Origin of the sequence: Burkholderia sp. Bp8986, assembly GCF_003854225.1 — a bacterium.
Lineage (GTDB): Bacteria > Pseudomonadota > Gammaproteobacteria > Burkholderiales > Burkholderiaceae > Burkholderia.
Map to the genome: position 1 here is coordinate 1 of NZ_QTQM01000035.1, position 56,770 is coordinate 56,770.

A 56,770-nucleotide genomic window follows, 5' to 3' on the forward strand; every position below is an offset into this window, starting at 1 on the left:
GTCACCGCATATTGCTGCCCACACGATCAGGTGATTTCGGCGGTGACGGTGCAAGGGATCGGCTGGCGCGGCATCAGTAAGCACGAACTCGACGATATCGGCGCGGCCGGTATCCTGACGCAGCGCGTGTTTGCATCGGGTTTCGCGGTCGGCGTGCAGAAACCGTACCGGTATTGGGAAGACGATTGGCGACACGGCAAACAAGGAACGAAGCCGGGGTTCTGGTATCCGCCGTCGCCGCCAGCCAAATTCAATCTGGTGGGTGCGATCAGAGGGAACGAGTCTGTGTTCGGTGTGGCGGCGACGCTCGTGACCGCGCCACTCATGTTCGTCGTGACCGGCATCAGTTCGGCATTGAACATGCTCCGTGTGAACGCCGATCCGCCGAAGGGCTGGACGGTAGTTGCGGATGCCCCGGCGCTTGACGAGCCATTCCCGCCGAAGGCATTGCGATTCGGCAAGTCAGTCGCGACCAAGGACGGCGACGCGATCAGCGACTTCAACGAAGGCAACGATCCGCCGGCTGCATGGCGCGACGCGAACAAGGCTGACGCGGACAAGCGAGCCGACGACCCCTACGACCAGTACAAGGCGAAGAACCAGGACAGCGTCGCTCAAGGTACGGCCGCAACGGAAGCCGGACAACGTTACGAGGACCGCGCGCTGATGCGAATGGAAGCGCGTCGGACGCTAAACACCGAATGGCTCGACGGCGACGGCCACGTGATCGGCGAGGACGGCAAAAGCGCGATGCCCGAAGGCTACAAGGATTGGCGCGACAAACAGATCGTCGGTTGGCTCGATCGCGGCACGACCAACAGCCCGACGAATCACTCGACGACGATGACCAACCCAGAGCATGCCGAAAAGGCGCTTGCGTATGACGTCGCTGTGGGCCTGTGCTATCTGACGGAAAAGCAGATCAACGCGCTGCGCGTTCAAGCCGACTGGCGCATGGCAAGTGGAATCTCGGATGACGATCGGAACAAGAAATTTGCGAAGTACTTCAAATCCGGCACCGTCGATGGACTCCCCATGCATAAATGGGTTCATGCAGAAAACAGTGAGGGCAACCTACCAGGCACGATCTTGGATGAACGCGAAGGTGAGTTCTATCTGAAGGCCGGAGACTTGATATGACGGCACTGATTGCTACATGGCCGCGCCGAATCGCATTTGCCGTTTCGGCATGGCTGATCACTATCCTGTTCATGGCTTCGCTGGTCGCGTACGTAGAACAACCCGACCCGGCACATCTGGAAATAGGTGATTGGATGAAACGATTGGTTCTCTTACCTGGTTTGGTCGCTCTTATGGTGCTTCTGTTCACCACGGCTGCGATGCGCGCTGCGCACGCCGGCTCCACTCTGAAGCCAGCAGCGAATGCAGCACCTGCTATAGAAAAAACGGCGAAGCCGATCATTGCCCAGGTCATCGGCCTGATCTGGCTGAATCCGTTGCAACGCAAGGACTATCCCACAGAGTGGCAATTGCTTTGGGCGCAGGGGCTTGTAGCACCAAACAAGAATGACGATATGGTCCGCACGGATCCGAAGTCCTTTACTACAGTGCAATCAGTAGCCGGCATTGCGTACGGCAACGAGGGGCAGGAAACGTTCAAGGGCTTCTACCATAAGTACATGGAAGAATTCCTGGATCTGCTACGCAACCGCTACGCGATGAATGCATCGTACTTCTACACGGTTAAATCCGAGAACTCTCAGGATTGGCGCGAGCTGGCAGGCATCCACGTTGAGCAGGCAATCCCTGAACGACTCGAAATCGCCGAGTCGAGGGAGTTTTTGACCAAGGAAATTGCAGATACCTTCTTGATCGGAAATCCGCATTTCCCGACGATGTGGAGCCGCGACACGCCTCCCGACGTACAAATCACTCAAGGCGGCGCAAACGCCGGCTTCACATCGCTGAACAACGCGTTGGATTACTTGCAGGCGAACCCCGACAAGACCGTATGGGCGATGAATTGGGACGCCCCGAACTTCCCGCCCACGGATGCGCAGATCAACGAGAACCTCGTCGTGCTGTTCCTCGCCGGCCCAAACTTCAACACCGAGCGCGAACCGCTCGCCTGGATCGGCAAGGCCGCAACCGGCAACACGCACGATTTTTCGCCGAAGGTCGGCACGACGCGAACGGTGCAGGCATGGAAAGCCACGATCGACGAAGCAGCACGCAATGCCGGTGTCGCGGTCACGGACCTGAATTACATCGTCCACGACGCAGGTGTACCCAGCGACGCAGCGTCGTTACGCGTTGTCTCGCTCGCGCAGACCTTGACCGAAACCCTCCCTGAATACGACCACACGAATCAGACCTTCAACACGGCCGCCCTGCTCGGCGACATGGGAACCGGCAGCGCATTGACCGATGTCGCACTCGCAATCGGCCGGATCAACCACTTCGGCGGCAACGCCTTGGTCGCCGGCACGACCGACCCCGAGCACCCCGTCGCCGTCGTCGTCAGACCACCGTCGAAGCTCACCCCGATCGATCCGGACCAAGACTGGTTCCGCGCACGCGGCGGCAACAACGCGTACCTCCCCTGGTGGGGTCGTCGACACGACACCGACTACGGCATGCAAGGCTATTCGTGGTGATGCAAACCAGCACCGCGGCATGTGGCGAGTAAAACGCCAATGCCGCCCGAATCATCGAGAGGACGAGTCATATGCGAGGAATCATCCGGGTAGGCGACAGCCATACCCACGGCGGCCGGGTCGAGTCCGGCGCCGACATCAGCAAGGTCATGGGGCGCGCGGTCGCGCGCTTCGGCGACACGTGTTCGTGTCCGATCCACGGCACCTGCACGATTGCCGCCGGCGACACTGCCTTCGACGTCGAAGGTCGGGCCGCCGCATTCGACGGTCACAAGACTTCGTGCGGCGCGACGCTCGTTTCTTCCATTCCGAACTCCGGGCGCCCCTGAATGCTGAAGACACGACGCATGACCGCCGAACAGTTCCGACTGCTGCGGCTTCAAGATACCCGCATCAAACCGTTGAACCAATGGGCCCTGCACGAGATTTTCGTGAAGGGCCGCCCACAGCGCGAGCTGGCCGCGAAACTGGGTATGAACCGCTCGGCAATGTCGCAGCTCGTTCGCAAGGCGTGGCAGCGATATCTGGAACTACCGGGCAACGTCACGCACCTCACCACGCTCACGATTACGATCCCCACGAAATATGAGCAAGCGCTGCATGCCTGGGTGCAGGACGCGCATCGTTTATCGAATCAGCCCGATCAAGACGAGTTGACGTGATCGACGCGCCCCTCAAGGCGTTCACGGACATCCGATACGTCGCAGGCAGGCCGGGCAACGCCCATCGGCAGCGCCCGGCCGCGCCGGCATCCGCATGAACAATTCCCGATCTTCCGTCAGGTCCAGACGAAAACAAATTCCCCCGTATCAAACAAAAAGAAAACGTTATTCCACATCGCTCTGAATTCACAGCCAACTTTGGATCCTTTTTCCCCGTCCTCCCTCGTATCATTTCTCCCATTCCGAAGAGAAAGAACCAGAGAAGGACATGAGCGATACCACCCCGCTGCACTACCTCGACTACGCAGCCACCACCCCCGCGGATCCCCGCGTGATCGAAGCGATGACGGCCTGCCTCGGTGCCGACGGCATCTTCGGCAATCCCGCGTCGAGTTCGCACGCCGCAGGCCGGCTCGCGAAGGAAAAGGTCGAGCACGCACGCGCGCAGGTCGCCGCGCTGATCGGCGCGCAGGCCGACGAGATCGTCTGGACGTCGGGCGCCACCGAATCGAACAACCTCGCGCTGAAGGGCTACGCGGAGACCGCGACCGGCAAGCGCCACCTCGTCACGAGCCGCATCGAACACAAGGCGATCCTCGACACGATGGCGAACCTGTCGAAGCGCGGCATGACCGCGACCTACCTGACACCCACCGCCGACGGCGAAATCACCGTCGACGCCGTGGCCGCGGCGATCGGCCCCGATACGGGCCTCGTGTCGCTGATGCTCGTCAACAACGAACTCGGCACGCTGACCGACATCGGCGCGATCTCGCGCATCGTGCATGCGGCCGGCGCGCTGCTGCACGTCGACGCCGCGCAGGCGCTCGGCAAGACGCCGATCGACGTGCGCGCGCTCGGCATCGACCTGCTGTCGATGTCCGCGCACAAGGTGTACGGCCCCAAGGGCATCGGCGCGCTGTTCGTCCGCCGCGAGATCGCCGAGCGCATCGCGCCGCAGATCCACGGCGGCGGGCACGAGCGCGGCCTGCGCTCGGGCACGCTCGCGACGCACCAGATCGTCGGGATGGGCGTGGCGTGCGAACTGGCCGCCGAGAAACTCGAGCGCGAAGCCACGCGGATCGCGGCACTCAGCGCACGCCTGAAGAACGCGCTGCTCGCGCTCGGCGACATCACGCACAACGCGGCAGCGGCACGCCGCATCCCGCACACGCTGAGCCTCACGGTGAACGTGCCGGGCTTCTTCCCGTTCATGCTCGGCGATGCGCTCGCCGTGTCGTCGACCTCCGCATGCAACTCGACCAGCGGCGTGCCGTCCCACGTGCTGACCGCGATCGGCCTCGACGAGCAAGCCGCGGGCCGCACGGTGCGGATCAGCTTCGGCCGCTTCACGACGGAACAGGACGTCGATTTCGCGATCGCATGTTTCGCGCGCGCGCTCGAGCAATGCCGGGCCGCGGCAGCGACCGGGTTCACCGCGTCGCGACAGATCACGCCGGCGGACCTGAAAGCGATCCGCAGCGCCGGCTTTCGCGCGGTGATCTGCAACCGGCCGGACGGCGAAAGCGCCGATCAACCGGCGTTCGAAGCAATCGCCGCCGCCGCCCGCGAACTGGGCCTCGACGCGCGCTATCTGCCGGTCGAACGCGACCGGATCGGCGATGCGGAAGTCGACGCGTTCGGCGCGCTGATCGATGCGCTGCCGAAGCCGGTGCTCGCCTACTGTCGAAGCGGAAGCCGCGCCGGGATGCTGTGGAACCGGCTGACGGCGCGGCGCACGGCGACGGTCTGAGCGCAGCCCGCATGTAACGAAGCATCGCGCGCGTCCACGTTCATGCTCGAAACCGACGTTTCGACGCGTGGCCGCCCGGGCGTCGCGATCAAACGCCGAATGCAAGTCGGTGGAAAGCGCGAAGTGCGCGCGAAGTGCTGCACGCATGTCCGCTGGCACAGGCCGGGCTCGTCGATCGGCACATCATCCCGTTCGGGCCGTTTCCGGCGTCGGAGCACGGTTTGCGCCCGGTAACGCGCAAGCCCGGCACCCGCTACCTCGCATACTCCAGTTGCAGCGCCACCCAGTCCGACGTCGCGTCGCCGTAGCTCGCCGCGACGTCGCCGAGCACACCGGGCAGCACCGCTTCGCCGCGCCGCCCGTCCGGAATCGTCACGCGCGCGTGGCCGGCATCGGCCGGTTGCGTCAGCAAGCGCAGCCCGTGCTTCGATTCGATCACGTGCGCGTCCGCCGTTGCGACGATGTCGCTGCGCCACGTCCGCGCCCACGCATCCGCGGTGAGCGCAACCGGAAGTTCGTCGAATCCGCTCGCGACAGGCAGATCGAAGGTCCGATGCCGCCAGAACGCGACGCGATTCGTCAGTGCGGTCGCCACGGCACGCGCGGTCAACCCGAACCGGCTGCCGTCGTGAACGTCGCTCCATCCGTGCGCGCCGATGTCGCGTGCCGTTTCGCGCGCGGCCACCGGCCCCGCCAGCGCATTCACCAGCGCAAGCGACGCGGGAATCGACGCCGACACGCCGCTCGTCGTCATCACGTTGCCGTCCATCACGTAGCGGCGATCGTCGACCCACGCCGTTTCGGCAAAACGGCGACGCAGCCCGTCGCGCGAATACCAGTGCGCGGTCGCGATGCGATCGCGCAGCAGCCCGGCGTTCGCGAGCACGGCCGCGCCATCGCAGATCGCCACCATCGTGGCGCCGGCAGCGGCCTGTTTGCGCAGCCACGCGAGCACGGCCGGCCGGTCGGCACGATGCAAGGCCGGCACGATCACGACGTCCGCGCCGAGGGGCACGTCCGCGTCGAACCGGTCGAACGTCGTATCGGCCAGGATCCGCAGCGCGGGCATCAGTTCGACGGCGCCGGCGTCGGCCGACACGGCCACGACATCGGCCGCGCCCGACGTCTTCAGAATCGCGTACGGAACGATGAAATCGGTCGTCTCCGTTCCGGCGTTGTCCGCGACGATCGCAACGAGCGGCCGCGTACGGCCCGCCTTCGGTGCGTTCACGCTCAGCGTTTGCGTGACCGTTCGTGCGCCGTGCGCGGCCGACTGCCCCGACTGCCCCGACATGCACGCGCCCAGCACCGCACACACGAGCAGCGCAACCGCCACGCGCATCGCCCCGTTTCTGTTCCATTCCCGCATCGCCCACCCGCGTCAATCGATTGCATGTGCGGAAAATTACAAGGATCATGCACGCGGTCACAAGGACAACTCCACCGCACTTTCCGCCATGCCCCAGTCAACCGGTCCGGCACGCGACATCGTCGTCGTCGGCTTCGAAGGCGTCCAGTCACTCGACATCACCGGCCCGATGGAAGTGTTCGCGGTCGCGAACCGCCATCTTCCCGGGCATGTCCCGCGCTATCGGCTCACGCTCGCATCGCAACACGGCAACGACATCGTCACGCACGCGGGCCTGCGTCTTGCCGGCCCGACCGCGCTTGCGGCGTTGCCCGAGCCCATCGACACGATCATCGTCGCAGGCGGCAGCGAAGCGGCGCTGCGGCACGCGGCGTCGAACGCCGGCGTGCTGCCCTGGCTGCGCACGCGGATCGCGAGCACGCGGCGGATCGCAAGCATCTGCACGGGCGCGTTCGTGCTCGCCGCGGGCGGATGGCTGGACGGCAAGCGCGCCACCACGCACTGGAATCAGTGTGCGACGCTGCAGGCGCTTTGCCCCGACGTGCGGGTCGAGCCGGATGCGATCTACGTGAGCGATCCGCCGTTTCATACGTCGGCCGGCGTGACGGCCGGCATCGACCTGTGTCTCGCACTCGTCGAGGCCGACTGCGGCGCGCCGACCGCGCTCGCGGTCGCGCGCGAGCTCGTGCTCTTCATGCACCGTCCCGGCGGACAGGCGCAGTTCAGCGTCGGTCTCGACATCCAGGCAAACGCGACGCCACCGATGCGCGCGCTGCTCACGTCGATCGCCGACGACCCGACCGGCGACCTCGGCGTCGCCGCGCTGGCCGCGCGCCTGCACATGAGCGAGCGCACGTTTGCGCGCAATTTCCTCAAGGAGACGGGGCTCCCGCCCGCGCAATTCGTGCTGGCCGCACGCGTCGAGCGCGCGAAGGCGCTGCTGGAGCGGGCAGACTGGCCGCTCGAACGGGTCGCGCAACGTTCGGGGTTCGGCAGCGTGGATGCGCTGCAACGTGCATTCGCGAAGCGGGTCGGGATATCGCCGCGCGACTACCGTGCGCGGTTCGGACAGAAACCCGGCAAGCAGCAAGCCGAGTAGGCCGCTCCAGGTTCCCTGCCGGGCCGACTCACGGGATTGCGACACGGGGCGCGGTCGACTTCAGAAGGCGATTGCGGGCCATGTCGCCCTTCACGGGAGCGCACTTTTTCCCCGGCTGTCGCATTTCGACAAGTACGGATCATCGCGATCCGCATGGATTCCTTACAAATATTCAGCCCGCCACGCAATGCCCCCGAACGGTGCACCCGTCCGGAGTTTCGCCGGATTGCCGAAATCCGATATCGCCGCGAGATTTGGCTTCATACCGTTCCGTATCGGACCGGATACGCGATCGCCATCGATGCATGACAACGCGTGCCCGCCGACGAATTCCAGGAGCGGGCCGCAGCACCGGGCCCGGGCAGCGATGACGGTCCTGCCTCGCAGGACATACGTGACGGAGCGAATATGGATGCGAAAATCCAGCCTGATGCAGGTATCGACAGCGACGTAAGCCTCCTCCACAAGATGGGATATGCGCAGGAGCTGTCGAGACGCATGAACGGCTTCTCGAACTTCGCCGTGTCGTTTTCGGTGATCTGCATTCTGTCGGGCGGCATCACCGCGTTTCAACTGGCGTTCTCCGCAGCCGGCGGCGCCTCGGTCGGCCTCGGCTGGCCGCTCGGCTCGCTGTTCGCGCTGATCGTCGCGGTGTCGATGTCGCAGATCGCGTCCGCGTTTCCGACCGCCGGCGGCCTTTATCACTGGGGCGCGATCCTCGGCGGGAAGAAATGGGGGTGGATGACGGCGTGGCTCAACCTGATCGGCCTGATCTTCGTGATCGCGGCGATCAACTTCGGCACCTACGATCCGTTCTTCAAGACGCTGATCGCACCGATGTTCGGCGTCGGTCCGGACAGCCTGACGTGGTGGCATCAGACCGCGTTCATCACGGTCATCACGATTTCGCAGGCGATCCTGAACGCACGCGGCATCCGGATCGCGAGCAAGATCACCGACCTGTCCGGCTACCTGATCTTCGTCGTGACGATCGCGCTGGTCGTGTCGCTGCTGGTCTACTCGCCGGTCACGTTCGACCTGCATCGGCTCGTCACCTTCACCAACTACACGGGCGTCGACGGCGGCGCCTGGCCGAAGCAGACCACGCCGCTCGCGTTCCTGTCCGGCCTGCTGCTGGTGACCTACACGATCACCGGTTTCGACGCGTCCGCGCATACGTCGGAAGAAACGCACGACGCGGCGAAGAACGTGCCGCGCGGCATCATCGGCTCGGTGTTCTGGTCCGCGGTGTTCGGCTACGTGATGGTGTGCACGTTTGTGCTGGTCATGCCCGACCTGACCGCCGCGATGAAACAGGGCACCGGATTCTTCGAAGCGATCCTCGCGCCGATCCCGAAGACCTTGCGCGTCTGCCTCGAGCTGGCGATGTTCTTCATCAACTACGTGTGCGGGCTCGCCGCGATCATGTCGACGTCGCGGATGATGTACGCGTTCGCGCGCGACGGCGGGCTGCCGGCGTCGAAGCTGCTGCGCAGCGTGAATCACAATCACCGGACGCCCGGCCCGGCAATCTGGACCTGCGCGGTGCTCGCGATCGTCGTCACGCTGTACGGCGACGCGTTCTCGGTACTGAGCGCGGGCAGCGCCGTGTTCCTGTTCATCTCGTATGCGATGCCGATCGGTTCCGGGATGCTCGCCGAAGGGCGCACGTGGACCGAAAAGGGCCCGTTCCAGCTGGGCATCTGGTCGAAGCCGTGCGCGCTGCTCGCGCTGGTGGGCGCGTGCGTGCTCGCGTACGTCGGCATCCAGCCGCCGAACGAGAAGGTGCTCTACGTGCTCGTCGCGTTCGTGGGCGTGCTGATGGTGATCTGGTACGGGTTCGGCGTGCGCAAGTCCTTCGCCGGGCCGCCGGTGCTCAAGGACACGCGTAACGACGAGCGTATTCGCGAACTCGAGGCGAACGTCGATCCGACCGTGTGACGCGACACCGGTTCGCACGCAGCGCAAAAAATCCGGCTCGCGGTGTGCGAGCCGGATTTTTTTACATCGTTTCGGAACGAGCGAGGTTCAACCGCGTCGGCAGTCGAACCCGATTGCCGCGTCTCAGCCGTAGACCGGGAAACGCTGCGTCAACTCCGCGACCAGACCGCGTACGCGTTCGATCGTCGCGGCATCTTCCGGTGCTTCCAGCACGTCGGCGATCAGGTTGCCGACCTTCTCCGCTTCCGCCGGACCGAAGCCGCGCGTCGTCATCGCAGGCGAACCGAGGCGGATGCCGCTCGTCACGAACGGCTTTTCCGGATCGTTCGGGATCGCGTTCTTGTTCACCGTGATATGCGCCGCGCCGAGCGCCGCTTCCGCTGCCTTGCCCGTGATGTTCTTCGCGCGCAGGTCCACCAGCATCACGTGGCTTTCGGTGCGCCCCGACACGATCCGCAGGCCACGCTTGACCAGCGTTTCAGCCAGCACGCGTGCGTTCTCGACCACCTTCTGCTGATATTCCTTGAACTCCGGCGACAGCGCTTCCTTGAACGCCACGGCCTTCGCCGCGATCACGTGCATCAGCGGGCCGCCCTGGATGCCCGGGAAGATCGCCGAGTTGATCTGCTTCTCGTACTCGGCCTTCATCAGGATCACGCCGCCGCGCGGGCCGCGCAGGCTCTTGTGCGTCGTGGTCGTGACGAAGTCCGCGTGCGGCACCGGGTTCGGGTACACGCCCGCTGCGATCAGGCCGGCGTAGTGCGCCATGTCGACCATCAGGTACGCGCCGACCGACTTCGCGATCTTCGCCAGACGCTCGAAGTCGATCTTCAGCGCGAACGCCGATGCGCCCGCGACGATCAGCTTCGGCTTGTGCTCGTTTGCCAGCTTCTCGGCCGCGTCGTAGTCGATGTCTTCCTGTTCGTTCAGGCCGTAGCTGACGACGTTGAACCACTTGCCCGACATGTTCACCGGCGAGCCGTGCGTCAGGTGGCCGCCATGCGCGAGGCTCAGCCCCATGATCGTGTCGCCCGGCTTGAGCATCGCGAAGAACACGCCCTGGTTCGCCTGCGAACCCGAGTTCGGCTGCACGTTCGCGGCTTCCGCGCCGAACAGCTGCTTCACGCGGTCGATCGCCAGCTGCTCGACCACGTCGACGTACTCACAGCCGCCGTAGTAGCGCTTGCCCGGATAACCCTCCGCGTACTTGTTCGTGAGCTGCGAACCCTGTGCGGCCATCACGGCCGGGCTCGTGTAGTTTTCCGACGCGATCAGCTCGATGTGGTCTTCCTGGCGGCGGTTCTCGTCCTGAATGGCAGTCCAGAGTTCCGGATCGACGTTGGCGACGGTGCTGGTAGTGCGATTGAACATGATGATTGATCAAAAGAGAGTGATGGATTGACCCTGGTAGGCCGGACTTGCCCGGACCCGCGAAGTCGAGCGCCGGACCGGCGCTCGATGACGTCGACAACCATGCCGCCCCGCGACGCCGGCTGAACGGTGATTCGGCATTGCCATTCCAGCAGACGCAAATTCGTTCAGATAGAAGGATTACGACAATCCGCTAGGACACATCGCGCGGCGAACCGGCAAAAAAAATCGAAGGTCCGCATCGCTGCGGAACCTTCGACAGAACCTGCCGTTCCTGGGAGGCTCGCGCCTGCCCGTCGGCTTCCCGCGAATATCGGGGCCTAAACGGCGGAGAAACAGTTGTCGACGAACAGATGGGTGCCGTTGACGAAGCTTGATTCGTCAGACGCCAGGAACAGTGCGGCCGCGGCCACTTCCGACGGTTCGCACAGCCGGCCTTGCTGCACTGCGATAGCCGCTTCGGTCGCGTCCACGCCCATCGCCTGCAGATCCCTCAGTTCGCGCATCCCGTGCGGCGTGCGGATGAACCCGGGCGCGAGCGCATTGCAGCGGATGCCGCGATCGCGGTATTCGACGGCGATCGCGCGCGCGAACATGTGGCATGCGCCCTTGGTCGCGTCATACAGCACTTCGCCGGGCGTCGCGCAGACGGCCGAGATCGACGACGTGCAGACGATGCTGCCGCGCCCTTTTTCCAGCATCTGCGGCAGCACCGCCTGCGTCATCAGGAACATGCTCTTCACGTTCACGCCCATCAGCCAGTCCCATTCCGACTCCTCGATGTCGAGGAACGGTTTGACGATCAGCGTACCCGCGTGATTGAACAGGATGTCCGCGTTGCCGAACTGCTTGCAGGCCGCATCGACTGCGTTCCGCACGTCCGACTGCTTCGACACGTCGGCGCCGAGGCCGATCGCCTGCAAGCCGGCATCGCGCAGCCGCGACGCGAGCGTGGCGGCCGCGTCGCCGTCGCGGTCGATGATCGCCACCTTCGCCCCCTGCGCGGCGAACAGTTCCGACGCGGCGGCGCCGCACCCGCCCGCGCCGCCGCTCACGATGGCGACCTTGCCGGCCAGGCGCCCGTCGATCTTGACATTCATGAGTCGTTCTCCAGTCTGGTTCGTTCGGACCGCTCAGCTGAACAGCGTCCGAAGATGGTCGTTGAGGAAATGGCCTTCAGGGTCCACGCTGCGGCGCAGTTCGCGGAACGCCTCGGCCTTCGGGAACCAGCGGTCCACGTCGTCGCGGTTCGTGAAGTGCAGCTTGCCCCAGTGCGGACGCGAGCCGTAGTCGCGCAGGATGTCGTCGACGTCCTTCAGGAACGGCCAGTAGTCGACGCCGTTCGGACCGCCCGAGCACGAAATCGTCACGCTGTCCTGATGATTGAACGGGCTGATCCATGCCGGATCGCCCTTCGTGAAGCGGTACTCGACCGGGAAGATGCAGTCGCGATGCTTCGTGAGGATCAGCTCGCGCACGCGGCGCAGCGCCTCCTTGCCGTGTTCGGCGGGCACCGCGTATTCGAGCTCGTGGAAGTTCGCGACGTAATGAATCGCGTAGACCTCGGAGCTGTACGCGATCTTCTCGTGCTCGCCTTCGTAGAACGTGCGCTCGTCGGTGATGTCCATCACCTTGATCTCGCACACGTCGTAGTCCTTCTTCGAATTCGACACCTTCGTGGTATCGGGCAGGCAGTACAGGTGACGGCTTTCGGACGTCGGGCACCAGAAGAACCCGAAATGGCGATGCTTCGCCGCGAGGTCGTCGTACTGTTCCATCAGCGCCTCGAAGTCCTCGCGCCACACGCGGTCGTGCAGCCAGAACGCGTCGGTCACCTGCAGCGTCAGCTCCGACACCACGCCGAACAGGCCGAGGTTCACCTGGGTCGCGTGCAGCAGATCGAGGTCCTGCCGGTCGCTCACTTCCATGATCGAGCCGTCGGGGCGAACGATCCGCATCCCGACCACCTGCGACGACAGGTTGCCCAGCGTCGTCCCCGTGCCGTGCGTGCCGGTTGCGAGCGCACCGGCAATCGCCTGCGAATCGATGTCGCCCTGGTTGACGAGCGAGAAGCCGATGTCCTTCAGATGACGCGTCACCGCATTGATCCGCGTGCCGGCCTTCACCGTGACGCGCTTGCGTCGCTCGTCGACCGCGACGATGCCCTGGTAGTCCTTCAGCGACAGCAGCAGGCCGCTCGTCGCGACGATCGGCGTGAACGAATGTCCCGATCCCGAGCATCGGACGTTCTTGCCCTGGCGCGTCGCGGCCTGCACCAGTTCGGCGATTTCCGCCTCGCTGGTCGGCGACGCCATGTGCGCGGCGACGCACGACTGATTGCCGACCCAGTTCCGCCAGAACCCGCCACGTGGAAGCTCCATCGACGTCTCTCCAGAAAAGTGCCGCCGGACCCGCGCCGGCAGCCGTGTTCGGTTCGTCCGGCAACGAAGCGGGATGCTTCCGGCGCCGGCGCGATGCGTTGTGTTCCGTTCATGCCAAAGGTATTGCGCCGGCCGGCTTTTCACTATCGGATTTCGGCAAGCGAGGGTTTTCTCCGGGAATCGGGCCGCCGGGGTTTTTGACCGGCGCGCGCAGCGGCTACAATGCGTCGATCCGGCCCGCCCCTTCCCGACTCCGATGACGCCGTCCGCCGATCCGAGCGATTTTTCCGGCGCCCCGCCGTTCGCACGCGCGGTGGCGTTCTGCGCGTTCACCGACGTGGAGGAACAGGCGCGGATCTTCGACGGCTGGCATCTCAACTACACGCAGATCTCGGGCGGCCGGTTTCATGGTTCGTCGTCCATCGTGTCGCTCGGCGGCATCCGGCTCCTGGTCGAAGACCTCGACAAGGTGATCCTGCAGCGGGGCGCGGTGCCGTCGGACCGCATCGCGGTGGCCGTGCCGCTGGAACTCGAAGGCCATGCGCGCATGTGCGGCGAGAAGAGCGGGCGCGACAGCCTCCACGTGTTCTCCAGCCAGCCGGTGTTCGAGTTCTATTCGCCCGACCGGCACGTGCTCGTGAACGTCGAGATCGAGCCCGACAAGCTGTCGACGGAGGCGATGCGCACGCTCGCCGCGTCGCTGCGCGCGCGCACCTTCGCGCCGCTGATCCCGATGACGCCCCAGGTCGCTGACCGCCTGCGCGACCTGCTGCGCCACACGATGGCCGCGGCCGCGAAGAGCACGCCGATCGAGGACGTGACGACGCAGGCGCGGATCGAATTGCTCGAACGGACCGTGCTGTATGCGATTTCAGAAGCGATGACGATGCCCGCGCCGGAGGCGAACGCCCTCGCGACGCGGCCGACGAAGTACTGGTCGCTCGTCAACGCGGTGCAGGCGCGGCTGCAGGATGCGTCGACGTGCCCGCTGTCGATCGCCGAACTGTGCGTGCAGCTCGGCATCAGCCGGCGTACCGCGCAGTACGCGTTCAACGACACGCTCAACCTGAATCCGATCGCGTACCTGCGCGCGGTCCGGTTGAATCACGTTCGCCGCGAGCTGCGGCTCGGCGGGTCCGTGACGTCGGCCGCGACGAAGTGGGGCTTCTGGCACCTGAGCAGTTTTGCGCAGGACTACCGCGCGATGTTCGGCGAGTTGCCGTCGGCGACGGCGAGGCGCTACGCGCACCGGGAAGGCTGAGCGTCGATCGCGTGAAGCATGACGCGGCTTCGCGTTGCCCGCGCGTGAACCGAACTTCGATGAAGAAAGCCGCGGCCGAACGTGCGCCGCGGCAGGTTGAAGGCAGGCCGCCGCCGCAGTCGAGCGGCCGGCCCCCATCGGCACCGGCTGCCCTCCCGCGCGCGACCTCTCTACACCGTCACTCCTGCTGTTCCTGCTGCGCCTGCACCTGTCGCTGCTGGATGAACTGCCGCACGTCGCTCATCGTCACGCGACCGGTGTGTTTCGCATCGATCTCGTCGAAGTGCTTCGCGACGAACCCGAGCCCGCCGCTCTGCGCCTGCGCTTTCGTCACCGCCGCGCCGTTGCTCAGTACCGTGTTGCCGCCGAGTCGGGCATCGACGCGCTTCTGCGCCTGCTGCTGCAGCGTCGCGCCGGTCGACGGCAATACCGGTGCCACGCGGGTCGAAGGAAAGAACGGGCCGTCGACGCCGTGCCCGCCGCGCGGCAGCTTCACCGGCGCCACCGCCTGCGGCGGCAATGCGTGGGCGCTGCTCATCACGGCACCGAGGACGATCAACGGGGACATACGCCGCATCAAGTTGATTAGGGACATGATCACTCGCATTCGATGGATGAATAGTGGGTTCCTTTTCGCAAGGAGTCCGTTGTTTACGGTGCCGCTGCCAGCGTCGTCGCGGTGGTCGCGCCCGGCGAGGCGCCGGTCGGCGTGCCGGCCGGGTTCTCATCCGGCCACGGCGGCGGCAGCGTGTGCAGCGTCAGCGCGGTCGGAATCCGCCGGCCCTGATAGAAGAGCTTCAGGTCGCGCTTCATCTGCGGACGGGCCACGTCATCCAGATACGTCATGTGCCCGCCCTGGAAGAAGTTCACCTGCAGCTTCGGGTTCAGCCCCTTCACCGTCTGCAGCCGCGCGAGTTGCTTCTCGGCGTTGAAGAACGGCGTCGCCAGATCGTGGAGGCCGTTCTCCGCGAGCACCCGGAGCTTCGGATTGAGCTGCAGCGCGCCGAGCAGATCGGGGATCGTGTCGGGCATCGGCTGGCCGTCATGCGAGAAGTCCCACACCTGGATGATGTTGTCGTTCAGCGGCAGGTAGGTCGCGTTCGGCGCGGTGTAGCCGAGGTAGTCGGGCATCTGCGTCGCGAGCGCGTTGGTGAACGGCTGCGAGATCAGGATGTCCGACGGATCGCCGTCCGTTTGCAGCCGCGGGTCGGCGTTCGGCAACGACACGCGTCCGTCGTAGCGGCCGATCGTCGTGCCGGGCACCAGGTTCGTGCCGAACGGATTCGCGTTGAAGTAGTCGCGCAACGCGTGCTGCGTGAGGCTCGACGGCAACGACCACAGCGTCAGCGTGGCATCGCTCGGGAACACCGGCGTGCCGAGCGCGTCCGGAATGCCGAGCTGGCTCAGCACCCACGACTGCGAGTACTGCTGCAGCTGGTTGTAGATCAGCGTCGTGAACAACTCGGTCTGCAGTGCATACAGATAGGGATTGACCGGCGCCGGCGACACCTGGTTGAAGTACGCCGCGACCGCCGCATAGCCGGGCAGGTAGCCGGCCACGGTATCGGTCTCGAGCAGCAGCCCCTCGGTCGACTGCGTGATCGCGACCGCTTCCACCGCATCGGCGAAGTAGTTCAGGATCGCCGACTGCAGCACGATCCCCGTCAGGTGCACGCCGGCCGATTCGAGCGCCAGCGCGAGCATGTCGGTACGCGGCGTGCCGTACGATTCGCCGTACAGGTAGATCGGCGACGTGCCGCGGTTGTTGACGTTCAGGTAGCGCTGGATGAAGTCACGCATGATGTTGACGTCCGCATCCGAACCCCAGTACTTCTGGTTGGTGTTCGGCAGCACGGCTTCCGACAGCCCGGTGCCCGGCGGGTCGATGAACACGAGGTCGGTCGTGTCGATCAGGCTTTCCGCGTTGTCGACGAGCGGATAGTTCGGCCAGTTGCTGCCGAACAGCGGATCGGGCGTGGCGACGCGCGTCGGCGCGAACGAGCCGAGCCGCAGCCAGATCGACGACGACCCCGGGCCGCCGTTGTAGACGAACGTGACGGGGCGCGGCTTGCCGTTCGTGCTCGGCACCGTGTACGCGACGTACGACATCGACGCTTCCGCGTTGCCGTTCGCGTCCTGCGCGGTCAGGTGGCCGGTGGTCGTCGTGTAGCTGACCGTCGTGCCGCCGGATTGCCACTGGTAATGCATCACCGCCGCCTTCTCCGAGACCTGCGCGGCCGCGAGGCCGTCGGTCGCGTTCATCGAATAGGCGACGGGGTCGACGTAAGGCTGGTTCGCCGCCGGCGTCTGGCTGCCGGCCGCCTGTTGCGCGCCGGCCTGCTGGCTGGCGGTGGCCTGCGCGAGGCTCGATGCGCCGACCGACGACGAATCGTCGCCGCCGCAGCCCGCAAGCACCATGGTCACGACGGTCAATGCGCCTAGCCCGGCCAGCCGGCCGCGACGTGCCCGGCGGCTGCCGGTAATGCTCCTGTCTGGTTTCATGCCTCGATCCTTGTGTTGGGTCGGATACCGCTTCACACAGGCCGCCATCGCCGGCGAAAAACGCGCAGGCATACCCGCCACTCGCGTTGCACGGTCGGCAGACGGCGGTTGGGGAATGGACTTCTTCGAGAGACTGAACTTGATACAGACACAGCAAACTGCTGGCGGAGAATGATGCGGGAACGCCGCCCCCTGGCAGTTTCGACGACTTATCGTATTACCAATATTTACGACATGACAAAAATAGGCGGTGCTGCGCCGCGTTGTCAAAGATCATTCCGATATTAAAAAATCTCTTATGATGCGAACGGAGATCAGTGTCTGGCATTTGAAAGAAAAACGATTGTTCGAACTGGACACGTTGCGTGAATCATTTTTCCTGAAATGCCGTCCGTTTTGCGCAGATCTCGTAGCGCTTGGCGAGTATTGGAATCGCGCGCAAAGGCCCTTCAAATCGACAGGATTTTTCTTTCATTTTAATTATTCGAATCCGATTAGAGCAAATCGTTGAATAAAGCCCGATATCATCCACAAAATACCGATTCCGACTGTTTACACGACGCACTGAGGAATTATTTACCCGATATCGGAATCAAACCATCGGATGCACTGAACGGCATTGATGCGTAATACGCGGGTATTCGCAACGATGAAGCGATCATTCGCGCCACGCGTTCCGGATCGGATTGCGGCGATCGCGAATCGGGCACGTGATGCGTGGAGGAGAGAGAGGCCGGTGAGCGAGCGACAGCGCACGATTTGCGCGCCGCCGCCGACTCACGCGACGACGTGCGGCAGCGCCGCACGCCGTACTTCAGAGGTTCGACGTGGAGGAGATCAGCGCCCGCCGCCCGGCAGCGCGATATCGATCAGCACCGGATCGTGGTCCGACGAACGATACGCATCCGGCGCGTAGAAGGTCTTCTGCTGCTCGGCCGACTTGTACGCGAGCGTGTACTGCAGCGCGAGCGGCTCGTCCGCGTTGATGTGCCATTCGTGCACGGCCTTCACGTGCGATGCGAGCGGCAGCGACGCGAGCGCGTGATCGAGGTAGCCGGCTTCGCCGTTGTATACGTAGCTGTACGCATTGGCGCCGATCCAGCGCGACACGAGGTTGCGGTAGCCGCGCGATTCGAGCAGGCGGATCGGGTCTTCGTACGTGTAGCTGTTGAAGTCGCCGATCAGCAGCGTGCCCTGCCCCGCGACGCCCGTCGGCGTGCCGGCGAGCCAGTCGGCCAGCTTCGCGGCCGCGCGCGTGCGCGTCGGGTTCCAGCAGCCCTGGCCGTCGCCCTGGTCGAGATCGTCGTTCGCCGCGTCCGGGCAGTTCTTCGACTTCAGATGGTTGACCGCGATCGTCAGCGCCTGCTTGCCGCCGATCCGGCGGAACGACTGCGCGAGCGGCTGGCGGTTCTTGTCGTCGATCGCGAGCGTCGACGCGCGGCCGACGGGTTCGACCGTGCGGCTGTCGTAGATCATCGCGACCGTGATCGCGTCGCCGCCGAGGCGCGACGTGCCCGGATCGACCACGCGCCAGTGGCTGCCGAGCTTCGCCGCGAGCTGGCGCACCGCGCTCAGTTCGCCGTAACCGTTGTTCTGGATTTCCATCAGGCCGATCACGTCGGCGTCGAGCGCCTTCAGCGCGCTGACGATCTTCGCTTCCTGGCGCTGGAATTCCGGGTAGCTCTTCGCGCCGCGGTTGTTCGGATCGTCGAAGCCGCCGCCGAGACCGTTGCCGTTGAAGTAGTTGAGGACGTTGAACGACGCGACGCGCAGGTTCGATTTCGGATCGCGCGCCGGGGCGTTGGCGCGCGGGTTCGAACGCGTGTCGAACGCCGGCGCGGCCGCGCCGGGCAGCGGCTGCACGCGCCATGCGCCATAACGCACCTCGAGCACGCCTTCGACGTCGCGCACGGTGTAGCCCGAGCGCAGCGTGTTGGCGGCCGACAGTTCGGGCGCCGGGTAAGGCACGGTCGCCGGGTTCTGCTTGTTCGAGCCGTCGTCGAGGATCAGCCGGTTGCGTGCGTTCGCATCGATCTGCGTCTGCGCCTGCGACGGCGGCACCACGCTCGTCGGCGTGTGCAGGCGGCCGTTGCTCAGCATCACGCTGCCGTAGCGGCCGAGCTCGTAGTTGTCGGTGACGGTGAGCGTCTGCGGCAGGCGCACGCGCATCCCTTCGTACGCGGCGAACGCGTTCGGGTTGTCGACCGGCAGCGTGAGCGTCGCGGGCGTGACCGTCTGGCCGTTCGCGCACACCGCGATCGCGCCCGACAGCGTCAGCTGCGTCTGCCCGTATTTTTCCTCGACCTTGCCGCTCACGTGCACGAGATCGCCGGCCTTCGCGCGCGCTTTCGGCGCATAGACGAACAGCCCTTCGGACACGCCCGGCTGGTTGCGGCGCTGCGCGTCGGCCTGCTGGACGAAGAAGCCGCCGAAGCCGTCCGTGCCGCCGAAATCGGCGGTGACGACCGCTTCGATCGACACGTTCTGGCCAGCCAGCGGCGACGGCGCGCCCGGCCCCTGGATGTCGGCGATCGGCGTCGTGCTGCCGCCGCAGTTCGGGCTGACGGGGGCGGCAGTGGCGGCGAAGACCGGTGCGGCAAGCGTGGGAAGCAGCAATAGCGGGGCAAACAGGCGGATTGTCGAGCGCATGACGGGGAATCCCGGTTGTGAGGATAGCGAAAGCTTAGCGGCGCTCGATGACAGTTGTTAGTAACCGGAAGACAGATGAACGTAATCTTCGACACCGCTGCGCGATGGCGATCGACCGCGCGCCCGCGGTCGAAAAGCGGGAAATCGCCTGACGAATCCCGTCCCCTGTTGCGACGATTTCCCGATGCCGGCTTCGCCCCGCCAACCGTGGAGCTAAACCGTCCCCGGCAACGCGCTCGACACGAGCACGGCAGCCACCATCAGCACGCCGGCCAGCACGACCGCCTCGATCCGCAGCACCGCGCCGAACCGGCGCAACAGGCCGGCCGGCGTCGCAGCGTCCGGGTCCTTCAGCGCCGCCAGCAGCTTCGGCATCTCGAAGAACCGGTTGTGCCCGCCGAGCGCCGCCGCGATCAGCACGAGCGCGAGCTTGAACAGCAGGATCTGCCCGTACGTCGACCCGAGCAGGTTCGCGGGCGTATCGACACCGCGCCAGCCGTTGTAGGCGCCGGTCGCGAACAGCACGATCAACGCATACGTCGACGCATCGGACAGCGACTGCACGAACGAAGCGCCGGTCGCGCGTTCGCTCGCGGGCATGCCGGCCAGACGCGGCATCACGCCGAACGCAGTCACGAACACGAGCCCGACCCATGCGCTGATCGCCAGCAGATGCAGCCAGTCGACCCACACCGGCACGCTGAACAGCCCCGCGTCGACCGGATGCCCGCCGTTGCTGCGCGAGAGTGCGATGCCCGCGAGCGCGGCCCACATCGCGAACGGAAAGCGCGTGTCGTTCGCACCCCGAAGCAATGACAGCAGCACGACGACCGCCGTGAACACCGCACCGGCCAGCCACGCGTGGCCGAAGCCGGTGCCGGCGAGCATCGAGCGGACGGCCGGCCCGGCGTCCAGCATCGACACGTCGCTCATCAGCGCGCAGTGCGCCCAGAACGCGGTGGTGCTCGCGAGCAGCGACACGGCGGACGCGATGCGCAGCGTCGCGACGAGACGCCGCGCGATGCCGTGCTGCCACGCCGACTCGCCGCGCGCGAGCCAGTGGCTGCCGAGCAGCGCGCCGACGACGACGGCGAATCCGGTGTTCTGGATCGCCACCGACACGAGCCTCAGGAGGCCGACGAAGCCCTCGTTCACCCCTTCACCCTGAACGTATAGGTACCCTTGGTGCGATGCGCGTCGGCCGTCATCGCCACCCACTGCACCGTGTACGCGCCGGGCGCGAGCTTCGGGATCGCGACGGTCATCACGCGCGGATTCGACGCATCGACTTTCGCCTTTTCGTGCGCGACGGCGTTGCCGCTCGCGTCCGACACCTTCACCAAGCTGAACGCCGGTTCGAGGTCTTCGTTGAACGTCAGCCGCAACGTGTCGGGCGCGGTATCGACCGTGCTGCCCGTCGCCGGCGCGGCGCTTTCCAGCTTGCCGTGCGCGAATGCCGCGGCCGGCACGGCGGCGGCGATCGCGCCGGCCGCGGCGAGGGCGGCCAGCCGCCCGAGAGTGATGATCTTCATGGTCATCCCCGTCATCACGGTTTCTTCAGCTCGACGACGGTCAGCGCGCCGCTCACGTCCTCGGCGACGAAGTCGACCTTGTCGCCCACCTTCACCTGCGACAGCATCGCCGGGTCCTTGACCTTGAACACCATCGTCATCGCATCCATCCCGAGGTTATCCAGCGGACCGTGCTTGATCGTCAGCTTGCCGGTGCCCGCATCGATCTTGCGGATCTCGCCGTGCGACATCCCGCGCTTCGCGTCGGCGCCCTGCATCGCGCCGCCGCTCATGTCCATGCCGGCCATGTCGCCAGCCGCGTACGACGCGGCGGAAAACGCCAGCATGCAACCCGTTGCAATCGAAACCAGTCCCTTCTTCATCGTGCGTGCTCCTGAGTGAATGAAACGAAAACCGGCGGCCGCATCGTCGCGGCCGCCGCATGCGGCCTGCCGCTCAACCGTCCGGCAATTCGCCGGTGTATTCGTACGCGACGGTGCCCTTCGGATGCCGGAACCAGCCCGGATCGCGATAGTCGTTGCGGCCGAGCCCCTGCCGCACCTTGCAGACCGTGAACATGCCGCCCATCTCCAGCGGCCCGAACGGGCCGGTGCCCGTCATCATCGGCAGCGTGTTGTCGGGCAGCGGCATCTCCATGCCGCCCATCGCGCCGCCGGTGCTGCCCATCGCCATGTAGTCGGGCACGAGCTTGCCGATCTTCTGCGCGAGATCCTTCTGCGGCACGCCGATCAGGTTCGGCACCTGGTGACCCATCGCGTTCATCGTGTGATGCGACTTGTGGCAATGGAACGCCCAGTCGCCCGGACGATCGGCGGTGAACTCGATCGCGCGCATCTGGCCGACCGCGACGTCGGCCGTCACCTCCGGCCAGCGCGCCGCCGGGGGAATCCAGCCGCCGTCGGTGCCGGCCACCTCGAAGCTGTAGCCGTGCAGGTGGATCGGATGGTTCGTCATCGTCAGGTTGCCGAAACGAATCCGCACGCGATCGCCCGCCCGCACCGGCAGCGGGTCGATGCCCGGAAACACGCGCGAGTTGAACGTCCACATGTTGAAGTCCGTCATCTCGTTCACGCGCGGCGTGTAGCTGCCCGGATCGATGTCGTACGCGGCGAGCAGAAAGACGAAGTCGCGATCGACCGGCATCGTCGCGCGATCCTTCGGATGCACGATGAACATGCCCATCATCCCCATCGCCATCTGCACCATCTCGTCGGCGTGCGGGTGATACATGAACGTGCCGTGCGCCTCCAGCTGGAACTCGTAGACGAAGGTCTTGCCGGGCGGGATATGCGGCTGCGTAAGGCCGCCGACGCCGTCCATGCCGTTGGGCAGCCGCAGCCCGTGCCAGTGGATCGTCGTGTGCTCGGGCAAGCGGTTCGTCACGAAGATGCGGACCTTGTCGCCTTCGACGGCCTCGATCGTCGGGCCCGGCGACTGGCCGTTGTAGCCCCACAGGTTCGCGTTCATCCCTGGCGCCATCTCGCGCACGACGGGTTCGGCCGTCAGGTGGAACTCCTTCCAGCCGTTCTTCATGCGCCATGGCAGCGTCCAGCCGTTCAGCGTCGCGACGGGCGTGTACGGGCGGCCGTTGGGCGGCACGAGCGGCGGCTGCGTGCCGGCCTTCGCCATCGTGGGCGCTTCGGGCAGCGATGCCGCGCCGGCCTTGCTGACCATCGCCGCACCGAGCAGCGCGGCACCCGAGCCGCTGAGAAATTGTCGACGGGACACCATGTCAATGACCTTCCGGATGCGTTGCGGGCGCTGGTTGCGCCACGGGTGAAGAAGCCGGCCGCGACGCAGCGTCGGGCGTGGATGCGGCGGGAGCGTCCGCGCGTGGCGTTGGCTGTGTTGGCTGTGTTGGCTGTGTTGGCTGTGTTGGCTGTGTTGGCTGTGTTGGCTGTGCTGGCTGTGCTGGCTGCGTTGCCTGCGTCGCCTGCGTCGCCTGCGTCGCCTGCGTTGCCTGCGTCGGCTGCGTTGCCTGCGTCGCCTGCGTTGCCTGCGTTGCCTGCGTTGCCTGCGTCGCCTGCGTCGCCTGCGTTGCCTGCGTTGCCTGCGTTGCCTGCGTTGCCTGCGTTGCCTGCGTTGCCTGCGTTGCCTGCGTCGCCTGCGTTGCCTGCGTCGGCTGCGCCTGCGTTGTCTGCCCAGTCGGCAGCCGGCCGCCGACGGCCGCCTGCAGATCGGTTTCGGCGAGCCAGTAGTCCTTCAGCGCATCGATGTAGCCGTTCACAGCGCCAACCTGCTCGCGCGCATCGGCCAGCAGCTCGAACACGCTCGCGAGCATCCCGTTGTAACGCAGCAGCAACTCGTCCGAGATCGTCCTGCGCAGCGGCACGACTTCGTCGCGATAGTGCTTCGCGACGTCGTAGCGCGTCGTGTATGCCGCATACGATTCGCGCACTTCCGAGCGCGCGTCGATGGCCGTCTGCGCGAGCCGGTTCGCCGACTGCATGTAGACGGCCTCGGCCCGCGCGACCTTCGCGCCGCCCCAGTCGAACAGCGGAATCTCCACGCTGATCTCGTAGCCGTGCTCGTGCCCCTTGTCGGTCTCGTAGTTGTTCACGTAGCCGAGATCGACCGCGTTGACGAAGCGTGTCGCCTTGCTGAGCCCGAGCGACGACGCGACGCCCTGCGTCCGCAGCTTCGCGGCCTGGATGTCGAGGCGGTTGTGCATCGCGTAGCGTTCGAGATCGGGCAGATCGGGGCGTGCGTTCGGCAGGTCGGGCAAGCGCTCGGGCAGCGCGTACCGCGTGCGCTCGCCCCACAACCCCATCGCGCGCGTGAGCTTCTCGCGCGCGGCCACGGCCTGCTGCTGCGCCTTCGCCTGCTGCGCGACCGCGTCCGCATGGAACGCCTGTTCGCGTGCGTAGTCGAGCCGGCTGGAATTGCCGGCCTGCCGCATGCGCTGCGCGAGTTCGGCGGCCGCGCTCGCGGCGTCGCGGACCTGTTGCGCATAATTCGCGGCCTGTTCGGCCGCGACGGCTTCGACATACGCACGGCGCGCGTCGGCCGCGACCTTCAGCATCGCGTCGGCGGTTTCGAGCTTGGTCTGCTCGAAGCGGCGGCGTTCGATGTTCGTCGCGAGCGGCAGCGTCAGCAGCGCGAACACGTTGGCCGAGAACGTACGGCCGAGACTCAGTTCACCGTCGCCGGCCCGCGTGCGGCTGAACGAGAAGCGCGGGTTCGGCAGCCGGCCTGCCTGCACGAGGTCGGCCTCCGACAGCCCGAGTTCCGCGTATGACGCCTGCAGGCCCCGGTTGTTCAGCAGTGCAAGCTGCACCGCGTCGTCCATCGACAGCAGTTTCGCGAGCAATTCCTTCGTCCGCTGGTCGACGGCTTCGCGGTCGGCGTCGGTCCTGACGATGACCGCGTCTTTCCCGATCCGCTCGGATGCGGCGGACGACACGGCGTCGAAGCCGCCGTCCTTCGAAAACGTCGTGCAGCCGGCGAGAAATGCCAGCGCGAGCACGGTCGCGCCGATTCGCGGTGAAATCGCAAATCGCGTCATTGCCCGGCCCCTCCGTGCGTCGAATGGGCTGCGCCGCCCGCCGGGTTTCCGGGCTTCGCGTGTCCGGTCGCGGGTCCCTTCGTGGGGGCCTTCACGGGCCGCTCCATCACGTCCCGGTTCAATTGCTTCCAGCCGGGGCCGGCGTCGTCGCGATACGGCACGTAGCCGTCGAACGCGGACGCCGTCGTGACGTCCGGCACCGACGCGGCTGCATCGGCCGGATCGGAAAAGGCGGTTTGCGCGGGCGCGAGCGACGGCACGAGGCTCGCCGCGCCAAGCAGCGCCGCAATGATCAATCGCATGGATGTTTCTCGTCGTGAGTCGTGCGGCGGACGTCGTGCGTTCGCCGGCACCGTTTGTGGATCGCGGCCGGTGGCCGCGGGCAGGGACTAGACGGAAATCCGGCGCGGCGGCCTGTCGATGCCGCCGGTCAGGAACGACACGACGACGGTCGAAGGCGCGAAAGAGACGATCGCGGTACCGATGTCCGACGTAACGGGCACCGCAGGCACCTCCGCCATGCCCGTGCCGAAACAGCAGGATCCGCAGGCGGAACAAGGCGTCGCATGCCGCGAGTGGTTGTCGTGCTCATGCGGTTCGCCGTGCATGCGCTGCATTGCAGGCGACGCAGCGGGCACAGCGGCGCTCGCCCCAGGCTCCGCATGCGGCACCGCAGCGACCGCGCCCGCGCACTGCATCGACCCGGCCGCGAACGACTGGATCGGCACGCACAGCGCCAGCAGCACGACGAGGATGAATTTGCGCCAGTACGACATGGATGCGGAATCAGGCAGACAATGACCGGATGAACGGGAGCGGCACCGCGACGGCGCGCTCCGGACACAAGACGGCCGCAGCTTATCGCCGCCGGCGTGACGACGACATGGCCGAAACATGACCGGATTTTCATGAAGGGCGGCACGGCATCGCACGCGCGCCGGATGACAATTCCGTCATCCGCCGGTCATCTTTCGCGCACGCGCGGCGCCGTAAGCTCACGCGTTACACTGACCGGCCGGAATCACCCACGGCCTGCACCACCATGCGGATACTGATAGTCGAAGACGAACCCAAGATGGCGTCGTACCTCCGCAAGGGGCTGACGGAGGCGAGCTACACGGTCGACGTGGCCGAGAACGGCCAGGACGGGCTGTTCCTCGCGCTGCACGAGGATTTCGATCTCGTCGTGCTCGACGTGATGCTGCCGGAACTGGACGGCTTCGAGGTGCTTCGGCGCCTGCGCGCGCAGAAGCAGACGCCGGTGCTGCTGCTGACGGCCCGGGAGGCGATCGAGGACAAGGTCACGGGGCTCGAACTGGGCGCCGACGATTACCTGCTCAAGCCATTCGCGTATGCGGAGTTCCTCGCCCGCATCCGCTCGCTGCTGCGCCGTGCGCCGCGCAATGCGCGCGAGATCCTGCAGGTCGCCGATCTGGAAGTCGACCTGATCAAGCGCCGCGTGCGACGCGCCGACACCCGCATCGACCTGACCGCGCAGGAATTCGCGCTGCTGCAACTGCTCGCGGAACGCGAGGGCGAGGTGCTGACGCGCACCTTCATCACGTCGCAGATCTGGGACATGAATTTCGACAGCGACACGAACGTCGTCGATGCGGCGATCAAGCGCCTGCGCGCGAAAATCGACAACGCGTACGAGAAGAAGCTGATCCACACGATCCGCGGGATGGGCTACGTGCTCGAGGATCGCGCGTGACCGGCGGCCCCGCCCCCTATTCGCTGCTCCGGCGCCTGACGCTCGCGTTCGCGGCCGTGGCCGCGCTCGTGTTCGCGCTGACCGGCGCGTACCTGTACCGCTCGCTGTCCGCCGAATTGATCCGGCGCGACGACATCGAAATCGCCGGCAAGCTCGACCAGTTCCTGCAGCTCGCGCGGACGAGCGGCTCGACCGCCGCCCTGCGCGCCGACCCGGCCGTCTTCCATGAAGTGCTGCTGTCGCATCCGGGCGTCTATCTCGGCATCTACGACGGCGCGAACCGCCCGCTCGTCGAACACACCGACGCGGCCGGCCACACCCTCGCATCGGTGATCGCACGGCCGCAGCCGGCCGGTGCCTCGCGCGCGGCCGACAGCCCGTTCACCTGCGCGCCGCCCGGCATCGGCCCGTCGCGCTGCGTGCGTGCACGCGCCACGCTGCCGTCGGGCGAAACCGTCCAGGTCGCGGTGGCGCGCACGGCGGCCGATCGCCAGTCGCTGCTCGAAAGCTATCGCGTCGACATCTGGCTCGCGGCCGCGCTCGGCGCGCTGCTGGTCGGCGCGCTCGGCTACGCGGTCGCGTCCCGCGGCCTGCGTCCGGTCGAGAGCCTCGGCCGGCAGACGTCGCGCATCGAGGCGCACAACCTCAACGCGCGTCTCGACGCACGCGGCGGCCCGGTCGAGTTGCGCGAGCTCGCCACCTCGGTCAACCGGATGCTCGACCGGCTCGAGCGCGCGTTCGTGCGGCTGTCGCAGTTCTCGTCCGACCTCGCGCACGACATGCGCACGCCGCTCGCGAACGTGATCAGCGCGTCGCAGGTCACGCTGTCGCGCGCCCGCACCACCGAGGAATACGAAGCGCTGATCGATTCGAACATCGAGGAATGCGAACGGCTGCAGCGGATGATCGAGAACATGCTGTTTCTCGCGCGCACGGACAACGCGCGGCAGCACCTGAAGACCGCCGAACTCGACGCCGGCAACGAACTGCGCCGGCTCGCGTCGTATTTCCAGGCGCTGGCCGACGAGGCCGGCGTGCGGCTCGACGTGCGCGGCGAAGCGCCGGTCGTCGCGGACGCGACGCTGTTCCGCCGCGCCGTCAGCAACCTCGCGTCGAACGCGCTCGAACACGCGGAAGCCGGGTCGACGATCGAGCTGGCCGTCTCGACCCGGCCCGGTTTCGCGGTCGTCGAAGTCACGAACCGCGGCGTGGCGATTCCGCCCGAACAGATCGAGCGGATCTTCGAGCGCTTCTACCGGATCGATTCGTCGCGGCACGGCGCGGCGCGCAACGCGGGGCTCGGGCTCGCGATCGTCAAGTCGATCGTCGAACTGCACCGCGGCAAGGTCGAGGTCGTGAGCCAGGGCGGACGCACGACGTTCGCGCTGTATTTCCCGGCCGGCGCTGCGTGACACGCGCGTGACGCCGCCGCGCGCGCACACCGATTGCTTCCTGGAATTGCATGTGCGTCCGTCGGAAGGCGGCTTACCATCCCGGATGAAGCGGCATGACCGCACACGCTTGCCGAAAGCGGCCGGCTCGGCTAGACTGCCCTTCGTCTTTGGGGAGTAGCCTGCTTTCCATCCCCGGAAAGCGAATGCGTCAACACACTCGGCCTGCGGCCGTGGCGTATTCGGCCGTATCGGTCTGGCGAGACCATCGACGCATCGCGTCGTTCCTGGTCGGACGTCGGCAGATGCGTCATGGTTCGTCCACGTCCGACCACGGAGTCCCCATGTTCCTCCTGGCTTCCCTCTCGCATTTCGCCACTGCCCGCCTGCCTGCCTGCGGAGGTGCCGCATGACCTTGATGCTCGTCGAACTGGCGTTCATGCTGATCGTCATCCTGGTCGCGGCCGAACTCTTCACGAATGCGCTCGAACATCTCGGCGAACGGCTGAAGATTTCCGAAGGCGTGACCGGTTCGCTGTTCGCCGCCGTCGGCACCGCGCTACCCGAAACGATGGTGCCGCTGCTCGCGCTCGCGGGCGGCACGTCGAACGCGGCGGTCAACGAGGAGATCGGCGTCGGCGCGATTCTGGGCGCGCCGCTGATGCTCGCGACGCTGACGACCTTCCTGATGACGCTCGCCGTGATCCGCTCGCGCGGACTGACCGGCACGATCGCGCCCGAGCGGACCGGCTTCGTGCGCGACCTGAACTACTTCATCGCCGCATTCGCGCTCGCCACCGTCGCGATGTTCGTCCCGCATCACGTGTGGGCGGTCCGCGCGCTGCTCGCCGCGATGCTGGTCGGCGTCTACGTGATGTACGTCGTGATGACGTTCCGCGCGTCGACCCGGCTCGTCGATGCCGGGCACGGCACCGAGGCGCCGCACGCGATGTTCCTGTCGCGCGTCGGGCTGCCGACCAACCTCGCGACCATCGCGCTGCAGCTCGCGCTCGGCGTCGCGCTGCTCGTCGGCGGGGCGAAGGGCTTCATCCACGGCGTCGAAGGCGTGTCGCACCTGCTCGGTATTTCCGCGCTGCTGCTGTCGCTGATCATCGTGCCGATCGCGACCGAGTTGCCGGAAAAGGTCAACAGCGTGCTGTGGATCCGCCGCAAGAAGGACACGCTCGCGTTCGGCAACATCACCGGCGCGATGGTGTTCCAGGGCACGCTGCTGCCGGCGATCGGCATCATGCTGACGCCGTGGGAGCCGCGCCCCGAAGTGCTGACCGGCGTGGTCATCACGCTCGCGGCGGCAGTCTGGCTGCGTGTCAATGCGCGTGCGCGCGGGCTCGCGATCTGGGCGCTGCTGGCGAACGGGGCCGGGTATGTCGGCTATCTGTTCGTGACGCTGACGCGCTGAAGACGCTGAATGCACTGAACACGCTCGACGGCGCGGATCGGGCGCGTCGCCCGACAGGCGTACGCCCCCCGAACGCGACCGTCGTCACCGCACCGCGCTTGACGACGCTCGCGGCGGGCGGCCATGCCGCCCGCTTCCCCGCGCTTACGACGCCTTCACGAGCCTGACGATCGTCAGCGTGCCGTTGACGTTCTCGACGCGGACCTTCACCTTGTCACCCGCATGGACCTCGGCGAGCATGGCCGCGTCCTTCGCCTTGAACGCCATCGTCATCGGCGGCATCCCGACGTTCTCGAGCGCGCCGTGCTTCAGCGTGATCTTGCCGCTCGCGGCATCGACCTTCTTCACCTCGGCATCGGTCAGCGCGGCGTGCGACTCGGCCGCACCGCCCGACGACATCTTCATGCCGGACATGTCCATGCCCGGCATGTCGCCCGCGGCCAGCGCGGGAACAGCGAACACGCCGGTCGCGAAAACGGCAGTGGCGGTGGCGATCAATTGATTCATCTTCATCGAGACTCTCCAGTGGGGGTGGACGGCACGTTCATGCCGTGAGGAACTGCATCGGACTGCCGCTGACGCCTCGCGCCTCGCGCACGACGGCGCTGCAGCAGAAGCCACGCGGCGGGAATGACGAACATCGACAGCAGCGGCGCGGTGATCATGCCGCCGACCATCGGCGCGGCGATGCGCTGCATCACTTCGGAGCCGGCGCCGTGTCCGACCATGATCGGCACGAGGCCGGCCAGCACGACGGCGACCGTCATCGCTTTCGGCCGCACGCGCAGCACCGCGCCTTCGCGAATCGCGTCGAGCAGCACGGCATCGGTCAGCGGCGCGCCGGCGTCGAGGCGGCGCTGCAGCGCGCCCTTCAGGTACAGCAGCATCACGACGCCGAACTCGGCGGCCACGCCCGCCAGCGCGATGAAGCCCACCGACGTCGCGACCGACACCGCGTGGCCCAACGCCCAGACGAGCCAGAAGCCGCCGATCAGCGCGAACGGCACCGTAGACATCAGCAGCAGCGCATCGGCCGCGGAGCCGAACGTGACGAACAGCAGCACGAAGATCACGACGAGCGTCACCGGCACCACGGTGCGCAGCGTCGCCGCCGCGCGTTCGAGATACTCGAACTGTCCCGACCACGCGATCGAATAGCCGGGCGGCAATGCGACCTGTTGCGCAACGACCTGCCGCATCGCACGGACTGCCGTACTCAGATCGGTGCCGCGGATATCGACGTACACATAGCCGGACAGCCGCGCGTTCTCGCTGCGGATCATCGGCGGCCCGTCGGCGATCGCGATGCGCGCGACGTCGCCGAGGCGGATCTGCGCGCCGCGCGCGGTGACGACCGGCAGTTGCCGCAGGTTCTCGAGCGAATCGCGGAGCTCGCGCGGATAGCGCAGGTTGATCGGGAACCGCTCGCGCCCCGCGATCACTTCGCCGACATCCTCGCCGCCGATCGCCGACGACACCACCGACTGGATGTCGGCCACCGACAGCCCATAGCGCGCGGCCGCGAGCCGGTCGACGTCGACGTCGAGGTAGCGGCCGCCGTTCAGCCGTTCCGCGAGCGCCGACGTGACGCCCGGTACCTGTTTCACCGCCGCCTCGACCTGCGTCGCGATCGCGTCGATCCCCGCCAGGTCCGGCCCGGAAATCTTCACGCCGACCGGCGTCTTGATGCCGGTGGAGAGCATGTCGAGCCGGTTGCGGATCGGCGGCACCCACACGTTCGACAGGCCCGGCACCTTCACCGTGCGATCGAGTTCGTCGACGAGCTTCTCCGGCGTCATCCCCGGCCGCCATGCGCTGCGCGGCTTGAAGCGGATCGTCGTTTCGAACATCTCGAGCGGCGCGGGATCGGTCGCCGTATCCGCGCGCCCCGACTTGCCGAACACCGTGTCGACCTCGGGCACGGTCTTGATCAGCCGGTCAGTCTGCTGCAGCAGTTCGCTCGCCTTGTCGGCCGAGATGCCCGGCAGCGCGGTCGGCATGTACAGCAGATCGCCTTCGTCGAGCGGCGGCATGAACTCGCCGCCGAGACGCGACAACGGCACGGCCGTCAGCAACAGCGCGGCGAGCGCGACGCCGATCGCGCGCCACGGGCGCCGCAGCGTCGCTTCGAGCAGCGGCCGGTACACGCGGGTCAGCACGCGGTTGATCGGGTTCGCGTGCTCGGGCGGAATGCGGCCGCGCACGAGATATCCCATCAGCACCGGCACCAACGTCACCGACAGCGCGGCCGCGGCGGCGATCGTGTAGGTCTTCGTGAACGCGAGCGGCGCGAACAGTTTGCCTTCCTGACCTTCGAGCGAAAACACCGGCACGAACGACAGCGTGATGATCAACAGCGAGAAAAACAGCGCCGGCCCGACCTCCGCGGCCGATGTCGCGACGAGTTCCCAGCGCCGCGCCGTCGTGATCGGCTCGCCGGGATGCGCGTGGCCGTATGCCTCCAGATGCTTGTGCGCGTTCTCGATCATCACGATCGCCGCATCGATCATCGCGCCGATCGCGATCGCGATGCCGCCCAGCGACATCAGGTTCGCGTTCACGCCCTGGTAGCGCATCACGATGAACGCAACCAGCACGCCGAGCGGCAGCGACAGGATCGCGACGAACGCGCTGCGCAGGTGGAACAGGAATACCGCGCAGACGATCCCGACGATCACGAACTCCTCGATCAGCTTGTCGCGGAGGTTGTCCACCGCGCGCTCGATCAATTGCGAGCGGTCGTAGGTCGTGACGATGTCGACGCCGGGCGGCAGCGATCGCTTCAGGTCGGCGAGCTTCGCCTTCACCGCGTCGATCGTCGTCAGCGCGTTCTTGCCCGAGCGCATCACGACGACGCCGCCCGCCACCTCGCCCTGCCCGTCCAGCTCCGCGATCCCGCGCCGCATCGCCGGGCCGACCTGGATGCGCGCGACGTCGCCGAGCAGCACCGGTGTGCCCGCGTCGTCGGTGCGCAGCACCACGTGCCGGAAGTCGTCGAGCGTGCGCAGGTAGGCGGACGAACGCACCATGTACTCCGACTCGGCCAGCTCGACGACCGCGCCGCCCGATGCCTGGTTGGCCTTGCCGAGCGCGTCCGCGACCGCCGCCTGCGTGATGCCGTACGCGCGCAGCTTGTCCGGATCGAGCACGACCTGGTACTGGCGCACCATCCCGCCGACGCTCGCCACTTCCGACACGTCCGGCACGGCCTTCAGCTCGAACTTCAGGAACCAGTCGTTGAGCGCACGCAGTTGCCCGAGGTCGTGACGGCCGGTGCGATCGACGAGTGCGTACTCGTACACCCAGCCGACCCCGGTCGCATCCGGCCCGAGCGACACGGTCGCGCCCGCGGGCAGGCGGCTCTGCACCTGGCTCAGGTATTCGAGCACGCGCGAACGCGCCCAATACGGGTCGGTGTGGTCGTCGAACAGCACGTAGACGAACGCGTCGCCGAACGACGAGTACGCGCGCACGGTCTTCGCGCCCGGCACGCCGAGCAGCGTCGTCGTCAGCGGATAGGTGACCTGGTCCTCGACGACCTGCGGCGCCTTGCCCGGATACGACGCCTTGACGATCACCTGCGTGTCCGACAGGTCGGGCAGCGCATCGAGCGGCGTCTGCCGCAGCGCATGCACGCCCCACGCCGCAATCAGCACGGTGGCGAGCAGCACCAGGAAGCGGTTGCGGACGGACCAGCGAATCACGTGCGCGATCATCGCGTGCCTCCCTGCGGCTCGACCTTCGTCAGCCGGTAGCCGTCCTCGCGCTGCACGAACGCGAAACGCACCGTCTGGCCAGCCTTCACGTCCGGGAACGCGTGTGCCGACGGCTTGCCGAACGCCATCGTCATCGCGCCCCAGCCGAGTGCCGGCACCGGCTGATGCGAGAACGTGATGTCGTCGTCGGTGACTTGCTCGACCTTGCCGGTGGTTTCATACACCGGCGCGGCCGCGGCGGCCGGCGCTTGCGCGGCGCTCGCGCTCGCCGCGCCTTCCAGCCGCGGCAGCACGCTTTTCAGGCTCGCTTCCGAATCGATCAGGAACTGCCCCGATGCGACGACCGTATCGCCTTCGCTCAACCCGTCGAGCACTTCCGTGTCGCCGCCGACGTCGTTGCCCACCGTCACCGGCAGCGGCCGGAGCCGGCCGTCGCCCGTCTTCACGATGACGATCGTGCGCTTGCCGGTCGCGATCACCGCTTCGGATGGCACCAGCAGGCGCGACACCGCCTTCCGTGCCGCGACATGCACGCGCATCAGCATGCCGGGCGTGAGCCTGAGCGCCGCATTGTCGATCTCCACGCGCGCCTGCAGCGTGCGGCTGCCCGTGCTGATGCCGGGCAGCACTTCGCGGATGCGGCCGGTGAAGTGCCGCGCCGGATCGCCCGCGAACGTCGCGTCGACCGCCATCCCCGGCTGCACGTTCAGCGCGAGCGCTTCCGGCACCTCGACGATGAGCCAGAGCGTCGACAGCCCCGCGATCTTCGCGAGCGTCTGTCCCGGCGCGACCATCGCGCCGTCCCGCACGTTCAGTTCGCTGACGACGCCGGTTTCCGGCGCGCTCAGCACGACGTGCGTCTGCGCGCGGCCGGCGCGATCGAGCGCGGCGATCATCGCGTCGGGCATCGACAGCGCACGCATCCGCGCGCGCGACGCATCGAGCAGGCTGCCGTCCATCCCGCCCCGCTTGAACGCGAGATATTCCTCCTGCGGCGCGAGCCATTCCGGCACGAACAGCGACGCGATCGGCGCGCCCTTTTCGATGCGCTGCATCGGCGCCCGTGCGTAGAGCCGGTCGATGTAGCCGGTGACGCGCGACTGCACGACGTCCGCGCGCGATTCGTCGAATTGCGTGGTGCCCACCGCATCGAAACCGTCCGCCGTCTGCTGCCGGCGCACGGTCGCATAGCGGATGCCGAGGTTCTGCTGCAGGCCCGGATCGATCCGGACGCCGCGTGCATCGCCGCCCTCGTCCGCATAGACGGGCTGCAATTGCATGTCCATGAACGGCGATTTCCCCGGTTTGTCGAAGTGCTGGTTCGGCACCATCGGGTCGTGCCAGTACAGCACCTTGCGTCCTGCCTGCGAATCGGGCGTGCCTGCCGCCGCGACGGCAGCCGTTGCCGCGCCGCCCGATGCATGGCGCATGCCCGCGACATAACCCGCGCCGAGCAGCGCCGCGCCCGCGCATGCCAGCAGCACCGCACGCGCCAGTGATTGCTTCGTCATGAGGTTCTCCTTCACTGCGCGGCGGCCATCGTCGACGGCACGACCTGATATTCGAGCTGCGCCCAGGTCCGCGACACGTCGCGTCCGAGCTCGAGCACCTGCAACTGCGCGTCCAGTTGCGCGCGCCGGGCGGCGAACGTGTCGGCGAGCGAACCGGTGCCGGCCCGGTAGGCGGCCGTGGCGAGCTGCACGCGCTGCCCGGCGGCGGGCAACAGCGATTCGCGCAGGGTCGCGAGGCGTTCGCGGCCGCTTGCCAGCGTTTCGGACTGCGTACGGATATCGGCTTGCACTTGACGCAGCGTGTCCTCGTACATCAGGCGCGCCTTCGTCGCGAGCGCGGCCTTTTCGGCGACGTCGCGGTTCTGCCGGTTCTTGCGATCGAGCGGCAACGGGATCGTGACGCCGACGGACACCATGTTCGAATACGCGCCGCCGCGCTGCTGGTACGCGATCTCCCACGTCCAGTTCGGGCTGCGCTCGCTGTCGGCCACCGCGGCGTCGGCCTCGGCGACCGCGATGTCGTCCGCGGCGGCGACGAGCGCCGGTTGCGACACGCGCAGTTCGTCCGGCGGCAACGACGCCACGAAGGATTCGGGCGCGGGCGGCGTACCCGTCACGTCCGTGACGGGCGCAGCCGTCCAGCGGCCGAGCGCGATGAGTGCGGTGCGATAGGCCTGCCGCGCGTCGAGCACCTGATCCTGCGTTTGCGCCAGCATCGCGCGAGCCTGGACGACTTCGCCCGCGCTCGCCTTCGCGCCGCGATACGACGCCTGCGTCGCGTCGAGCTCATGCCGCATGTGATCGAGCAGCGCCTGGCGAAGCGCGAGCGCCTGCTTCGCGTAGATGGCGTCGAGCCAGGCCGCCGCGGTCCGCTGGCGCACCGTGGCCAGCTGCACGAGATAGTCCGCGCGTTCGCGGCCGACTCGCTCGTCGGCCAGCGCCGCGCGCAGCCGCCGCTTGTCGCCGGACACCCATTCCTGCTCGATGCCGATGCGGCGCATCGTCATGAAGTCCTGGCCGACGGTGAAGCGCTGCCCGCCGTTGACCGGCAGGTTGTCGATGCCGGCCTTGAGCATCGGGTCCGGCAGCTGGCCGGCCTTGACCGCCGCTTCCGAACTCGCGCGCACCGAAGCCTGCGCGGCCTGCATCGACGCGGAACGTTCGGTGGCGGCCTGCAGCGCGGCGTCCAGCGTGACGGGCGACTGCTGCGCATGGGCGCCCGCCGCCAGCAGCGCCGCCCAAAGCACGGGCGCGCGCCGGCACGCACGCCGCATGCGCGGCGTGCAGAAATCGAATGACATGGTGTAACCCCAAGTCGGAACCCCAATGGATTCCACGTCCCGAACACGGGACGAACCTCACCGCCTAGGCGGTGAACCGGTCAAATCGGGATCAGCTGATGCGGGGCGGGCGCCACAACCCGTTCGGGTCGCGGATCGGGACGGACTGCGCGTAGTGGAAGACGATCGTGCTGGCGAATGCAGCGGGACGGCTCACGTCGGCGCGGGCGGCCGGGTGATAGAGACTGCCGAACTGGCATTGGGCCGTCACCTTGCAGGCCATGCCCTTCGCTTTGGCCTTCGTGGCGTCGGTGGGCGACGCTTTCATCGAATCGCAGCCGCTCATGTCGGCGGACATGCTCATGCCCGCGTTCGCTTCCATCGACATCGTGTGCTGCATCGGACATTCACCGGTCAAGCCGCTGGCTGCCAGCCCGCTGATGGGCAGCACCGCGCAAATCAGCAGCAGGATGAAGGTCCGAAGCAGTTTCATGGCGGCGATTATAGCGCGGCGGTTCGCGGTATGGCGCGGCGACGTGAGCGGCTTCTTACGGTGTCCGGCGCCGCCCCCAAAACGCGCTAGCGTGCCAGCCCGTCCGCGGCGAGCACCTGCTGCACGGCCGGCCGCGCCCGCACCCGCTCGTACCACGCGCGCAGGTTCGCATGGCGGCTCAGGTCGATGTCCGCGTTGTACACCGAGCGCATCCAGTCGGCCTTGCCCCAGCCCGTCAGCGCGAACAGGTACGCATCGGCGACGGTGAACGTGTCGCCCGTCACATACGGGTTGCCGTCGAGCTGCCGGTCGATCCACGCAAAGCGGCTGTCGAGCTTCTGCCGCACCGGGTCGACGTATTGCCCCGCCTGCACCGCGTAAAGCAGCGGGATGAAGCCCTTGTGGATCTCGGTGCCGAGGAAGTTCAGCCATTCCATCAGCCGGTAGCGGGCGAGCGTGCCGTACGCGGGCGCGAGCCGCGCTTCGGGGCGCCGGTCCGCGAGATACTGCGCGATCACCGGTCCTTCGCGCAGCATCGTGCCGTCGTCGAGTTCGAGCAGCGGCACGTAGCCGAGTTCGGTCACATCGTAGTAGTTGCGTCCGTCTTCAATGACGTGTTTGCGCGCGTCGACCTTGATGACCTGCGCGTCGATGCCGCTTTCGCGCAGCACGATGCAGATGGCCTGCGAACAGCTGCCGGGAGCGTGATAAAGCTTCATGCGTTTCCTTGATTGGATGGTTCGACTATCGATTCGCCGCGACGCGGGCGCTAATATCTCGCATCGGCGCGGCGCTGAGAAGAAGGCAGTCGTTTGTGCCGTAGTCACAAAAAAGTTACCGACAGGGTCAGCGGCATGAAGACGAGTGCGACAGGATGTTCCGTGGAAGAAGCGATGCGCATGCTCGGCGGCCGCTGGCGGCTGCTGCTCGTGTCGTATCTGCTCGACGGGCCGAAGCGCTTCAGCGACCTGCGCCGCGACATGCCCGGCATCTCGCAGCGGATGCTGACGCTCGATCTGCGCGCGCTCGAGGACGCCGGCTTCGTGCGGCGCACCGTGTATCCGGAAGTGCCGGTGCGCGTCGAGTACGATCTGACCGCGGACGGCGACCGGCTGCGGCCCGTCGTCGAGGTCATGCGCGCATTCGGGCTGTGGCTGAAAGCGCGCGATGCGCATGGCGAGGTCGACGCGCAAGCCGCGCTGCCCCGATAACCCCTTACCGAGAGAAACATCATGGAACTACACGCTACCGTCGGCGCGGCCACGTCCGATGTCGACGACGACGAAAGCTTCGCGAACATCTATTGCCACGACGCGGCGCAGAACTATTGCTTCTCGCTGCTGCGCTTTCCGGAGGAAACGTCGATCGAGGTGATGGTGCTCGACCAGCTCACCGCGCACGTGAACGATCTGTCGGTGCGCCTCACGGGCGACACGCTCGACGTCGAACTCGACGAGCGCACCGCCGAGCGGCTCGACGGCAACACGCATTACGTGATTCATCTTGCGCCCGGCGAACACGATCCCGTCGCGCTGCGCGCCGCGCTGAAGGAAATCTTCGACGGCAAGAGCGGATATCGCGACGACAGCGCAAGCGCGTAACGCGACCCGCCCGATACGCGTTCACATCCCGCGCGTTCGCCCGCCGCCCGCGACACGCGTTTCGCGATTCCTGCCGCTGCGCCTCGCGCCTGCGGGGGCGGCGCGACCTCACGGGCGGCACGCGCTATGCAGCCAGCGCGGCCGCCTTGATGTTGAACGCGCGCAGCAAGTCCTCGCGGAACGCATCGACGATCGGCTTGCCGCTCGCGTTGCGCTTCATCGCGAGATGCAGCGGCACATCGAAGCCGAACGTCGCACGGCCGACGGCCTTCACGAGCCCACGCTGCTCGAACGGCTCCGCGTAATGCGCGGGCAGGTAGCCGAGATGGCCGCCCGACAGGATCAGGATCGTCGCGGCCTCGATGCTGTCCGCGCTCGCGGTCACGCGCCGCTCCGGCAGCGGACACTGTTCCTCCGGCACCGGATAGGTACGCCACACCCAGTCGTGCGCCTGCAGGTCGTCCATCGACACCGGCCGCGACACATGGAACAGCGGATGGCCGCGACCGCAGTAGATCACCTGCTCCTCGGTAAACAACGGCGTGTAGTCGAGCCCCGGCACGCGATGCCAGAAATACCCGATCGCGAAATCGAGCTGGTTGTTGACGAGGCCCTCCTCGAGTTCCTGCGGCGATGCGACCTTCATCGAGAACGTGACGGCCTGGTCGCGCTTGCGGAACGTGCCGATCGCGTCGGCGACGCGCGCGTTCTCGACGAGCGGCGCCTGCCCGATCAGCCCGATCGACAACGTGCCGACCAGCTTGCGGTCGATGTCGCGCACGCGCGCGACGAACTCCGACGTCGCCGCGACCAGCGTGCGCGCCGTGGCCGCGAAGCGTTCGCCCTTCGATGTCAGCCGAAAGCCGCCGCGACCGCGGTCGCACAGCTTGAAGCCGACACGCGCTTCCAGCGCGGAGAGCTGCGTGCTGATGGTCGACTGCCGCACGCCGAGCGATGCCTCGGCGGCCGTGATGCCGCGTGCGTCGACGACGGCCAGGAAGACCCGGATGAGCCGGAGATCGAGATCGGTGGTATTCGAAAACATGCTTCAAGCCGCTGCGCTTCTCGCGCGTTGCCGGGCCGGCACGACACCGGCCGCCCGCGCCGATGAACCTGACCGGACGCGCGCCGTCATCGGCAACGGCACGCGCCATACCCGTCGTTCGTGAACGACCGGCGCTTACATCGGGAAGCCCATCGCCTTGAGCCCGTTGATCCACGCGCGCTTCCAGCCGCCTTCGGCGTCCGCGCCGTCGAACGCGTGGAACGTGATCTTCGCGGCGACCCAGCGCATCGGCTCGGGCGGGATGTAGCTCGGGCTCTGGTTCGCGATGTCGAGCTTGCGCTCCGGGCTGTCGCGGTCGAACAGGATGTTCAGCCCCATGAACGCGCCGAACCGGCTCGCCGCGACGCCGAAGCCCGTGTAGCCGGCGACGAACACGGCCTTGCCGCCGAGATAGCGCTTCGCGAACACCGAGCCGCGCGAGCAGTAGTCGATCGGGCCGCCCCACGCGTGCGAGAAGCGCACGTCCGCGAGTTGCGGGAAGGTCCGGTAGAACGCCTCCGCGAGCCGGTAGTAGGTTTCGCGCCGGCCGTCCTGGTGCGGTTCCGGGTCGCCGTCGAAGTGATAGCTGACCAGCCCGCCGAAGATGATGCTGTTGTTCTTCGTCAGCCGGAAATAGTTGAGCTGCGTGCGCGTGTCGTACACGCCCTGGCGATTCTTCCAGCCGATCCGCGCGAGCTGTTCGTCGGTGAGTGGCTCGGTCGCGAGCACGTGATCGCGCACCTGCATCACGCGGCGGTTGATATCCGGAATGCCAACCTTTGCGGTGCCGCTGCCGAACACGACACGCGGCGCGCGCACGCTGCCCTTCGGCGTCGTCACGTACACGGTGCCGCCTTCGTCGGTGACGGTCGTGAGCGGCGTGTGCTCGTAGAGCTTCACGCCGAGCGACAGCGCCGCGCGCTTGAGCCCCCACGCGAGCTTCGCCGGATGCACGATGCCGCTGCGGTTGCGCGACCACAGCGCGCCCGCGAACAGCGGCGAGTTCAGTTGCTCGAGCGTTTCCTCGCGGTTCAGCAGCACGACGTCGTGCCCGTATTCGCGATGCAGGTCGTAGTCGCCCTTCAGGTGCGCGAGGTGCCCGGGGTCCACCGCGACCGTCATCTCGCCGTTCCACTCGATGTCGGCGTCGATGGCGTAGCGCTTCAGCGTGTCCTCGAAGCCGTCGAGGTTGTGGTGGCCGAATGCCTCGAGCTGCGCGATGTCGTTCGGGAACACGCGCACCGCGTTCGGCAGCCCGTGCATCACCGACGTCGAGATGATCCCGCCAGCGCGGCCCGACGCGCCGTGCGCGACCTTGCCGGCCTCGATCAGCACCACGTTCAGGTGCGGCATCTGTTCCTTCGCCTGCACGGCCGTCCACAGCCCGGTGAAGCCGCCGCCGACGACCAGCAGGTCGGCCGTCACGTCGCCGACGAGTTCCGGCTCGGCGGCCGGCGCGGCCGGGTTGTCGAGCCAGTACGGGAACAGTTTCGTATTCGCGAGCGCCTCGGCGGCGCCCAGTGCGACCGGCGCGTGACGCGCGGCGTGCGCGTGAGCCGGTGCGGCTAGTGTTGCTTCGTTGACTTCCATTTCCATGATCCCAGCCATCCCACCTGATCGCGGCCCGCGCGTGCGATGCGTGCACGGCGTGCCGAATTCGCCGAATTCAGCGATTGCGCCGATTACTTCTATCGCCGCGGTTGCCTCGGTTGCGCCGACGGTGACGATCGGCGCGATGCACCGTAAGCCGCGACGCGCGCCTTCGACACCCGCGCGACGGACGTCGCCTGCAGTCGGTCGAAAACGCCGCCGCCGGGCCTCGCGTCCACCTGACGACGACGCCACGGCGGCCGCTCACATCACGACTTCTCGAGCAGCACGTAGAACTTCTTCGCGTCCTCGATCGTTTCCCAGCGGCCCGCGAAACCGGCCGGCAGCAGGTAGCCCTGGCCCGGCGTGAATTCCTTGCGGTTGCCTTCGACATCGGTCAGCGCGATCCGGCCCTCTACGAGCCACACCGCTTCGTCCGCCGCGGTTTCCGGGAACTCCACGGAGCCGACCTTGCCTTCCCACCAGCCGATGAGGTAGCTGCCGCTCTTGCCTTCGGCCGCGCGCCAATCGCTTTCGTCCATCCCGAAGTCGAGCTTCGTGAATTCGCCCACGCCTGCGCCCAGCGGCAGGATGTCCTTGATCAGTTTGGTCATTTGAATCTTTCGTCTCTCGATTGAAAAAAGCAGAGACAAAGTTACTCATTTACACTGCCCCGGTATGCCCCCCTGCGGGGGGGACAAACCGCGTTTTCCGCGGCGCGCAGGGTCGCAGGACTCCGTACCGTATTTCCCCCTAATGACGTTTTTGACTTCGGACGCTAGAATCGCCGCCGCTTTTCACCGGGGAACCGCATGCTGCTCAACGTGAACCCCTTCCACCGCGACACCGACCGCTTCAACGTGTCGTTCAAGGCGCTGGGCGAGCTGATCGAGACGGTCGGCACGCCGCACTTCGTGCCGCGTCTCACGCAACTGCTGAACGACGTCGTGCCGCTCGACGTCGCGCACGTCGAGCGCTCGCGCGTCGACGGCACGATGCCCACCGGCTACCGCTGCGAATGGATCGGCAGCAGCGGCATCGGCACCGCGACCGCCGACATCTCCGACGTGATGACGCTCTACTACGAGCGCTTTCTCGACAGCGACCCGCTGTTCGCGGGGCTGCGCGGCAAGACGGGCACGATGCTGGTCGTGCGCGACATCGCGGCGATCCCGCCCGGCGAATTCCGCCAGCGGCTGTTCGACGACGTGCATATCGCCCATGAATGCGTGCTCGCGCGCGGCACCCGCTATGCGCAGCATTCGATCGCGCTGGAACGCGGCCGCGACCGCCCGCCGTTCACGCTCGCCGAAATGAACCGCTTTCGCAGCATCAGCGACGTGCTGTTCCCGCTGCTCGAGCTGCACGCATCGACCACCGCCGCGCGGCGCATCGCGCACCCGACGCCCGACGTGCATCCGCTCGCGCAGTTCGACGCGCGGATCGCGGCCGACGGCGTGAAGCTGTCGAAGCGCGAATACGAAACCTGCAAGCACCTGATCTCCGGCAAGACCGTGCCGGAAACCGCCGACATCCTCGGCGTGCGCGTCGCGTCGGCCGAGTCGTACGTGAAGCGTGCGTTCGCGAAGCTCGGGGTGCGCACGAAGCGCGAACTGGCTGCGTGGGGCTCGGCCGTGCCGGCGTTTCCTGCGGCCGCAACGCGTGACCACGTAGGCAACGACGGCGACGACGCCGACTGATCCGGTCGCGCCGCCCGCGATCGCCGACTGATCCGGTCGCGCGTCGATGCGGCGCCGCCGTTCGCATCGAGACCCGTCGATGTAAACGTTGCGACTTCAAGATCTTCGCGCCCGCGTTCTCCTCTACCATCGGCCGATCGCTTTTCACCATAAAGAGGAGACGGCCCCATGCACCGCGAACTGAACCAGCCGATGGGCGGCAACGAGATGCCGCGCTTTGGCGGCATCGCCACGATGATGCGCCTGCCGCAGGCCGACACGACCGACGGCCTCGACGTGTGCTTCGTCGGCGTGCCGCTCGACCTCGGCACGTCGAACCGCTCGGGTTCGCGCTTCGGCCCGCGCCAGATCCGCACCGAATCCGTGCTGCTGCGCCCGTACAACATGGCCACGCGCGCGGCGCCGTTCGATTCGCTGCAGGTCGCCGACATCGGCGACGTCGCGACCAACCCGTATGACCTGAAGGATTCGGTGCGCCGCATCGAGCACGCGTATGACGAGATCGTCGCGCACGGCTGCCGGCCGATCACGCTCGGCGGCGACCACACGATCGCGTGGCCGATCCTGCGCGCGCTGCACAGGAAATACGGCAAGGTCGCCGTGGTGCACGTCGACGCGCACGCGGACGTGAACGACACGATGTTCGGCGAGAAGATCGCGCACGGCACGCCGTTCCGCCGCGCGGTGGAAGACGGTCTGCTGCAATGCGACAAGGTCACGCAGATCGGCCTGCGCGGCACCGGCTATCACGCGGACGATTTCGACTGGTGCCGCCAGCAGGGCTTCACCGTCGTGCAGGCGGAGGAATGCTGGAACCGGTCGCTCGCGCCGCTGATGGCGCAGGTGCGCGAACGCGTGGGCGACACGCCGGTGTATCTCAGCTTCGACATCGACGGTCTCGATCCGTCGTTCGCGCCCGGCACCGGCACGCCGGAAATCGGCGGCCTGTCGGTGCAGCAGGGTCTCGAGATCATTCGCGGGATGAAGGGGTTGAACATCGTCGGCGCGGATCTCGTCGAAGTGTCGCCGCCGTACGATCCGACCGGCACCACCGCGCTCGTCGGCGCGAACCTCGCATTCGAGATGCTCTGCGTGATGCCGGGCGTCGCCTACCGCTAATCCGATCGACAGGAACACGTTCATGTCCACCGCCGAGCTTTCCCCTTCCGCCGCGGCCATCGTGCTGCCCGCCGCGCGCATCGCCGGCCAGCCCGTGCGCACGCATTCCGATGAAGCCGGCGCGCCGATCTTCGATGCGTCGACCGGCGCGACGATCGGCTGGCAGGAATTCGCGACGGCCGCGCACGTCGACGCCGCGGTCCGCGCCGCGCGCGACGCGTTCGCCCGCTGGCGCGACACGCCGCCCGCCGAGCGCGGCCGCCTGCTCGCGACGATCGCCGAGCGCGTCGAAGCCGACCGCGAGCGGCTCGCGGCGCTGCAGATGCAGGTGAGCGGCAAGCCGCCGTTCGAGGCCGACGCCGACGTCGGCGACGTCGCCGCGACGTTCGCGTATTACGCGACGCTGTGCGGAAACCCGGCGCTGTTCGAGGCCGAGCCCGTCGCGTTGCCGAGCGACACCGTCGCGGCCGAGCGCTTCCACGACGCGCTCGGCGTCGCCGCGCTGATCGTGCCGTGGAACTTCCCGATGGTCACGACCGCGTGGAAGCTCGCGCCCGCGCTCGCGGCCGGCTGCACGGTCGTGCTGAAGCCGTCCGAACTGACGTCGCCGGCCGAGCACGCGCTGCTCGACCTGATCGCCGAAGCCGGCGTGCCGGACGGCGTCGTCAACGTCGTGAACGGCGGCGCCGAGGTCGGCGCGGCGCTGACCGCGCATCCGCTGATCGACAAGATCTCGTTTACCGGCAGCACGGCCGCCGGCCGCAAGGTCATGCAGGCCGCGGCCGAGGACATGAAGCGCGTGACGCTCGAACTCGGCGGCAAGTCGTCGCTGATCGTGCGCGACGACGCCGATCTCGACGTCGCGGTGTCGCTCGCGGTCGCCGGCGCCTTCACGAACGCGGGCCAGATGTGCTCGGCCACCGCGCGCATCCTCGTGCACGACAGCCTCTATCGCAGCTTCATGGCCGCGTTCGAGACGGCCGTGCGCGCGCTCGTCGTCGCGCCGCCTGCCACCGCGGAGGTCGCGATGGGGCCGATGATCTCGGCCGCGCAACGCACGCGCGTCGAGGCGATGCTCGCGCAAGGCATCGCGGCGGGCGCGCGCGTCGCGTTCAGCGGGCGCGTCGCCGAGGCCGGCGGCAATGGCTTCTTCATGGCGCCCGTCGTGGTCGCGGAGCCGCCCGCCGACAATCTGCTGTGGACCGACGAGGTGTTCGGCCCGGTCGCGTGCGTGAAGTCGTTCCGCACCGACGACGAGGCGATCGCGCTCGCGAACGACACGCGCTACGGGCTCGTCGCGACCGTCGTGACGCGCGACGCGGAAATCGCGAAGCAGTTTCAGGCACGCGTGCGTGCCGGACTCGTGTGGATCAACGCGCCGCAACTCATCTACCCGCATGTGTGCTGGGGCGGCTTCGGGCTCAGCGGAATCGGCCGCGAACTCGGCGTGACGGGCCTGCGCAGCTACCAGGAACTGCGCCACGCGATGCGCGCGATCGATTGACCTGCGCGGCCGTTCAGGCCGCCTGCGACACCGTGCCCGGCGGGCCGGCGCGGCACCGCGGGCCATGCCGGCCGCGCGGGATGCCGAAGCCGCCGGGCACAGCGGCCCGGCGCATCTTCGGCACCGTCACCGTCGATGCGCGGCCGCTTCGGCCTCCGTATCGTGATACTCGACGAACGCCGCGATCTTCCCGCTTTCGATCGTGAGCAGGTGCACCCAGTCGTCCTCGTAAGTGCGCCCGGTCGAATGGACACGCCAGCGTTGCGTGCCGAGCACGACGACCCGGTTGCCGCTCGCGATGAACTCGAGCGGCTCGAAGCGTTCCGCGGTCTGCGTCGACGCAAGCGCCGCGAAGAACGCCGCGACCGCCTGCGGCCCATGTCGTCTGCCGACGAACGGAACGACGTCGGCCGGCCCCGGGATGAACCAGTCGACGCTGTCGGACAGCGTCTGCAGAATGCCCTCGATATCCGCGCGGCCGAACGCCGCGTATGCCTGCTGCACGAGTTGCACGTTGTCTTGTTCGCTCATCGCCCCCTCCCGTCATCGCAGGTTCGCCGCGTCGCGGCGCGGAATTCCGGCCGCGGACAATTCAGCATAGTCGAACCGCGAGGCGGCCCCCATGAGGGTCTCCGGCAATCGGGCCGTGTGGATTCCGTATGAGCAATCCGTTGCGTGGTCGCATCGCCCTGCCAAATGAAGCAATGCGCCGACGAATACGCGGCATGGCCGGGATCGGCGCTCCGCCACGAGACGAGATGCGGATGAGTCCGCGCCGATATCCCGCATAATCGGGCGTTGAGCGCCGCCGCGGGAAGAGACATCGTGCGAGCGCATCAATTCAAAACAGGAACGGGTGCGATCCGGCTCTCGCTGCAAGGCGCCGCCGCCCGCCCCGGGGGAAGACCAGGCAATCCCGCTGAAGACAGGACACCGACACATGGACCGAGCCGAGCACATCAGCATCGAACAGGCGGTCGATCTGCCCGCCGACGAACTGAACGGATGCGACTTTTCGTTCGAGATCGCGTGGGAGCTGAATGCGCCGTACCAGGATCTGCTCGATTTGCGCGCGCTGCCCGTGCAGCGCAAGGACTACGGCTTCGATCCGGCCGGCTGGGCGCGCGAGGCGTCCGGCGGCACCGCGCTGTTCCGCGCGAGCGCGGGCGGGCGCCTCGCGGGATTCGTCGCGATCACCGAAAGCTGGAACGGGATGGCCGAGATCGCGGAACTCGCGGTCGATCGCAGCTGCCGGCGGCAGGGGATCGGCCAGTTCCTGCTCGCGGCCGCGGAAGCGTGGGCGCGCAGCCGCGGGTTCGGCTTCATGCGGCTCGAAACGCAGGCGAACAACGTCGCGGCCTGCTGCACGTACGCGCGGGCGGGCTTCGTCGTGGGCGGCCACGACCGCTTCCTGTACGCCGACGGCGCGAACGACGGGGAAGTCGCCCTCTTCTGGTACAAGGATCTGCGCGACGGGCAAAGCGCGAAGAGCCGGACGGTCGATCCGGAATCGATGCGGCCGCTGTCCTGACCGACGGCCCACCGCCGCCCGCTCCGGTCCTGCTTGCGCCTTTGCTTGCGCCTTACTTCCGCGTCGCGACGATGAACAGGCGCGGGAACGGCAGCAGCACGGTGCCGTCGTCGAGCGACGGGTAGCCATCCGGACCGGCGAGCGCATCGCGATAGCGCGCGACGAACGCGTCGCGTTCGCCTTCATCGAGTGCCGCGAGGAACGGCCGCAGCGCGCTGCCCTTGAACCATTCGACGACCGCGTCGGCGCCGCCGCGCAGCGGATGGTAGTAGGTCGTGCGCCAGACATCCACCCGCGAACACGACGGCGACAGCAGCGCGTAGTAATACCGCGCGTCGAACCGCTCGGTGCGCGCCGCGCCTTTGAGCTTGTCCGCCCAGGGCCCGCCCGCGGCGACCGCGCGCATCAGCCGGTGCGCGGGTTCGTCGAGGTTGTCGGGCATCTGCACCGCGAGATGGCCGCCCGGCGCGAGCCGGCCGACGAGCGACGGAAACAGCGTGTCGTGCGCCGGCACCCATTGCAGCACCGCGTTCGACAGGATCAGGTCGTAGCCGCCCGGATCATCCCACGTGGAGACATCCGCGAGATCGAAACGCAGCGCGGGCAGGCGCTTGCGCGCGGCCGCGATCATGTCCGGCGACGCGTCGATCCCGCGCACCGTCGCGTCGGGTGCACGCGCGATCAGCGCTTCGGTCGAATTGCCGGGCCCGCAGCCGATGTCGAGCGCGGTATGGATCGGCGTGTCCGGCACGGCGGCCAGCAGGTCGCGGACAGGCCGCGTGCGTTCGTCTTCGAATCGCACGTACTGTCTGGCGTATTGATCGAGTGGCGTTGTCACGATATGCCTCCGGGTCGGCGTGGACGGCGTCGCGCTACCCGTTGCCGTCGATGCAGCACATGCTGCGATCCCGCCGGTCTTCGGTAGCGACGCCGGCGCGGTGACGTCAGGCTACCTCGCTCAAAGCGTCTTGACCATGAACACGCGCGCCGTCCCTTCCGGCTCGCACGGCACCTCGCCGAACGCCTCGTAACCGTGCTTCCGGTAGAAGTCCGGCGCCTGGAACGTAATCGTGTACAGCACCGCGCGGGCACACCCGCGCCGCTTCGCTTCCGCTTCGGCCTCGCGCAGCAGCCGGCTGCCGAAACCGCCGCCACGCAGCGATTCCGGCAGGTAAAAGAGGTCGATGAAGAAGAGGCCCAGCGACGTCCGGCCGGTGAGGCCGCCCACGACCTCGCCGGTCGCGGGATCGGTCACGTAGACGTCGAGCGCCGCCGTGTCGGATCGGCCCGTCATCGCGTGGTTGAACTCGCCGAGCTTGCGGCTGATGAGGTCGCGTGCGGCCGGCTGCTCGATGTCGGTCAGTTGAAGCGAAACGGCGGGATGCGCGTTCATGGCGTGAAGGTGTACGTGAAGGGGCCGCCGGGCCTGCAGCGCCCACGGCGGACGTCGTGAATCGACGCGGCGCGGAACGACCAGGCGTCAGTTGTACCCGAGAATCGCCACCGCCGCGACATCCGGCCGATCGATCGTGCTGCCGACGAGCGACGTCATCGGCTCCTGCAGCACGGCCTGATACGACGTCACGCGCACCTCTTCCGGCGCGCCGGCGTCATCCCGAACGGGTTCGTCGAATGCGTCGTAGCCAGTGAAAAAACCCGCTTGCGATTGCGTAAAAGTCATCTCCACTCCTTTCGATATGTCGTCGATGTTCTGATTCAATTTGCCTGTTTCAACGCCGCCGCTTGCACGGTTGCGCCGCCATGCGCGGCCTCCGACCGCGCGAGCTGCGCGCGCGTGCGCCGCGTGATGTGAATCACCGCGAACACGACCGGCGCGATCAACAGGCCTTCCGCGAGTTCGGGATCGACCGGCAGGTTCATCACGTGCAGCGCCTTGAACGCCGCGGTCGCGAGCGACAGCACGTAGTACGAAATGGCCGCCACCGACAGCCCTTCGACCGCATGCTGCAGATGCAGCTGGTTGCGCGCGGTGCGCTCCATGCCCGCCAGCAGGCGCGTGACGTCCTTTTCCTGCGCGAGATTCACACGCGTGCGCAGCAGGTCGACCGCGCGGGCGATCCGCGCGGCGATCTGCTCGTGACGCGCCCACACGCTGCGGCAGGTTTCCATCGCCGGCGCGAAGCGCCGCTCCATGAACTCCGCGATCGTCGGCATCCCTTCGATGCGCTCCTCGCGCAGCTCGTGGATGCGCGCCAGCACGAGCTTTTCGTAAGCACGCGACGCGCTGAAGCGGCCGCCGGACCCCGACAGCGCTTCGACCCGCACCGCGAGATGCGTGAGCTTCACGAGCAAGGCCGCGTCGTCGCCGTCGGCGCCGCCCGCGTCCATCCGCTGCATCAGCGCATGCAGCGCAGCGTGGATCTCGTCGAGCTCGCGGCTCATCCGCCGTGCGACCGGCAACGCGAGCAGCGCCATCATCCGGTACGTCTCGATTTCATGGAGGCGTTGCAGCAGGCGGCCGCCCTGCTCCTCGCGGAAATCCTCGTCGACGACGAGAAAGCGCATGAAGCCGTCGTCGCGCACATGCCAGTCGCAGTACACCTTGCCGCCGCCGAGCACGTTGCTGCCGACGAGCGCGGGCCCGTCGATCCAGCGGCGCAGGTCGCCGCACACGAGCCGCGCGGCATCGCCCGACAGCAACTCCATGCGCACCGCGACGAAGCGGATGCCCGCGAGCCGTGCGAACCAGGCGGCCGGAATCCCTTCGATCGCGAGATCGTCGAAATAACCGGTGTCGCGGCGCGGCGCGACGAACGTGAAGGTCGAGAATTCGGTGTGGCGCTCCCACTTCAGGTACCAGCCGCCCGGCGATTGCACCGCGTAGTGGGTCGCGCCGTCCTGCGGCGCGGCAATGCCGGTGTCGCGGCACAGCGCGTGCAGCAGCGTTTCGTGGATGTCGGGCTGGCCGTCCGCGTAGATCGCGTAGTGCGTGAGCGACACGGCTTCGGCGAGCCGCAGGAACGGCCGCGCATGCAATTCCGCGGCCAGTGCGGCACGCAATGGATGATCCATCATCGGTACACCACTCTTCCCTGTTCGGCGCTGCGTGCCGGGCACGCCGGCGTGATCGCCGCACCGCATCGAACGATGCGGCCGGCTCGATGCCACTATGGCAGACACACAGCGACAATAAAAACGCATAATGCTGATCGTTACGTTCAGTTTTCCTGATACCGATGAAGATGCTCGATCACGACGTGCTGGCCACCGTCGTCGCCGTCGCGGAAACCGGCAACATGACCCGCGCCGCCGAAGCGGTGAACCGCTCGCAATCGGCCGTGAGCATGCAGATCAAGAGCCTGGAAGACGCGATCGGCCGGCCGCTGTTCGTGCGCAAGCCGCGCAGCATCGTGCTGACGCGCGAAGGCGAGGTGCTGCTGGGATTCGCCAGACGAATGCTGGCGCTGCGCGACGAGGCGTGGGCGGCCGTGGTGCGGCCGGAAGTGACGGGTAAGGTGGTCATCGGCGTGCCGGACGACTATGCGTCGTCGCTGCTGCCGTCGGTGCTGAAGAAATTTTCGGCGACCTATCCGAAGGTCGAGATCCAGGTGATCGGGCTGCCGAGCAGCGCGCTCGCGCCGCTCCTGAAGGACGGCACGGTCGATCTCGTGTGCGGCACGCGCATCAAGGGGCTGTCCGGCGACTTCATCCGCCACGAGCCGATGGCGTGGGCCGCGATGACGAACGGGCCGCGCGTATGGGAAGAACGGCCGCTGCCGATCGCGGTGTTCATGCCGGGCAGCGTCGCGCGCGAGAACGCGATCCGCAGCCTCGAACGCGCGAAGCTGCCGTTCCGCACTTCGTATGAAAGCCCGAGCCTGCTCGGTCTGCTCAGCATGGTCGAGGCCGGCCTCGCGGTCGCGCCGCTCGCGCGCTGCGCGATTCCCGCGCAACTGTCGATGCTCGGCCGCTCGCACGGGCTGCCCGATTTGCCGCCGCTCGAACTGATCCTCGCGCGCAGCACGAAATCGAAGCGCCCGCCGTGCGACTTTCTCGCGGAACAGCTGATGGAAGACCTGCAGCGGCAAACCGGGCAGACCGGCGACGCGTGATCAGCGTGTCGCGCCGAACCCGGCCGCGCCCAGCGCCGCATTGACGTTCGCGGCCACCCGATCGACGAGCGCTTCCAGCGTATCGCCGCATACCTGCGCGTGTTCCGGCGCGACGTGCTCCGCGCGTTGCCAGCCCCACTGCGCGCCCGGCACGACCGACAGCGTCGCGCCGAAGCGGTTGCCATGGCGGCGGCCGAAAGTGCTCACGCGCCGCCCGGCCACGTAGTCCTGCTCGGGCAGGCAGAGCCGGATCTCGACCGCGACCTGGTCGCGATCGTTGACGCGCGCGGCGGGGCTCACCGACGCTGCGAACACCTTGCCGATCCGCCAGGTCACGAAGCTCTCCCAGGCCTCGAGCGGCCCGCCGGCCGCGTCGACCCGCTCGGTGTCCACCGACCACTGGTGCCGGTCGGGCACGACGATCGCCTGATGCAGCAGCATTTCGGCCACGCGCACCGTCGTCACGAGCTGACGCGCGAGTTGCTGGCCGGACGGCAGCGACGCCGTCCGTAACCGGCTGCTCGTCGGCCGCGCGACAGGTACGGCTTCCAATAGATCCATGACTCCTCCGTATTCGTGATCGGCGCCGCGCACGCAGCATCGCGCGCCGGTTCGCCGCCTGCGGGCGGGCGACACGGCGACCGGCGATCGGGCGGCGGATCGGACAAGCCATCAAGGAACGAACGACAACCCACGAGCAACAACCGTTCCCGGCTTCACCGTGGGCTCGGCCCGACATGCAACCGGCGCGCGACCGGCCCGATCACCGCATCGGCCTGCTGCGCGATCAGCATGTGCAGGGTGAAATCCAGGTCTTCCGGCGCGATGTCGAAGTGCACGTGGACCACGTCGCGCACGGCACGCGCGCTGACGACATACACGCCGAGCGGGGAATGCAGCAGCGCCGCGAGCCGGGCGTGCGCGCGTTCGCCGGAATCGGCCGTCAAGGTGACGGGCAACTGCAGGCGCGGGCGCGGCGCCGGGAACGGAATGACATTGCTGGGTGCGCCGGCGCGCAACGGGCGGCCGGCGACATCGCAGGCGGGAACGGGATGAATGAAGGTCATGGAGCGGACGGAGGCCGTCCCGGCTGTTCGACACGTCCCCAGCTTAGAAGAGACCGGATAAACGTCGTGCAAAAAACCGGGCCGCCCGTGCAAAAAACGGCACGGGGGACATAACACGACACCGAGCTGCGGCGGGCCGCGCGATCGTCATGCGCGCGTTGCGGCCGCGCGCCGCGGTTCGCGTCAATCTCACCCGCGTTTGCGCCGCCCCGCTAAGCGAACGCTTCGAGCGACGCGCGCCGCCGCTCGTCGACCATCGATTCGATCAGCGAAACCAGATCGTCGGTCAGCGGATCGCAGATGCCCGGCGAGCGATGCAGTTCGAGATCGGCCGCCGGCAGCGGCGGCAGCCCGTCCGTCTCGTCGAGCACGCGCCAGTTCTCGGGCAGCGTGCAGCGGTCGATCATCGTCACGGCCGCGCCGTGGTTCACCGCGATCTTGATGCCGGTCGGGCTCTGGCTCGTATAAACGACGTGATACGGCCGCTCGGCCGTCGCGAGTGCCTGCAGCCCGCGCTGCCGGTAGCAGCACGTCTCCGGAAACAGCGCGAGCGGCACCGACGCCTGCGGGCCGAGCGCGAAATCGCGGTGCGCGGCCCACACGACCTCGTGCCGGCCGAGCAGCCGCCCGCCCGCGTTCGGCCCGTGCCGCACGACGAGCGCGACGTCGAGCTCGCCGGCCTGCAGCCGTTCGAGCAGTTCGAGCGAGGTGCGGCAATGCACGTGGAAGCGCGCGCCCGGCCGCATCGCATAGAACGACTTCAGCAGGTCGGGCAGCCACAGCTCCGCATAGTCCTCGGGCAGCCCGAAGCGCACGACGCCGCGGTCGCTGCTCGCCTGCTTCAGCGCAAGGATCGCGTCGTTCTGCACCTGGATGATGCGGCGCGCATGGATCAGGAAATTCTCGCCGTCGCGCGACAGTTCGAGCCGCCGGCTGTTGCGCATGAACAGGTGCGTGTCGAGCCGCTCCTCGAGCGTGCGGATGCGCAGGCTGATCGTCGATTGCGTGCGATGCAGTTGCCGGGCCGCAGCGGTGAAGCCGCCGCTCTCGACGACGGCGACGAATGCGCGGATCAGCTCGGGATCGAGCGAACTGAGCTTCGACCAATCGGGCCTTTGAATGGCAGCCATCGGAATTACTCGCTTTCGAAAAAAGAAGGGAAGACGAAAGATAGGGCTCGGAGCACGCCGATTGTTGTCCGGAAGCGCCCGGCCCTCCAACCCCTGCCCGGGTATGACAAACCCGGAGCCGGTTCGCGAATGCCCACCCGCCGACCACGCCCCGCCCGCCGTCACGACGCCGGCCGAGGCCCGCCCGGCGGGCCTCCGCGCGCCGGGCCCAGGGCATTCCCGGAGACGACGAAAACTCATAGCCCGATCAGAAAACATCGATTCACCGGCCGCGCCGCGGCCCACCACAATCGCCTCACTCCCAACCTAATCGACGAGACACCGCAATGACCGCATCTCAACCCAGGCAGCTTTACATCGGCGAAGGCTTCGAAGGCCCCGGCGTCAACCTCGCGCACATCAACGTGCTGGTCGGCCCGCGCAACGGCCCGGCGGGCCAGGCGTTCGCCACGGCCCTCGCGACGCCGTCGGCCGGCCATGCGCCGTTCGTCGTGATCGCGCAGCCGGGCGTGCCGACCAAGCCGCTCACGCTGTACGTCAACAAGGCGCAGATCGCCAACGATTTCCACGGCAACGCCACGTGGGGCGCGTCGCAGGCCGGCATCGCGAAGGCCGTGGCCGAAGCGCTCGAGAACGGCACGCTGCCGCCCGAGGCGGAAAACGACTGGGTCGTCGTGTCGGCGAACTGGGTGAACCCGCAGACCGACGATCTCGATGCCGTGTTCGAGAACAACTATCGCGCGTGCCGCAACGCGATCGTCGCCGCGATGGAAGGGCTGCCGCATCGCGATGCGGTGTTCGCCGCCGCGCGCGACGTGTCGAACCCGTTCTACACCCCGAAGAAAAACTGACGACGACAAGCGGCCGACACAAGGCCGCACCTGGAGGAAACATGGAATACGTCCGCCTCGGCCAGTCCGGCCTGAAGGTGTCCCGCCTGTGTCTCGGCACGATGAACATGGGCACCCCCGAATGGAAGCCCTGGATCTTCGACGAAGCGCAGAGCGAGCCGATCGTGCGCCGCGCGCTCGACGCCGGCGTCAACTTCATCGATCTCGCGGACTTCTATTCGACGGGCGTCGGCGAGGAAGTGGTCGGTCGCATCCTGAAGCGCAACGCGCGCCGCGAGGAGCTCGTCGTGACGACCAAGGTCGGCTACGACATGGGCAGTTATCCGAACGCGGGCGGCCATTCGCGCAAGCACGTGCTCGACGGCATCGACGGGTCGCTGAAGCGGCTCGGGATGGATTACGTCGACATCTTCATGCTGCACTTCTTCGACGTGAACACGCCCGTCGAGGAAACCATGAGCGCGCTGCACGACATCGTGCGCGCGGGCAAGGCGCGCTATATCGGCGTGTCGACGATGTACACGTGGCAGTTCGCGAAAATCATGCAGGCCTGCGAACGAAACGGCTGGGACAAGCCGATCAACATGCAGCTGCAGCTGAACCTCGCGTATCGCGAGGAAGAGCGCGAGATGGTGCCGTACTGCATCGACCAGGGCGTCGGCGTGTCGGTGTTCAGCCCGCTCGCGCGCGGCCTGCTGACCTGCGAGCCGCAATCCACGCGCAACCAGACCGACTTCTTCACCGCGCAGATGTATGGCGACGCTGCGTCGCTCGCGATCGCGGAATCGGTCGCGAAGGTCGCGAAGCGCCGCGGCGTAGCGCCCGCTCAGATCGCGCAGGCGTGGGTGCTGAGCCGCCCCGGCGTCGCGAGCATGCTGGTCGGCGCGGATTCCGTCGCGCAGTTCGACAGCGCGCTCGGCGCGCTCGAAACGCAGCTCACCGAGGAAGAACTGCACGAACTGGAACGCAACTACACGCCGTGCGACCTGATCAACGACTACACGGCCGGCAAGCGCATCGCGCGCGCGTCGCGTCCGGCGCAGGGCAGCTTCGCAACGGACTGAAGGGCTGCGGCTCCGATGCACTGAAGGAACGACACACCATGAACGAATTTCTGAGGACCGGCCATTACATCGGCGGCGAATGGCACGAATCGCATGGCGCGAGCGATGCGACCTATCCGGTGCTGAACCCCGCGACCGGCGAGACGATCGCGAAAGTCGCGAAAGGCGGCGCCGACGACACGCAGCGCGCCATCGACGCGGCCGCGCACGCGTTTCCTGCGTGGCGCGCGCTGACCGCGAAGGAGCGCGGCGCACGCGTGAAGCGCTGGGGCAAGCTGATGCTCGAGCATCGCGATGCGCTCGCCGAGCTGCTGACGCGCGAGCAAGGCAAGCCGCTCGCGGAAGCGCGCGGCGAAGTCGCGTACGCGGCGAGCTTTCTCGAATGGTTCGCGGAAGAAGCGAAGCGCATGTACGGCGACGTGATCCCGAGCCCGAAGCCGGATTCGCAGATCGTGGTCACGCGCGAGCCGGTCGGCGTCGTCGCGGCGATCACGCCGTGGAACTTCCCGCTCGCGATGATCACGCGCAAGGCCGGCCCCGCGCTCGCGGCCGGCTGCACGATGGTGCTGAAGCCGTCCGAGGAAACGCCGCTGTCGGCGTTCGCGCTCGCAGTGCTGGCCGAGCGCGCGGGCGTGCCGGCCGGCGTGTTCAACGTCGTGTCGGGCGACGCGGTCGCGATCGGCGAGACGCTGACGAGCTCGTCCGTCGTGCGCAAGCTGTCGTTCACGGGCTCGACGCGGGTCGGCAAGCTGCTCGCGAAGCAGTCGGCCGACACGCTGAAGAAGCTGTCGCTCGAACTCGGCGGCAACGCGCCGTTCATCGTGTTCGACGATGCCGATCTCGATGCGGCGGTCACGGGCGCGATCGCGTCGAAGTTCCGCAACACGGGCCAGACCTGCGTATGCGTGAACCGCTTTCTCGTGCAGGACGGCGTGTACGACGCGTTCACGCGCAAGCTGGCGGACGCCGTGCGCACGCTACGCGTCGGCAACGCGCTCGCCGGTGAGGTCGACCAGGGGCCGCTGATCAACGAGGCGGCGCTCGGCAAGGTCGAGCGGCACGTGGCCGATGCAACCGCGAAGGGCGCGCACGCGCTCACCGGCGGCAAGCGCCACGCGCTCGGCGGCACGTTCTACGAGCCGACCGTGCTGACCGGCATGACGGCCGACATGCTGATCGCCGAAGAGGAAACCTTCGGTCCCGTCGCCGGCTGCTTCCGCTTCACGACCGAGGAAGAGGCCGTCGCCGCGGCCAACGACACGCCGTTCGGGCTGTCCGCGTACTTCTACACGCGCGACCTCGGCCGCGCGTGGCGCGTGTCGGGTGCGCTCGAGAGCGGGATGGTCGGCGTCAACGACGGGATCATCTCGACCGAAGTCGCGCCGTTCGGCGGCGTCAAGCAATCGGGGCTCGGCCGCGAAGGCTCGAAGTACGGCCTCGACGAATACGTGGAACTCAAGTACACGCTGATGGCCGGCCTCGGCCGCTGACCGCTCCCCGCGGTCGACCCGCGCCGCGCGCCGCCCGGGCGCGCGGCGCCTTGCAGGGCGCTCGCGGGCATTCCTGCCCGCGCAGGCCGCTGCATCGCGCATGACAATCCAGGAGGCAGCTTGACCCCAGCCAACGTTCAATCCGGCACCGCGCGCGCGTTGCCGCTGTCGCGTGGCGCCGAGGCGCCGCACCGCCCCGTCGCGCTCGACGACGTGCCGCTCAACCGTTTCCACGTGAAGATCGCCGGCCTCACGTTCGGCGCGCATTTCACCGAAGGCTACACGCTCGGCACGATCGGTTATGCGCTCGCCGCGCTCGGCAGGCAGATGCCGATCGACGCGTTCTGGATGGGGATGATCGGCAGCTCGGCGCTGATCGGCATCTTCTTCGGCAGCCTCGTGTTCGGCTGGCTGTCCGACCGGATGGGCCGGCAGAAGATCTTCCTGACGAGCTTCGTGATCATCACGGCGGCCGCGTTCGCGCAGTTCTTCGTCACGTCGCCGCTCGAACTGTGCGTGCTGCGCGTGCTGATCGGCTTCGGGATGGGCGGCGACTTCACCGTCGGCCACGCGATCCTCGCCGAATTCTCGCCGCGCAAGCATCGCGGTGCGCTGCTCGGCTCGTTCAGCGTGATCTGGACGCTCGGCTATGTCGCCGCGAACGTGCTCGGCCTCGCGTACGGCGACGCCGCGCCCGACGCATGGCGCTGGCTGCTCGCGTCGGCTGCATTGCCTGCGCTGATCGTGCTGGTGCTGCGGATCGGCACGCCCGAATCGCCGCGCTGGCTGCTCGGCAAGGGCCGCGTGCAGGAAGCGCGCGCCATCGTCGCGAAACAT

Annotated in this window: 53 protein-coding genes and 1 riboswitch (1 of these 54 cut by a window edge); of the genes, 22 read left to right on the forward strand and 31 right to left on the reverse strand. The window is 67.3% G+C overall.

Annotation, left to right across the window (positions count from 1 at the left end):
- From DID99_RS26155 to DID99_RS26175, 5 genes are all read left to right on the forward strand, one after another.
- A partial coding sequence (locus DID99_RS26155) for a DUF3274 domain-containing protein (RefSeq protein WP_124667786.1) occupies positions 1-1,140 on the forward strand: 1,140 nt, incomplete at its 5' end.
- Entirely contained in the window at positions 1,137-2,618 is a 1,482-nt protein-coding gene (locus tag DID99_RS26160) for a virulence factor (RefSeq protein WP_260439299.1), read from the forward strand. The genes DID99_RS26155 and DID99_RS26160, both read left to right, overlap by 4 nt.
- A gap of 71 nt (positions 2,619-2,689) precedes the next feature.
- Positions 2,690-2,947: a PAAR domain-containing protein gene (locus DID99_RS26165; protein WP_124523318.1), complete on the forward strand. Its 258-nt coding sequence runs from the start codon at positions 2,690-2,692 to the stop codon at positions 2,945-2,947.
- Between the two features lie 18 nt (positions 2,948-2,965).
- Positions 2,966-3,280, forward strand: a complete 315-nt coding sequence (locus DID99_RS26170; protein ID WP_124523316.1) for a TrfB-related DNA-binding protein — start codon at positions 2,966-2,968, stop codon at positions 3,278-3,280.
- A 268-nt stretch (positions 3,281-3,548) separates the two neighbouring features.
- The gene (locus DID99_RS26175; protein WP_124667787.1) at positions 3,549-5,033 is read left to right on the forward strand and encodes an aminotransferase class V-fold PLP-dependent enzyme; all 1,485 of its coding nucleotides are present in this window, start codon (positions 3,549-3,551) and stop codon (positions 5,031-5,033) included.
- Between the two features lie 253 nt (positions 5,034-5,286).
- Here the strand turns inward: DID99_RS26175 and DID99_RS26180 are convergent, their stop codons facing one another.
- Positions 5,287-6,402, reverse strand: coding sequence for a DJ-1/PfpI family protein (locus tag DID99_RS26180; protein WP_124489856.1), 1,116 nt, complete (start codon positions 6,400-6,402; stop codon positions 5,287-5,289).
- Positions 6,403-6,490: 88 nt separating this feature from the next.
- Here DID99_RS26180 and DID99_RS26185 point away from each other — a divergent pair, with 88 nt between their 5' ends.
- Both DID99_RS26185 and DID99_RS26190 read left to right on the forward strand, forming a co-directional pair.
- Complete coding sequence (locus DID99_RS26185; RefSeq protein WP_124489855.1) at positions 6,491-7,501, forward strand: GlxA family transcriptional regulator; 1,011 nt, start codon at positions 6,491-6,493, stop codon at positions 7,499-7,501.
- Between the two features lie 408 nt (positions 7,502-7,909).
- Positions 7,910-9,442, forward strand: a complete 1,533-nt coding sequence (locus DID99_RS26190; RefSeq protein WP_124489854.1) for an amino acid permease — start codon at positions 7,910-7,912, stop codon at positions 9,440-9,442.
- 123 nt (positions 9,443-9,565) lie between these two features.
- Here DID99_RS26190 and glyA read toward each other — a convergent pair whose 3' ends face one another.
- The 3 genes from glyA to DID99_RS26205 all read right to left on the reverse strand — a co-directional run bounded on the left by glyA (position 9,566) and on the right by DID99_RS26205 (position 13,194).
- The gene (gene glyA, locus DID99_RS26195; RefSeq protein WP_124667788.1) at positions 9,566-10,813 is read right to left on the reverse strand and encodes a serine hydroxymethyltransferase; all 1,248 of its coding nucleotides are present in this window, start codon (positions 10,811-10,813) and stop codon (positions 9,566-9,568) included.
- A 320-nt stretch (positions 10,814-11,133) separates the two neighbouring features.
- A complete protein-coding gene (locus DID99_RS26200) occupies positions 11,134-11,913 on the reverse strand; it encodes an SDR family NAD(P)-dependent oxidoreductase (RefSeq protein WP_124487004.1) in 780 nt (259 codons plus the stop codon).
- 33 nt (positions 11,914-11,946) lie between these two features.
- Positions 11,947-13,194 (reverse strand): D-arabinono-1,4-lactone oxidase, encoded by a 1,248-nt coding sequence (locus DID99_RS26205; RefSeq protein ID WP_124667789.1) that lies wholly within the window; start codon positions 13,192-13,194, stop codon positions 11,947-11,949.
- A gap of 256 nt (positions 13,195-13,450) precedes the next feature.
- Between DID99_RS26205 and DID99_RS26210 the strand changes: the two genes are divergently transcribed.
- On the forward strand, positions 13,451-14,455 hold the full coding sequence (locus DID99_RS26210; RefSeq protein WP_124667790.1) for a helix-turn-helix domain-containing protein: 1,005 nt from the start codon (positions 13,451-13,453) through the stop codon (positions 14,453-14,455).
- A 178-nt stretch (positions 14,456-14,633) separates the two neighbouring features.
- Here DID99_RS26210 and DID99_RS26215 read toward each other — a convergent pair whose 3' ends face one another.
- The 10 genes from DID99_RS26215 to DID99_RS26265 all read right to left on the reverse strand — a co-directional run bounded on the left by DID99_RS26215 (position 14,634) and on the right by DID99_RS26265 (position 25,419).
- On the reverse strand, positions 14,634-15,062 hold the full coding sequence (locus DID99_RS26215) for a hypothetical protein (protein WP_044848324.1): 429 nt from the start codon (positions 15,060-15,062) through the stop codon (positions 14,634-14,636).
- Between the two features lie 44 nt (positions 15,063-15,106).
- Positions 15,107-16,957, reverse strand: a complete 1,851-nt coding sequence (locus DID99_RS26220; protein WP_124667791.1) for a S10 family serine carboxypeptidase-like protein — start codon at positions 16,955-16,957, stop codon at positions 15,107-15,109.
- A gap of 837 nt (positions 16,958-17,794) precedes the next feature.
- Positions 17,795-19,606, reverse strand: a complete 1,812-nt coding sequence (locus DID99_RS26230) for an ExeM/NucH family extracellular endonuclease (RefSeq protein ID WP_124667793.1) — start codon at positions 19,604-19,606, stop codon at positions 17,795-17,797.
- A 213-nt stretch (positions 19,607-19,819) separates the two neighbouring features.
- Positions 19,820-20,761 (reverse strand): copper resistance D family protein, encoded by a 942-nt coding sequence (locus DID99_RS26235; RefSeq protein ID WP_124667794.1) that lies wholly within the window; start codon positions 20,759-20,761, stop codon positions 19,820-19,822.
- Positions 20,758-21,138, reverse strand: coding sequence for a copper homeostasis periplasmic binding protein CopC (gene copC / locus DID99_RS26240; RefSeq protein ID WP_124667795.1), 381 nt, complete (start codon positions 21,136-21,138; stop codon positions 20,758-20,760). Before copC ends, DID99_RS26235 begins: the two co-directional genes overlap by 4 nt.
- Positions 21,139-21,152: 14 nt before the next feature.
- Entirely contained in the window at positions 21,153-21,500 is a 348-nt protein-coding gene (locus DID99_RS26245) for a copper-binding protein (protein ID WP_124570803.1), read from the reverse strand.
- Positions 21,501-21,573: 73 nt separating this feature from the next.
- Positions 21,574-22,869 (reverse strand): multicopper oxidase family protein, encoded by a 1,296-nt coding sequence (locus tag DID99_RS26250; RefSeq protein WP_124487013.1) that lies wholly within the window; start codon positions 22,867-22,869, stop codon positions 21,574-21,576.
- A gap of 1 nt (position 22,870) precedes the next feature.
- The gene (locus tag DID99_RS26255; RefSeq protein WP_124667796.1) at positions 22,871-24,643 is read right to left on the reverse strand and encodes a TolC family protein; all 1,773 of its coding nucleotides are present in this window, start codon (positions 24,641-24,643) and stop codon (positions 22,871-22,873) included.
- A complete protein-coding gene (locus tag DID99_RS26260; protein WP_124523407.1) occupies positions 24,640-24,945 on the reverse strand; it encodes a hypothetical protein in 306 nt (101 codons plus the stop codon). Before DID99_RS26260 ends, DID99_RS26255 begins: the two co-directional genes overlap by 4 nt.
- A gap of 87 nt (positions 24,946-25,032) precedes the next feature.
- Positions 25,033-25,419, reverse strand: a complete 387-nt coding sequence (locus DID99_RS26265; RefSeq protein WP_124523408.1) for a hypothetical protein — start codon at positions 25,417-25,419, stop codon at positions 25,033-25,035.
- Between the two features lie 266 nt (positions 25,420-25,685).
- Between DID99_RS26265 and DID99_RS26270 the strand changes: the two genes are divergently transcribed.
- The 3 genes from DID99_RS26270 (at position 25,686) to DID99_RS26280 (ending at position 29,168) form a co-directional block, all read left to right on the forward strand.
- Positions 25,686-26,357, forward strand: coding sequence for a heavy metal response regulator transcription factor (locus tag DID99_RS26270; protein WP_044848315.1), 672 nt, complete (start codon positions 25,686-25,688; stop codon positions 26,355-26,357).
- A complete protein-coding gene (locus tag DID99_RS26275; protein ID WP_124667797.1) occupies positions 26,354-27,769 on the forward strand; it encodes a heavy metal sensor histidine kinase in 1,416 nt (471 codons plus the stop codon). Before DID99_RS26270 ends, DID99_RS26275 begins: the two co-directional genes overlap by 4 nt.
- A 139-nt stretch (positions 27,770-27,908) precedes the next feature.
- A riboswitch (yybP-ykoY riboswitch) is annotated at positions 27,909-28,084 on the forward strand.
- 73 nt (positions 28,085-28,157) lie between these two features.
- Positions 28,158-29,168, forward strand: coding sequence for a sodium:calcium antiporter (locus tag DID99_RS26280; protein WP_044848313.1), 1,011 nt, complete (start codon positions 28,158-28,160; stop codon positions 29,166-29,168).
- Between the two features lie 144 nt (positions 29,169-29,312).
- Here DID99_RS26280 and DID99_RS26285 read toward each other — a convergent pair whose 3' ends face one another.
- The 6 genes from DID99_RS26285 to gstA all read right to left on the reverse strand — a co-directional run bounded on the left by DID99_RS26285 (position 29,313) and on the right by gstA (position 36,887).
- Entirely contained in the window at positions 29,313-29,681 is a 369-nt protein-coding gene (locus DID99_RS26285) for a copper-binding protein (RefSeq protein ID WP_124487019.1), read from the reverse strand.
- Entirely contained in the window at positions 29,678-32,884 is a 3,207-nt protein-coding gene (locus DID99_RS26290) for an efflux RND transporter permease subunit (protein WP_124667798.1), read from the reverse strand. The genes DID99_RS26285 and DID99_RS26290 overlap by 4 nt, the downstream gene beginning before the upstream one ends.
- Positions 32,881-34,395 carry an efflux RND transporter periplasmic adaptor subunit gene (locus DID99_RS26295; protein ID WP_124523414.1) on the reverse strand — a complete coding sequence of 505 codons (1,515 nt, stop codon included), beginning with the start codon at positions 34,393-34,395 and terminating at the stop codon, positions 32,881-32,883. The genes DID99_RS26290 and DID99_RS26295 overlap by 4 nt, the downstream gene beginning before the upstream one ends.
- An 11-nt stretch (positions 34,396-34,406) precedes the next feature.
- A complete protein-coding gene (locus DID99_RS26300) occupies positions 34,407-35,696 on the reverse strand; it encodes a TolC family protein (RefSeq protein ID WP_124487022.1) in 1,290 nt (429 codons plus the stop codon).
- Between the two features lie 91 nt (positions 35,697-35,787).
- Complete coding sequence (locus tag DID99_RS26305) at positions 35,788-36,168, reverse strand: hypothetical protein (RefSeq protein ID WP_124523416.1); 381 nt, start codon at positions 36,166-36,168, stop codon at positions 35,788-35,790.
- A gap of 86 nt (positions 36,169-36,254) precedes the next feature.
- Positions 36,255-36,887 carry a glutathione transferase GstA gene (gstA, locus tag DID99_RS26310; protein WP_124487023.1) on the reverse strand — a complete coding sequence of 211 codons (633 nt, stop codon included), beginning with the start codon at positions 36,885-36,887 and terminating at the stop codon, positions 36,255-36,257.
- Between the two features lie 135 nt (positions 36,888-37,022).
- On the opposite strand from gstA, the gene DID99_RS26315 reads away from it, so the two are divergent.
- Both DID99_RS26315 and DID99_RS26320 read left to right on the forward strand, forming a co-directional pair.
- Positions 37,023-37,379, forward strand: coding sequence for a helix-turn-helix domain-containing protein (locus tag DID99_RS26315; RefSeq protein ID WP_124523417.1), 357 nt, complete (start codon positions 37,023-37,025; stop codon positions 37,377-37,379).
- 21 nt (positions 37,380-37,400) lie between these two features.
- Positions 37,401-37,769, forward strand: a complete 369-nt coding sequence (locus DID99_RS26320) for a hypothetical protein (RefSeq protein ID WP_124523419.1) — start codon at positions 37,401-37,403, stop codon at positions 37,767-37,769.
- A gap of 124 nt (positions 37,770-37,893) precedes the next feature.
- On the opposite strand, the gene DID99_RS26325 is transcribed toward DID99_RS26320, so the two are convergent.
- The 3 genes from DID99_RS26325 to DID99_RS26335 all read right to left on the reverse strand — a co-directional run bounded on the left by DID99_RS26325 (position 37,894) and on the right by DID99_RS26335 (position 41,018).
- Positions 37,894-38,814 carry a LysR family transcriptional regulator gene (locus DID99_RS26325; RefSeq protein ID WP_044848305.1) on the reverse strand — a complete coding sequence of 307 codons (921 nt, stop codon included), beginning with the start codon at positions 38,812-38,814 and terminating at the stop codon, positions 37,894-37,896.
- Positions 38,815-38,949: 135 nt separating this feature from the next.
- Entirely contained in the window at positions 38,950-40,410 is a 1,461-nt protein-coding gene (locus tag DID99_RS26330) for an FAD-binding oxidoreductase (protein ID WP_124523421.1), read from the reverse strand.
- Positions 40,411-40,673: 263 nt separating this feature from the next.
- A complete protein-coding gene (locus DID99_RS26335) occupies positions 40,674-41,018 on the reverse strand; it encodes a cupin domain-containing protein (RefSeq protein ID WP_124487026.1) in 345 nt (114 codons plus the stop codon).
- A gap of 198 nt (positions 41,019-41,216) precedes the next feature.
- Here DID99_RS26335 and DID99_RS26340 point away from each other — a divergent pair, with 198 nt between their 5' ends.
- The 3 genes from DID99_RS26340 (at position 41,217) to DID99_RS26350 (ending at position 44,727) form a co-directional block, all read left to right on the forward strand.
- Complete coding sequence (locus DID99_RS26340) at positions 41,217-42,104, forward strand: helix-turn-helix transcriptional regulator (protein WP_124523423.1); 888 nt, start codon at positions 41,217-41,219, stop codon at positions 42,102-42,104.
- Positions 42,105-42,272: 168 nt separating this feature from the next.
- On the forward strand, positions 42,273-43,223 hold the full coding sequence (gene speB / locus DID99_RS26345; protein ID WP_044848300.1) for an agmatinase: 951 nt from the start codon (positions 42,273-42,275) through the stop codon (positions 43,221-43,223).
- A 22-nt stretch (positions 43,224-43,245) separates the two neighbouring features.
- Complete coding sequence (locus DID99_RS26350) at positions 43,246-44,727, forward strand: aldehyde dehydrogenase family protein (protein WP_124523425.1); 1,482 nt, start codon at positions 43,246-43,248, stop codon at positions 44,725-44,727.
- Between the two features lie 126 nt (positions 44,728-44,853).
- Here DID99_RS26350 and DID99_RS26355 read toward each other — a convergent pair whose 3' ends face one another.
- Positions 44,854-45,258, reverse strand: coding sequence for a nuclear transport factor 2 family protein (locus tag DID99_RS26355; RefSeq protein WP_044848063.1), 405 nt, complete (start codon positions 45,256-45,258; stop codon positions 44,854-44,856).
- A gap of 409 nt (positions 45,259-45,667) precedes the next feature.
- Here DID99_RS26355 and DID99_RS26360 point away from each other — a divergent pair, with 409 nt between their 5' ends.
- Entirely contained in the window at positions 45,668-46,258 is a 591-nt protein-coding gene (locus DID99_RS26360) for a GNAT family N-acetyltransferase (protein ID WP_044848062.1), read from the forward strand.
- A gap of 52 nt (positions 46,259-46,310) precedes the next feature.
- Here DID99_RS26360 and tam read toward each other — a convergent pair whose 3' ends face one another.
- The 4 genes from tam to DID99_RS26380 all read right to left on the reverse strand — a co-directional run bounded on the left by tam (position 46,311) and on the right by DID99_RS26380 (position 49,294).
- Positions 46,311-47,096, reverse strand: coding sequence for a trans-aconitate 2-methyltransferase (tam, locus tag DID99_RS26365; protein ID WP_124487029.1), 786 nt, complete (start codon positions 47,094-47,096; stop codon positions 46,311-46,313).
- A gap of 120 nt (positions 47,097-47,216) precedes the next feature.
- Positions 47,217-47,651 carry a GNAT family N-acetyltransferase gene (locus DID99_RS26370; protein WP_044848060.1) on the reverse strand — a complete coding sequence of 145 codons (435 nt, stop codon included), beginning with the start codon at positions 47,649-47,651 and terminating at the stop codon, positions 47,217-47,219.
- An 87-nt stretch (positions 47,652-47,738) separates the two neighbouring features.
- Positions 47,739-47,939 carry a hypothetical protein gene (locus DID99_RS26375; RefSeq protein WP_124487030.1) on the reverse strand — a complete coding sequence of 67 codons (201 nt, stop codon included), beginning with the start codon at positions 47,937-47,939 and terminating at the stop codon, positions 47,739-47,741.
- Positions 47,940-47,974: 35 nt separating this feature from the next.
- Entirely contained in the window at positions 47,975-49,294 is a 1,320-nt protein-coding gene (locus DID99_RS26380; protein ID WP_124523427.1) for a DUF3422 family protein, read from the reverse strand.
- 161 nt (positions 49,295-49,455) lie between these two features.
- Here DID99_RS26380 and DID99_RS26385 point away from each other — a divergent pair, with 161 nt between their 5' ends.
- Positions 49,456-50,331, forward strand: a complete 876-nt coding sequence (locus tag DID99_RS26385) for a LysR family transcriptional regulator (protein ID WP_044848057.1) — start codon at positions 49,456-49,458, stop codon at positions 50,329-50,331.
- Here the strand turns inward: DID99_RS26385 and DID99_RS26390 are convergent, their stop codons facing one another.
- The 3 genes from DID99_RS26390 to DID99_RS26400 form a co-directional block, all read right to left on the reverse strand.
- A complete protein-coding gene (locus DID99_RS26390) occupies positions 50,332-50,892 on the reverse strand; it encodes a hypothetical protein (RefSeq protein WP_124487032.1) in 561 nt (186 codons plus the stop codon).
- Between the two features lie 155 nt (positions 50,893-51,047).
- On the reverse strand, positions 51,048-51,398 hold the full coding sequence (locus DID99_RS26395; protein ID WP_124487143.1) for a hypothetical protein: 351 nt from the start codon (positions 51,396-51,398) through the stop codon (positions 51,048-51,050).
- 212 nt (positions 51,399-51,610) lie between these two features.
- Positions 51,611-52,528: a LysR family transcriptional regulator gene (locus DID99_RS26400; RefSeq protein WP_044848054.1), complete on the reverse strand. Its 918-nt coding sequence runs from the start codon at positions 52,526-52,528 to the stop codon at positions 51,611-51,613.
- Positions 52,529-52,854: 326 nt separating this feature from the next.
- On the opposite strand from DID99_RS26400, the gene fae reads away from it, so the two are divergent.
- The 4 genes from fae to DID99_RS26420 form a co-directional block, all read left to right on the forward strand.
- The gene (gene fae, locus DID99_RS26405; protein WP_124520836.1) at positions 52,855-53,379 is read left to right on the forward strand and encodes a formaldehyde-activating enzyme; all 525 of its coding nucleotides are present in this window, start codon (positions 52,855-52,857) and stop codon (positions 53,377-53,379) included.
- A gap of 41 nt (positions 53,380-53,420) precedes the next feature.
- Positions 53,421-54,443 carry an aldo/keto reductase gene (locus tag DID99_RS26410; protein WP_124523429.1) on the forward strand — a complete coding sequence of 341 codons (1,023 nt, stop codon included), beginning with the start codon at positions 53,421-53,423 and terminating at the stop codon, positions 54,441-54,443.
- Positions 54,444-54,481: 38 nt separating this feature from the next.
- On the forward strand, positions 54,482-55,933 hold the full coding sequence (locus DID99_RS26415) for an NAD-dependent succinate-semialdehyde dehydrogenase (RefSeq protein ID WP_124523431.1): 1,452 nt from the start codon (positions 54,482-54,484) through the stop codon (positions 55,931-55,933).
- Positions 55,934-56,092: 159 nt separating this feature from the next.
- Positions 56,093-56,770 carry the 5' portion of an MFS transporter gene (locus DID99_RS26420; protein WP_260427293.1) on the forward strand. It continues 657 nt past the right edge of the window, so only the first 678 of its 1,335 coding nucleotides appear in the window; it begins with the start codon at positions 56,093-56,095; its stop codon lies beyond the right edge, outside the window.

Bases quoted from the DNA above. Each gene is read 5' to 3' on its own strand.
- DID99_RS26410 (WP_124523429.1), top strand. From the start codon at position 53,421: ATGGAATACGTCCGCCTCGGCCAGTCCGGCCTGAAGGTGTCCCGCCTG.
- DID99_RS26175 (WP_124667787.1), top strand. From the start codon at position 3,549: ATGAGCGATACCACCCCGCTGCACTACCTCGACTACGCAGCCACCACC.
- DID99_RS26355 (WP_044848063.1), bottom strand. From the start codon at position 45,258: ATGAGCGAACAAGACAACGTGCAACTCGTGCAGCAGGCATACGCGGCG.
- DID99_RS26300 (WP_124487022.1), bottom strand. From the start codon at position 35,696: ATGTCATTCGATTTCTGCACGCCGCGCATGCGGCGTGCGTGCCGGCGC.
- DID99_RS26415 (WP_124523431.1), top strand. From the start codon at position 54,482: ATGAACGAATTTCTGAGGACCGGCCATTACATCGGCGGCGAATGGCAC.
- DID99_RS26185 (WP_124489855.1), top strand. From the start codon at position 6,491: ATGCCCCAGTCAACCGGTCCGGCACGCGACATCGTCGTCGTCGGCTTC.
- DID99_RS26270 (WP_044848315.1), top strand. From the start codon at position 25,686: ATGCGGATACTGATAGTCGAAGACGAACCCAAGATGGCGTCGTACCTC.
- DID99_RS26170 (WP_124523316.1), top strand. From the start codon at position 2,966: ATGACCGCCGAACAGTTCCGACTGCTGCGGCTTCAAGATACCCGCATC.
- DID99_RS26320 (WP_124523419.1), top strand. From the start codon at position 37,401: ATGGAACTACACGCTACCGTCGGCGCGGCCACGTCCGATGTCGACGAC.
- DID99_RS26260 (WP_124523407.1), bottom strand. From the start codon at position 24,945: ATGCGATTGATCATTGCGGCGCTGCTTGGCGCGGCGAGCCTCGTGCCG.
- DID99_RS26290 (WP_124667798.1), bottom strand. From the start codon at position 32,884: ATGATCGCGCACGTGATTCGCTGGTCCGTCCGCAACCGCTTCCTGGTG.
- glyA (WP_124667788.1), bottom strand. From the start codon at position 10,813: ATGTTCAATCGCACTACCAGCACCGTCGCCAACGTCGATCCGGAACTC.
- DID99_RS26325 (WP_044848305.1), bottom strand. From the start codon at position 38,814: ATGTTTTCGAATACCACCGATCTCGATCTCCGGCTCATCCGGGTCTTC.
- DID99_RS26220 (WP_124667791.1), bottom strand. From the start codon at position 16,957: ATGAAACCAGACAGGAGCATTACCGGCAGCCGCCGGGCACGTCGCGGC.
- DID99_RS26315 (WP_124523417.1), top strand. From the start codon at position 37,023: ATGAAGACGAGTGCGACAGGATGTTCCGTGGAAGAAGCGATGCGCATG.
- copC (WP_124667795.1), bottom strand. From the start codon at position 21,138: ATGAAGATCATCACTCTCGGGCGGCTGGCCGCCCTCGCCGCGGCCGGC.
- DID99_RS26350 (WP_124523425.1), top strand. From the start codon at position 43,246: ATGTCCACCGCCGAGCTTTCCCCTTCCGCCGCGGCCATCGTGCTGCCC.
- DID99_RS26360 (WP_044848062.1), top strand. From the start codon at position 45,668: ATGGACCGAGCCGAGCACATCAGCATCGAACAGGCGGTCGATCTGCCC.
- DID99_RS26395 (WP_124487143.1), bottom strand. From the start codon at position 51,398: ATGACCTTCATTCATCCCGTTCCCGCCTGCGATGTCGCCGGCCGCCCG.
- DID99_RS26265 (WP_124523408.1), bottom strand. From the start codon at position 25,419: ATGTCGTACTGGCGCAAATTCATCCTCGTCGTGCTGCTGGCGCTGTGC.
- gstA (WP_124487023.1), bottom strand. From the start codon at position 36,887: ATGAAGCTTTATCACGCTCCCGGCAGCTGTTCGCAGGCCATCTGCATC.
- DID99_RS26380 (WP_124523427.1), bottom strand. From the start codon at position 49,294: ATGATGGATCATCCATTGCGTGCCGCACTGGCCGCGGAATTGCATGCG.
- DID99_RS26280 (WP_044848313.1), top strand. From the start codon at position 28,158: ATGACCTTGATGCTCGTCGAACTGGCGTTCATGCTGATCGTCATCCTG.
- DID99_RS26205 (WP_124667789.1), bottom strand. From the start codon at position 13,194: ATGGAGCTTCCACGTGGCGGGTTCTGGCGGAACTGGGTCGGCAATCAG.
- DID99_RS26370 (WP_044848060.1), bottom strand. From the start codon at position 47,651: ATGAACGCGCATCCCGCCGTTTCGCTTCAACTGACCGACATCGAGCAG.
- DID99_RS26385 (WP_044848057.1), top strand. From the start codon at position 49,456: ATGAAGATGCTCGATCACGACGTGCTGGCCACCGTCGTCGCCGTCGCG.
- DID99_RS26245 (WP_124570803.1), bottom strand. From the start codon at position 21,500: ATGAAGAAGGGACTGGTTTCGATTGCAACGGGTTGCATGCTGGCGTTT.
- DID99_RS26250 (WP_124487013.1), bottom strand. From the start codon at position 22,869: ATGGTGTCCCGTCGACAATTTCTCAGCGGCTCGGGTGCCGCGCTGCTC.
- DID99_RS26180 (WP_124489856.1), bottom strand. From the start codon at position 6,402: ATGCGGGAATGGAACAGAAACGGGGCGATGCGCGTGGCGGTTGCGCTG.
- DID99_RS26160 (WP_260439299.1), top strand. From the start codon at position 1,137: ATGACGGCACTGATTGCTACATGGCCGCGCCGAATCGCATTTGCCGTT.
- DID99_RS26165 (WP_124523318.1), top strand. From the start codon at position 2,690: ATGCGAGGAATCATCCGGGTAGGCGACAGCCATACCCACGGCGGCCGG.
- speB (WP_044848300.1), top strand. From the start codon at position 42,273: ATGCACCGCGAACTGAACCAGCCGATGGGCGGCAACGAGATGCCGCGC.
- fae (WP_124520836.1), top strand. From the start codon at position 52,855: ATGACCGCATCTCAACCCAGGCAGCTTTACATCGGCGAAGGCTTCGAA.
- DID99_RS26335 (WP_124487026.1), bottom strand. From the start codon at position 41,018: ATGACCAAACTGATCAAGGACATCCTGCCGCTGGGCGCAGGCGTGGGC.
- DID99_RS26400 (WP_044848054.1), bottom strand. From the start codon at position 52,528: ATGGCTGCCATTCAAAGGCCCGATTGGTCGAAGCTCAGTTCGCTCGAT.
- DID99_RS26285 (WP_124487019.1), bottom strand. From the start codon at position 29,681: ATGAAGATGAATCAATTGATCGCCACCGCCACTGCCGTTTTCGCGACC.
- DID99_RS26215 (WP_044848324.1), bottom strand. From the start codon at position 15,062: ATGCGAGTGATCATGTCCCTAATCAACTTGATGCGGCGTATGTCCCCG.
- DID99_RS26375 (WP_124487030.1), bottom strand. From the start codon at position 47,939: ATGACTTTTACGCAATCGCAAGCGGGTTTTTTCACTGGCTACGACGCA.
- DID99_RS26340 (WP_124523423.1), top strand. From the start codon at position 41,217: ATGCTGCTCAACGTGAACCCCTTCCACCGCGACACCGACCGCTTCAAC.
- DID99_RS26255 (WP_124667796.1), bottom strand. From the start codon at position 24,643: ATGACGCGATTTGCGATTTCACCGCGAATCGGCGCGACCGTGCTCGCG.
- DID99_RS26200 (WP_124487004.1), bottom strand. From the start codon at position 11,913: ATGAATGTCAAGATCGACGGGCGCCTGGCCGGCAAGGTCGCCATCGTG.
- DID99_RS26305 (WP_124523416.1), bottom strand. From the start codon at position 36,168: ATGAAACTGCTTCGGACCTTCATCCTGCTGCTGATTTGCGCGGTGCTG.
- DID99_RS26330 (WP_124523421.1), bottom strand. From the start codon at position 40,410: ATGGAAATGGAAGTCAACGAAGCAACACTAGCCGCACCGGCTCACGCG.
- DID99_RS26230 (WP_124667793.1), bottom strand. From the start codon at position 19,606: ATGCGCTCGACAATCCGCCTGTTTGCCCCGCTATTGCTGCTTCCCACG.
- DID99_RS26190 (WP_124489854.1), top strand. From the start codon at position 7,910: ATGGATGCGAAAATCCAGCCTGATGCAGGTATCGACAGCGACGTAAGC.
- DID99_RS26390 (WP_124487032.1), bottom strand. From the start codon at position 50,892: ATGGATCTATTGGAAGCCGTACCTGTCGCGCGGCCGACGAGCAGCCGG.
- DID99_RS26210 (WP_124667790.1), top strand. From the start codon at position 13,451: ATGACGCCGTCCGCCGATCCGAGCGATTTTTCCGGCGCCCCGCCGTTC.
- DID99_RS26295 (WP_124523414.1), bottom strand. From the start codon at position 34,395: ATGACGAAGCAATCACTGGCGCGTGCGGTGCTGCTGGCATGCGCGGGC.